At 64.1% G+C, this 46,874-nt stretch carries 40 protein-coding genes (1 of these 40 cut by a window edge); 28 read left to right on the top strand and 12 right to left on the bottom strand.

The window, feature by feature from the left end:
* Nucleotides 1–164: 164 nt before the first annotated feature.
* On the bottom strand, nucleotides 165–2,231 hold the full coding sequence (recG, locus tag AC07WS_RS27725) for an ATP-dependent DNA helicase RecG (RefSeq protein WP_494732169.1): 2,067 nt from the start codon (nucleotides 2,229–2,231) through the stop codon (nucleotides 165–167).
* A gap of 129 nt (nucleotides 2,232–2,360) precedes the next feature.
* On the opposite strand from recG, the gene queA reads away from it, so the two are divergent.
* The 6 genes from queA to AC07WS_RS27695 all read left to right on the top strand — a co-directional run bounded on the left by queA (nucleotide 2,361) and on the right by AC07WS_RS27695 (nucleotide 10,090).
* Nucleotides 2,361–3,389, top strand: coding sequence for a tRNA preQ1(34) S-adenosylmethionine ribosyltransferase-isomerase QueA (queA, locus tag AC07WS_RS27720; RefSeq protein ID WP_494732168.1), 1,029 nt, complete (start codon nucleotides 2,361–2,363; stop codon nucleotides 3,387–3,389).
* 8 nt (nucleotides 3,390–3,397) lie between these two features.
* Complete coding sequence (tgt, locus tag AC07WS_RS27715) at nucleotides 3,398–4,537, top strand: tRNA guanosine(34) transglycosylase Tgt (RefSeq protein WP_117014195.1); 1,140 nt, start codon at nucleotides 3,398–3,400, stop codon at nucleotides 4,535–4,537.
* Nucleotides 4,538–4,653: 116 nt separating this feature from the next.
* A complete protein-coding gene (gene yajC, locus AC07WS_RS27710; protein ID WP_494732167.1) occupies nucleotides 4,654–4,989 on the top strand; it encodes a preprotein translocase subunit YajC in 336 nt (111 codons plus the stop codon).
* A gap of 66 nt (nucleotides 4,990–5,055) precedes the next feature.
* Nucleotides 5,056–6,918 (top strand): protein translocase subunit SecD, encoded by a 1,863-nt coding sequence (gene secD / locus AC07WS_RS27705; protein WP_494732166.1) that lies wholly within the window; start codon nucleotides 5,056–5,058, stop codon nucleotides 6,916–6,918.
* A 13-nt stretch (nucleotides 6,919–6,931) separates the two neighbouring features.
* Nucleotides 6,932–7,954 carry a protein translocase subunit SecF gene (secF, locus tag AC07WS_RS27700; RefSeq protein ID WP_494732165.1) on the top strand — a complete coding sequence of 341 codons (1,023 nt, stop codon included), beginning with the start codon at nucleotides 6,932–6,934 and terminating at the stop codon, nucleotides 7,952–7,954.
* A 60-nt stretch (nucleotides 7,955–8,014) separates the two neighbouring features.
* Nucleotides 8,015–10,090 (top strand): hypothetical protein, encoded by a 2,076-nt coding sequence (locus AC07WS_RS27695; protein WP_494732164.1) that lies wholly within the window; start codon nucleotides 8,015–8,017, stop codon nucleotides 10,088–10,090.
* Nucleotides 10,091–10,183: 93 nt separating this feature from the next.
* Here AC07WS_RS27695 and AC07WS_RS27690 read toward each other — a convergent pair whose 3' ends face one another.
* The gene (locus AC07WS_RS27690; RefSeq protein ID WP_494732163.1) at nucleotides 10,184–11,074 is read right to left on the bottom strand and encodes a LysR family transcriptional regulator; all 891 of its coding nucleotides are present in this window, start codon (nucleotides 11,072–11,074) and stop codon (nucleotides 10,184–10,186) included.
* Between the two features lie 92 nt (nucleotides 11,075–11,166).
* Here AC07WS_RS27690 and AC07WS_RS27685 point away from each other — a divergent pair, with 92 nt between their 5' ends.
* Entirely contained in the window at nucleotides 11,167–11,721 is a 555-nt protein-coding gene (locus AC07WS_RS27685; RefSeq protein ID WP_494732162.1) for a chromate transporter, read from the top strand.
* Nucleotides 11,718–12,251 carry a chromate transporter gene (locus AC07WS_RS27680; RefSeq protein ID WP_494732161.1) on the top strand — a complete coding sequence of 178 codons (534 nt, stop codon included), beginning with the start codon at nucleotides 11,718–11,720 and terminating at the stop codon, nucleotides 12,249–12,251. The genes AC07WS_RS27685 and AC07WS_RS27680 overlap by 4 nt, the downstream gene beginning before the upstream one ends.
* On the opposite strand, the gene AC07WS_RS27675 is transcribed toward AC07WS_RS27680, so the two are convergent.
* A complete protein-coding gene (locus AC07WS_RS27675; protein WP_494732160.1) occupies nucleotides 12,244–13,161 on the bottom strand; it encodes a helix-turn-helix domain-containing protein in 918 nt (305 codons plus the stop codon). The two genes, AC07WS_RS27680 and AC07WS_RS27675, sit on opposite strands and share 8 nt — an antisense overlap.
* 205 nt (nucleotides 13,162–13,366) lie before the next feature.
* Here AC07WS_RS27675 and eat point away from each other — a divergent pair, with 205 nt between their 5' ends.
* From eat to AC07WS_RS27645, 6 genes are read left to right on the top strand one after another with little or no spacing between them, the layout of a single operon-like run.
* Entirely contained in the window at nucleotides 13,367–14,746 is a 1,380-nt protein-coding gene (eat, locus tag AC07WS_RS27670; protein ID WP_494732159.1) for an ethanolamine permease, read from the top strand.
* Between the two features lie 23 nt (nucleotides 14,747–14,769).
* Nucleotides 14,770–15,582 carry a TorF family putative porin gene (locus AC07WS_RS27665; RefSeq protein WP_494732158.1) on the top strand — a complete coding sequence of 271 codons (813 nt, stop codon included), beginning with the start codon at nucleotides 14,770–14,772 and terminating at the stop codon, nucleotides 15,580–15,582.
* A 10-nt stretch (nucleotides 15,583–15,592) separates the two neighbouring features.
* Nucleotides 15,593–16,984, top strand: a complete 1,392-nt coding sequence (locus tag AC07WS_RS27660) for an ethanolamine ammonia-lyase subunit EutB (RefSeq protein WP_494732157.1) — start codon at nucleotides 15,593–15,595, stop codon at nucleotides 16,982–16,984.
* 11 nt (nucleotides 16,985–16,995) lie between these two features.
* Nucleotides 16,996–17,841 (top strand): ethanolamine ammonia-lyase subunit EutC, encoded by an 846-nt coding sequence (eutC, locus tag AC07WS_RS27655; protein WP_494732156.1) that lies wholly within the window; start codon nucleotides 16,996–16,998, stop codon nucleotides 17,839–17,841.
* 45 nt (nucleotides 17,842–17,886) lie between these two features.
* Nucleotides 17,887–18,582, top strand: a complete 696-nt coding sequence (locus AC07WS_RS27650; RefSeq protein ID WP_494732155.1) for a helix-turn-helix transcriptional regulator — start codon at nucleotides 17,887–17,889, stop codon at nucleotides 18,580–18,582.
* A 60-nt stretch (nucleotides 18,583–18,642) separates the two neighbouring features.
* Nucleotides 18,643–19,260: a glutathione S-transferase family protein gene (locus AC07WS_RS27645; RefSeq protein WP_494732154.1), complete on the top strand. Its 618-nt coding sequence runs from the start codon at nucleotides 18,643–18,645 to the stop codon at nucleotides 19,258–19,260.
* A gap of 131 nt (nucleotides 19,261–19,391) precedes the next feature.
* Here AC07WS_RS27645 and AC07WS_RS27640 read toward each other — a convergent pair whose 3' ends face one another.
* Nucleotides 19,392–20,228 (bottom strand): HDOD domain-containing protein, encoded by an 837-nt coding sequence (locus AC07WS_RS27640; protein WP_494732153.1) that lies wholly within the window; start codon nucleotides 20,226–20,228, stop codon nucleotides 19,392–19,394.
* A 262-nt stretch (nucleotides 20,229–20,490) separates the two neighbouring features.
* Here AC07WS_RS27640 and AC07WS_RS27635 point away from each other — a divergent pair, with 262 nt between their 5' ends.
* Nucleotides 20,491–22,350, top strand: a complete 1,860-nt coding sequence (locus tag AC07WS_RS27635; RefSeq protein ID WP_117014181.1) for a hypothetical protein — start codon at nucleotides 20,491–20,493, stop codon at nucleotides 22,348–22,350.
* 120 nt (nucleotides 22,351–22,470) lie between these two features.
* Here AC07WS_RS27635 and AC07WS_RS27630 read toward each other — a convergent pair whose 3' ends face one another.
* Nucleotides 22,471–22,752 (bottom strand): hypothetical protein, encoded by a 282-nt coding sequence (locus AC07WS_RS27630; RefSeq protein ID WP_161083538.1) that lies wholly within the window; start codon nucleotides 22,750–22,752, stop codon nucleotides 22,471–22,473.
* Nucleotides 22,749–23,222, bottom strand: coding sequence for a MarR family winged helix-turn-helix transcriptional regulator (locus AC07WS_RS27625; RefSeq protein WP_494732152.1), 474 nt, complete (start codon nucleotides 23,220–23,222; stop codon nucleotides 22,749–22,751). The genes AC07WS_RS27630 and AC07WS_RS27625 overlap by 4 nt, the downstream gene beginning before the upstream one ends.
* Nucleotides 23,223–23,302: 80 nt before the next feature.
* Here AC07WS_RS27625 and AC07WS_RS27620 point away from each other — a divergent pair, with 80 nt between their 5' ends.
* The 12 genes from AC07WS_RS27620 to AC07WS_RS27565 all read left to right on the top strand — a co-directional run bounded on the left by AC07WS_RS27620 (nucleotide 23,303) and on the right by AC07WS_RS27565 (nucleotide 40,411).
* Nucleotides 23,303–24,217: a DMT family transporter gene (locus AC07WS_RS27620; RefSeq protein WP_494732151.1), complete on the top strand. Its 915-nt coding sequence runs from the start codon at nucleotides 23,303–23,305 to the stop codon at nucleotides 24,215–24,217.
* Nucleotides 24,218–24,224: 7 nt separating this feature from the next.
* On the top strand, nucleotides 24,225–25,169 hold the full coding sequence (locus AC07WS_RS27615; protein WP_494732150.1) for a GlxA family transcriptional regulator: 945 nt from the start codon (nucleotides 24,225–24,227) through the stop codon (nucleotides 25,167–25,169).
* A 141-nt stretch (nucleotides 25,170–25,310) separates the two neighbouring features.
* Nucleotides 25,311–26,555 carry an acetylornithine/succinylornithine family transaminase gene (astC, locus tag AC07WS_RS27610; RefSeq protein WP_494732149.1) on the top strand — a complete coding sequence of 415 codons (1,245 nt, stop codon included), beginning with the start codon at nucleotides 25,311–25,313 and terminating at the stop codon, nucleotides 26,553–26,555.
* Nucleotides 26,556–26,648: 93 nt separating this feature from the next.
* The gene (locus AC07WS_RS27605; protein ID WP_494732148.1) at nucleotides 26,649–27,686 is read left to right on the top strand and encodes an arginine N-succinyltransferase; all 1,038 of its coding nucleotides are present in this window, start codon (nucleotides 26,649–26,651) and stop codon (nucleotides 27,684–27,686) included.
* Nucleotides 27,687–27,699: 13 nt separating this feature from the next.
* Entirely contained in the window at nucleotides 27,700–28,758 is a 1,059-nt protein-coding gene (astA, locus tag AC07WS_RS27600) for an arginine N-succinyltransferase (RefSeq protein WP_117014175.1), read from the top strand.
* A complete protein-coding gene (gene astD / locus AC07WS_RS27595) occupies nucleotides 28,751–30,223 on the top strand; it encodes a succinylglutamate-semialdehyde dehydrogenase (RefSeq protein ID WP_494732147.1) in 1,473 nt (490 codons plus the stop codon). The genes astA and astD overlap by 8 nt, the downstream gene beginning before the upstream one ends.
* A 9-nt stretch (nucleotides 30,224–30,232) precedes the next feature.
* On the top strand, nucleotides 30,233–31,570 hold the full coding sequence (gene astB, locus AC07WS_RS27590) for an N-succinylarginine dihydrolase (protein WP_494732146.1): 1,338 nt from the start codon (nucleotides 30,233–30,235) through the stop codon (nucleotides 31,568–31,570).
* Nucleotides 31,571–31,689: 119 nt separating this feature from the next.
* Nucleotides 31,690–36,402 carry an NAD-glutamate dehydrogenase domain-containing protein gene (locus AC07WS_RS27585; RefSeq protein ID WP_494732145.1) on the top strand — a complete coding sequence of 1,571 codons (4,713 nt, stop codon included), beginning with the start codon at nucleotides 31,690–31,692 and terminating at the stop codon, nucleotides 36,400–36,402.
* The gene (locus AC07WS_RS27580) at nucleotides 36,402–37,406 is read left to right on the top strand and encodes a succinylglutamate desuccinylase (protein WP_494732144.1); all 1,005 of its coding nucleotides are present in this window, start codon (nucleotides 36,402–36,404) and stop codon (nucleotides 37,404–37,406) included. Before AC07WS_RS27585 ends, AC07WS_RS27580 begins: the two co-directional genes overlap by 1 nt.
* A 91-nt stretch (nucleotides 37,407–37,497) precedes the next feature.
* Nucleotides 37,498–38,031, top strand: a complete 534-nt coding sequence (locus AC07WS_RS27575) for an EF-hand domain-containing protein (RefSeq protein WP_494732143.1) — start codon at nucleotides 37,498–37,500, stop codon at nucleotides 38,029–38,031.
* Between the two features lie 62 nt (nucleotides 38,032–38,093).
* Nucleotides 38,094–38,603 carry a DUF1993 domain-containing protein gene (locus tag AC07WS_RS27570; protein WP_494732142.1) on the top strand — a complete coding sequence of 170 codons (510 nt, stop codon included), beginning with the start codon at nucleotides 38,094–38,096 and terminating at the stop codon, nucleotides 38,601–38,603.
* A 341-nt stretch (nucleotides 38,604–38,944) separates the two neighbouring features.
* Nucleotides 38,945–40,411, top strand: coding sequence for an APC family permease (locus AC07WS_RS27565; protein WP_494732141.1), 1,467 nt, complete (start codon nucleotides 38,945–38,947; stop codon nucleotides 40,409–40,411).
* 221 nt (nucleotides 40,412–40,632) lie between these two features.
* Here the strand turns inward: AC07WS_RS27565 and AC07WS_RS27560 are convergent, their stop codons facing one another.
* Entirely contained in the window at nucleotides 40,633–40,887 is a 255-nt protein-coding gene (locus AC07WS_RS27560; RefSeq protein ID WP_494732140.1) for a hypothetical protein, read from the bottom strand.
* 226 nt (nucleotides 40,888–41,113) lie between these two features.
* On the opposite strand from AC07WS_RS27560, the gene AC07WS_RS27555 reads away from it, so the two are divergent.
* A complete protein-coding gene (locus tag AC07WS_RS27555) occupies nucleotides 41,114–42,496 on the top strand; it encodes a diguanylate cyclase (RefSeq protein WP_494732139.1) in 1,383 nt (460 codons plus the stop codon).
* Between the two features lie 7 nt (nucleotides 42,497–42,503).
* On the opposite strand, the gene AC07WS_RS27550 is transcribed toward AC07WS_RS27555, so the two are convergent.
* The 5 genes from AC07WS_RS27550 to AC07WS_RS27530 form a co-directional block, all read right to left on the bottom strand.
* The gene (locus AC07WS_RS27550) at nucleotides 42,504–42,806 is read right to left on the bottom strand and encodes a HigA family addiction module antitoxin (protein ID WP_494732138.1); all 303 of its coding nucleotides are present in this window, start codon (nucleotides 42,804–42,806) and stop codon (nucleotides 42,504–42,506) included.
* Nucleotides 42,807–42,841: 35 nt separating this feature from the next.
* Nucleotides 42,842–43,111: a type II toxin-antitoxin system RelE/ParE family toxin gene (locus tag AC07WS_RS27545; RefSeq protein WP_494732137.1), complete on the bottom strand. Its 270-nt coding sequence runs from the start codon at nucleotides 43,109–43,111 to the stop codon at nucleotides 42,842–42,844.
* 39 nt (nucleotides 43,112–43,150) lie between these two features.
* The gene (locus AC07WS_RS27540; RefSeq protein WP_494732136.1) at nucleotides 43,151–44,077 is read right to left on the bottom strand and encodes an EamA family transporter; all 927 of its coding nucleotides are present in this window, start codon (nucleotides 44,075–44,077) and stop codon (nucleotides 43,151–43,153) included.
* A gap of 43 nt (nucleotides 44,078–44,120) precedes the next feature.
* Nucleotides 44,121–46,289: an FUSC family protein gene (locus tag AC07WS_RS27535; RefSeq protein WP_494732135.1), complete on the bottom strand. Its 2,169-nt coding sequence runs from the start codon at nucleotides 46,287–46,289 to the stop codon at nucleotides 44,121–44,123.
* An 86-nt stretch (nucleotides 46,290–46,375) separates the two neighbouring features.
* A protein-coding gene (locus AC07WS_RS27530) for a M14 family zinc carboxypeptidase (RefSeq protein ID WP_494732134.1) crosses the window boundary here: on the bottom strand, nucleotides 46,376–46,874 show its 3' end. 1,190 nt of this gene lie beyond the right edge of the window; only the last 499 of its 1,689 coding nucleotides appear in the window; its start codon lies beyond the right edge, outside the window; it ends in the stop codon at nucleotides 46,376–46,378.

The raw sequence follows: 46,874 nt of genomic DNA, 5'->3' as shown, positions 1-46,874 counted from the left end.
GCCGCCCTGCCTGATGAACTGGCAATAAGCCATTGGGGTCAAGTCTGACATTCGGACACGAGCTCTACCGTAGGCACGGCCTACGGTAGAGCTCGTGTCCGAATGTCAGACTTGACCCCCAGCCCACGGCACAGGCCGTGTCCGAATGTCAGACTTGACCCCAACTAGACTTTGAGGAATTCTTCGCGGCCGCCCAGCCAGCGGGCCAGGTGGGCTTCGACGGTGGCGGCTTTTTCGGGGGTGTTGGCGTGGAGGAGGTCGTGGGCGACGTCGCGCGCCTGGTCGACCAGCCAGCCGTCCGTCTCCAGGTCGGCGAAACGCAGCATCGCCTGGCCGGATTGGCGGGCGCCGAGGAATTCGCCGGGGCCCCGGATCTCCAAGTCGCGTCGCGCGATCTCGAAACCGTCGGTGGTTTCGCGCATCGTCATCAGGCGCTGCTTGGCGACGCCTCCCAGCGGGCTTTGATACAGCAGCAGGCACACCGACGCCGCCGATCCCCGTCCCACTCGCCCGCGCAGCTGGTGCAGCTGCGATAAGCCGAAACGCTCCGCATGCTCGATCACCATCAGCGATGCATTCGGCACGTCCACGCCCACCTCGATCACGGTGGTGGCGACCAGCACCTGCATCTCGTTGGCGCTGAAGGCGTCCATCACTGCCTGCTTCTCGGCCGGCTTGAGGCGGCCGTGCACCAGGCCCACGTTCAGGTCCGGCAGCGCTTCGGCCAGCAGCGCGTGCGTGTCGGTCGCTGTCTGCAGCTGCAGCGCTTCCGATTCCTCGATCAGCGGACAGACCCAGTAGATCTGCCGTCCTTCCAGCGCGGCGGCATGCACACGCTCGATCACTTCGTCGCGCCGGTTCTGGTCGATGGCGCGGGTGACGATGGGGCTGCGGCCCGGCGGCAGCTCATCGATCACCGACACTTCCAGGTCGGCGTAATAGGTCATTGCCAGCGTGCGCGGGATCGGCGTGGCCGACATCATCAACTGGTGCGGCACCGCGCCCTCGACGCCCTTGTTGCGCAAGGTAAGCCGCTGCCCCACGCCGAAGCGGTGCTGCTCGTCGACGATCACCAGCCCCAGGTTGGCGAAGTTCACCGCCTCCTGGATCAGCGCGTGCGTGCCGATCACCAGCTGCGCCTCGCCCGATTCGATCAGCGCATACGCGGCCAGCTTTTCCTTTTTCTTCAAACTGCCCGTCAGCCACGCGACCTTCACGCCCAAGGGCTCCATCCACGCGGCGATCTTGCGGAAGTGCTGGTCGGCGAGGATTTCGGTCGGCGCCATCAGCGCGGCCTGGTAGCCGCTGTCAATGGCCTGCGCGGCGGCCAGCGCCGATACCACCGTCTTGCCGCTGCCGACGTCACCCTGCAGCAGCCGCTGCATCGGATATGGATGGCGCAAGTCGTTGCGGATTTCGTTGAGCACGCGCTGCTGCGCGCCGGTCAGCTTGAACGGCAGCGCGGCCTGGAAGCTGGCCGATAAGGCGCCGATCACCGTCAGCGCCGCCGCACCCTTGGCGCGGCGCGCACGCTGCGCGCGCTTCAAAGACAACTGCTGCGCCAGCAGCTCATCGAACTTCATGCGCGTCCACGCCGGATGCGAGCGGTCGAGCAGCGCATGCTCGTCCACCTGCTGCGGCGGATAGTGCAGCAGCTTCACCGCCGGCTCGAAGTCGGACAGCTGCATCCGCGCGCGCAGCTGCTCGGGCAGCGTGTCGGTCCAGTCGACCCGCTTCATCGCATCGCCGATGGCGCGCCGCAGTATCGGCTGTGACAGCCCCTCGCCCGACGGATACACCGGCGTCAGGGAAGTGGGCAGCGGCGCGCCCTCGTTCACCACCTTGTAGGCCGGATGCACCATCTCGGCGCCGAAGAAGCCGTGTTTCAACTCGCCGCGCGCGCGCACCCGCGTGCCCTCGGCCAGCTGCTTGACCTGGCTGCCGTAGAAGTTCATGAAGCGCAGCTGCAAATCGCCCGTCTCGTCGGCGATATGCACCAGCAGCTGCTTGCGCGGCTTGTAGGTGATTTCATTTTTGACCACCAGGCCCTCGACCTGCGAGGTCTCGCCGCCGTGCAGCCGGGCCTCTTCGATGGTGATGACCTGGGTCTCGTCCTCGTAGCGCATGGGCAGGTGCAGCACCAGGTCCATATCGGTGTGCAGGCCCAGCTTGGCCAGCTTGGCTTCCGGGCTGACTGTCTTTTTGACGGTTTTCGAGGTTGAAACAGGCATATTGGAGCGTTTTTCGGGCACTAGCGTAAAATAGAGGGTTGGCCGCAGCAAAGCAACGCCGGTATTGTACGACTTGCACCGCCTTCGGGCCTATCCGAATTTTCTTCAACAGTTTCCAGAAGTCCGCAAATGTACTCGCTTTCCGATTTCGATTTTAACTTGCCGCAAGAGCGTATTGCGCAATTCCCGCTGCCAGACCGCAGCGCCTCCCGCCTGCTGCACCTGGACGGCGAGCAGATCATCGACCGCCAGTTCGCCGACATCGTCGGCCTGCTGCAGGCGGGCGACCTGCTGGTGATGAACGATACGCGCGTGCTCAAGGCGCGCTTCTTCGGCGTCAAGGAGAGCGGCGGCAAGATCGAGGCGCTGGTCGAGCGCGTGCTGGACAACCGCACCGTGCTGGCCCAGGTGCGCGCCTCCAAGTCGCCCGGCCCCGGCGTCAAGATCCGCCTGGCCGACGCCTTCGACGTCACCGTCGGCGAGCGCGCCGGCGAGTTCTACACCCTGCATTTCGACGCCGACGTGTTCGACCTGATCGAGGCCCACGGCCGCTTGCCGCTGCCGCCCTACATCGAGCACGACGCCGATTCCTTCGACGAGACCCGCTACCAGACCGTGTTCAACAAGGTGCCGGGCGCGGTGGCCGCGCCGACCGCCGGCCTGCACTTCGACGAGAAGCTGCTGGCCGAGCTGAAGGCCAAGGGCGTCAACTTCGCCTACGTCACGCTGCACGTGGGCGCCGGCACCTTCCAGCCGGTGCGCGCCGAGGTGCTGGCCGAGCACAAGATGCACACCGAGTGGTACACCATGCCGCAGGAAACCGTGGACGCCGTGCGCGCCACCCGCGCCGCCGGCCGCGATGTGGTGGCGGTCGGCACCACCAGCCTGCGCGCGCTGGAATCGGCCTCGCAGAGCGGCCAGCTGGAGGCGGGCAGCGCCGATACCGCGCTGTTCATCACGCCCGGCTACCAGTTCAAGACGGTCACCCGTCTGATCACCAATTTCCACCTGCCGAAGTCGACCCTGCTGATGCTGGTGTCGGCCTTCGCCGGGTTTGAAGAGATCCGCAAGGCCTACGCCCACGCGATCGCCAATGAATACCGTTTCTTCAGCTATGGCGACGCCATGCTGTTGACGACACAAGCACGAGCAAAATAAGGAACAATATGCTGGAATTTAAACTGCACAAGACCGACAGCAGCGGCCTGACCAAGGCCCGCCGCGGCGAAGTCAAACTGAACCACGGCGTGGTCCAGACCCCGATCTTCATGCCGGTCGGCACCTACGGCTCGGTCAAGGCGATGTCGCCGCTGGAACTGAAGGAAATCGGCGCCCAGATCATCCTGGGCAACACCTTCCACCTGTGGCTGCGCCCGGGCAACGACGTCATGGCCAAGTTCGGCGGCCTGCACGACTTCATGGGCTGGGACAAGCCCATCCTGACCGATTCCGGCGGCTTCCAGGTGTTTTCGCTGGGCGCGATGCGCAAGATCACCGAGGAGGGCGTGCACTTCAACTCGCCGATCAACGGCGACAAGCTGTTCCTGTCGCCCGAAGTGTCGATGCAGATTCAGCGCGTGCTGAACTCGGACATCGTCATGCAGTTCGACGAATGCACGCCTTATGAAATCGACAACCGCCCGGCCACGCTGGACGAGGCGGCCAAGTCGATGCGCATGTCCCTGCGCTGGGCGCAGCGCTCGATGGACGAGTTCAACCGTGGCGAGAACCCGAACGCGCTGTTCGGCATCGTCCAGGGCGGCATGTTCGAGAACCTGCGCGACGAATCGCTGGCCAAGCTGGAGGAGATCGACTTCCCCGGCCTGGCCATCGGCGGCCTGTCGGTCGGCGAGCCGAAGGAAGACATGATGCGCATCCTGGCCCACGTCGGCCCGAAAATGCCGGCCAACAAGCCGCACTACCTGATGGGCGTGGGCACGCCGGAAGACCTGGTCAACGGCGTGTCCAACGGCGTCGACATGTTCGACTGCGTGATGCCGACCCGTAACGCCCGCAACGGCTGGATCTTCACCCGCTTCGGCGACGTGAAAATCAAGAACGCGCGTTACAAGGAAGACAAGGAACCGCTGGACAGCAGCTGCTCCTGCTATGCTTGCCGCAATTTCTCGCGCGCCTACCTGCACCACCTGAACCGCACCCAGGAAATCCTGGGCGCGCGCCTGAACACCATCCACAACCTGCACTACTACCTGGACATCATGCGCCAGATGCGCGAGGCGCTGGATGAGGACCGTTTCCACGCCTGGACCCTGCAATTCCACGCCGACCGCGCGCGCGGCGTTTAATTTTGTTGTAACTCTTGTAAAAAGATTTATCTTACCCAGATACCCGGAAGTCCTCCCGGCTTCCGGCCAGTGCTAGAATACAGCGCTATTTTTTCAAACTATTATCGGAGTCACCTGTGTTCATTTCCAACGCTTACGCCCAATCGGCTTCCCCACTCGACGCACTCGGCCTGGGCGGTAACCTCACCAGCTTCCTGCCGCTGATCCTGATGTTCGTGGCGATGTACTTCCTGATGATCCGTCCTCAGCAGAAGCGCGCCAAGGAACAGAAGGCCATGATGGACGCGCTGGCCAAGGGCGACGAAGTCGTGACCGCCGGCGGCGTGCTGGGCAAGGTCACCAAGGTGACCGACCTGTACGTGACCATCGAAATCTCCAGCGGCGCCGAAATGACGGTGCAGAAGAACTCGGTCACCATGCTGCTGCCTAAGGGCACGCTCAAGGCGCTGTAATCACGCCCCGGCCCGCCGCGCGCGGGCCGTATTGCATCCGACGCCTAACACTGAACGTTGAACAATATGAATCGCTATCCCCTCTGGAAATACATACTGATCGTAGTGGCCATCCTGCTGGGCGCGCTGTACACCGCGCCCAACTACTATGGCGAATCGCCTGCGGTCCAGGTCACGAGCGGTAAATCGACCGTCAAGATGTCGTCCGCCATGACCGCCAAGGTGGAAGAGGTGCTCAAGGGCGCCGGCATCGCCACCAACGGCATCGCCTTCGACGGCACCGGCACCTACGCTTCCGTGCGCGCCCGCTTCGCCGATCCGGACACCCAGTTCCGCGCCAAGTCGGTGCTGGAAAAGGGCTTGAACGCCGATCCGGCCGATCCGACCTACCTGGTCGCGCTGAACCTGCAAAAAGACACGCCGAAATGGCTGCAATCGCTGCATGCGCTGCCGATGTACCTCGGCCTCGACTTGCGCGGCGGCGTGCACTTCCTGATGCAGGTCGACACCAAGGCGGTGCTGGCCAAGCGCGTGCAAGGCATCCAGGCCCTGGCCCGTACCTCGCTGCGCGATAAGAACGTGCGGCACGCCGGCATCGACCGCGTGGGCGACACCATCGAAATCAAATTCCGCGACGACGCCACCCGCCAGAAGGCCAAGGACGTGCTGCAAGGCCAGATGGCCGATTTGCTGTTCGTCGATTCCGGCGAAGGCGACGCCTTGAAGACCACCGTCAGCCTCAAGCCGGCCGCGCTCAAGCAGACCATCGACGACGGCGTCAAGCAGAACATCTCGACGCTGTCCAAGCGTGTGAATGAGCTGGGCGTGTCCGAGCCTGTGCTGCAGCAGCAAGGTCCCGACCGCATCGTGGTCCAGCTGCCGGGCGTGCAGGACGTGGCACGCGCGCGTTCCGTGATCGGCCGTACCGCGACCCTGGAAGTGCGCATGACCGACAATTCGATCACGCCGGGCACTGAAATGACTGCGGCGATTCCGTTCAACTCCGAGCTGTTCACCGTCGGCCGCAACGTGCCGGTGGTGCTGAGCAAGGACGTCGTCATCACCGGTGACTCGATCTCCAGCGCCACCGCCACCTACGATCAGAACCAGCAACCTGCCGTCAGCATCACCCTGAACGGCGATGGTGGTCGCAAGATGCGCGACATTACCCGCGACAACGTGGGCAAGCGCATGGCCATCGTGCTGTTCGAGAAGGGCAAGCCTGAAGTGCTGTCGGTCGCCACCATCCAGAGTGAGTTTGGCAGCAGCTTCCAGATCACCGGCATGGGCAACGCCGAGAACTCCGCCGAGCTGGCGCTGCTGCTGCGCTCCGGCGCGCTGTCGGCGCCGATGGACGTGATCGAAGAACGCACCATCGGCCCGCAGCTGGGCGCCGAGAACATCAACAAGGGCCTGCACTCGACGATGTACGGCTTCGCCGCCATCGCCCTGTTCATGGTCATCTACTACATGATGTTCGGCTTCTTCAGCGTGCTGGCGCTGGCCTGCAACCTGTTGCTGCTGGTGGCCCTGCTGTCGCTGATGCAGGCGACCCTGACCCTGCCTGGTATCGCCGCAATCGCGCTGGCGCTGGGTATGGCGATCGACGCCAACGTGCTGATTAACGAGCGTATCCGCGAGGAGCTGCGTTCCGGCGCCACGCCGCAGGCGGCGATCTCCGCCGGCTTCGACCGCGCATGGGCGACCATCATCGACTCCAACGTGACCACGCTGATCGTCGGCGTCGCCCTGTGGGTGTTCGGTTCCGGCCCGATCCGCGGCTTCGCCGTGGTGCACTGCCTGGGTATTTTGACCTCGATGTTCTCCGCCGTGTTCATCTCGCGCGGTGTGGTCAACCTTTGGTACGGCCGCAAGAAGAAGCTGCAATCGATCGCCATCGGTACCGTTTGGGTACCGGGTCTGAAATAACTCAGGGGTTCACATGGAATTTTTCCGCATCAAAAAAGACATACCGTTCATGCGCCACGCGCTGGTGTTCAACGTGATTTCCGCGTTGACCTTCGTCGCGGCCGTGTTCTTCCTGATCCACAAGGGCTTGCACTTCTCGGTGGAGTTCACCGGCGGCACCGTGATGGAACTGCGCTACCAGCAGCCTGCAAAGCTGGAGCAGATCCGCCACTCGCTGGAGAAGATCGGCTACGAGCAGCCGGAAGTGACCAGCTTCGGCACCGCGCACGACGTCATGTTGCGCCTGCCGGTGATCAAGTCGGTCACCTCCAAGGATGCGTCGCAGCTGGTGTTCACCACGCTGTGCGCGGCCGAGCAGGGCGCCCCCAAGCAGATCGACGCCGTGAGCGCCAAGGGCGAGCACGTGGTCAAATCGGCCTGCATGGACGCCGCCGGCGCCGAAGCCGTGTCGCTGCAAAAAGTCGAATTCGTCGGCCCGCAGGTGGGCGACGAGCTGGCGCAGAACGGCCTGAACGCGCTGGTGATGGTGATCATCGGCGTGATGATCTACCTGGCCGTGCGCTTCGAATGGAAGTTCGCGGTGGCGGCCATCATCGCCAACTTGCACGACGTGGTCATCATCCTCGGCTTCTTCGCCTTCTTCCAGTGGGAGTTCTCGCTGACGGTGCTGGCGGCGGTGCTGGCGGTGCTGGGCTACTCGGTCAACGAGTCGGTGGTTATCTTCGACCGTATCCGCGAAAACTTCCGCAAGCAGCGCAAGTCTTCGGTGCATGAAGTGATCGACAACGCGATCACCTCGACCATCTCGCGTACCATCATCACCCACGGCTGCACGCAGATGATGGTGCTGTCGATGCTGTTCCTGGGCGGTCCCACGCTGCACTACTTCGCCATCGCGCTGACCATCGGTATCTGCTTCGGCATTTACTCGTCGGTGTTCGTGGCCGCCGCCGTGGCCATGTGGCTGGGCGTGAAGCGTGAAGACCTGATCAAGCCGATCAAGGAAAAAGACGAAACCGATGGCGCTGTAGTTTAAACAACGTTATTGAATCGATAGTAGAATCCCCCAGCGTTTTTGACCTTGGGGGATTTTTTTATGTTGTACAGATTACTGGCCGGGGTGCTGTTTTGCTGCGCCGCGCACGGCGCCGAACTGCCTTGGGACCTGAGCTACGCCTCCGCGTTGCGCGACCATCCGATCGCCGAAAATGAGTTCATGCGCATCTGGCCGCAGCAGCATCCGCAACGGCCCATCCATCAAAAGCTGGCGGAATACGCCGGCGAGCCGATTGAAGCGTCGATGCTGATCGAGCAGCCCGATGGCCATACCGGCGATTCGATCGCGCAGTGGTTCGTCAAGACGCGCAACGGCGCGCAGCTGTGCAGCTTCCACCCCAAGCGCATGAACGATCCGTGCAAGAAGCTCGATCCCGCGCGCGTCGAAGGCGCGATCCGCGACGTGCTGCACATGAGCGATCCCTGGCCGCCGCGTGGCGACGGACTGGTGGCGGAGAAGGATTACTTCGGCCCCGGCAAGCCGATGCTGCTCAATTACTTCGGCTACGTCAGCGTGTATGTGGATGGCGTGACGTCGCAGCGTCCCATCGGTGGCGACGAGTGGGCGGAGCGGCTCGACAAATCGCGGCCCGCAGGGCCGGAAGCGGGACGCCTGCAGCAGGCCGTGGCGCGCGCCACGGAAGGCGCGGTTGAATCGGCCCCTGTCGCCGCAGCGAAGCGCACCGTCGCCGTGCCGGACAGCGAAGAACAAACGACCCGCAACGCGCTGGTCGCCGAGGTGCAGGGCTATCTTCAAAAGGCCGACTACAAAAGCCTGGAGGCGTTGCGCAAGCGCCTGCTGGACCCGACCCAGCGCACCGGCAGCGGCGTGTGGAAGCTGGCGATCTTCTACAACCAGCTGCGCTGGCGTCCGCAGGGAACGCGCGACCTGGCCTACTGGACGCGCATGGAGAACGAAGCCAAGGCCTGGGAGAAGCGCTTCCCCAAATCGAACGCGGCGCGCATGTATCACGTCTACGTGCTGCTCGGGCGCGCCACAACCTTCCGCGGCACGGCCAGATACTCCGACGTACCCAAGGAGGATGTCGAACGCATGCTGGCCTCCACGCGCGAAGCGATGGCCATCCTCAACACGCTTGAGAAGCCGATGCTGAAGGAGCGCGATCCCGAATACTACAAGGCGGTGCTGCAGGTGCTGCCGTACACGAACTTCTACAGCTTCGCCGGCGTGGCCCACACGCTGGCCGACGCCCGCAAGGAATTCCCGAACTACCACGAGACCTATTTCACCGCCGCCTTCTTCTCGACCGAGATGTGGGCCAGCGCGCCGGACGCGGTGGACGAAATCGCCCGCAGCGCCAAGTCGATGCGGACTGCCGATTCCGAGGCGATGTACGCACGCGTCTATTGGTACATGAGCCAGATGTCCTACGACGACCAGCTGTTCGAAAAAAGCCTCGCCGACTGGAGCGAAATGAAGACCAGCTTCGATGCGCTGGTGGACCGCTATCCCGATCCGTGGAACCTGAACGCCTACGCCTACTTCGCCTGTCAGGCCGGCGACTACGCGACCATGGCGGGGCTGTTGAGTCGCATCGGCGAGCGGCGCGTGTACACCAGCTGGGGCAGGGGCGGCGCGAACGCCTACGAGGACTGCGCCCGCCACGCCGGCGACGACACCAGCCACTATCTGGCCGACCTGCGCGAGACGGTCAAGAAGCGGCAATTGCGCGTCTTCTACCGCTACATCAACTACGCCGCGCAAACGCGCAAGGATGGCCGGTATGAGGAGAGCCTGCGCATCGTGCGCAAGGCCGAAGAGCTCAATCGCGTTTTGTTCAGCAAGCCGTCGATGATGGTGCAGTACCACCTCGGCCTGACGCTGCATGCGATGAAGCGCTACGAGGAGGCCTTGCAGGCGTTGTCGCTGGGATTGCAGGCGCAGCCCAGCTACGCGCCGGCTTATTTCCAGCGCGGGCTGGCCTACGAGGCGCTGGGCCGCCGCGAGGAAGCGCGCGGCCAGTTCGAAACCGCCGCCGGCCGCATGCCGGCCGAGATCACCAGCCGCGAACCGGCGCAGCGCCAGGCGGAGGAGCAGGAGCGCCGCACGATGTCGGCCAAGTTCCGCGAATACGGCATCAGTGCCCCGTTTTAAATTGGGGTCAAGTCTGACATTCGGACACGAGCACAACCGTAGCGGCCGCTACGGTTGTGCTCGTGTCCGAATGTCAGACTTGACCCCACCGGGTTAGCGGCCTGTTTTGAGCATGTCGTACAGCGCCTGCGCGGCCGGCGACAGGTGCCCAGCCTTGCGCGTGATCAGTACCAGCTGGCGCGAGATGGTCGGCTCCTTCAGCTTGATGGCGCGCAGGCGCGGATAGCTGCCCTTGAGGATCGCCAGGCCGGGCACGATGGCCGCCGCGATGCCCGATGCCACCAGCCCCACCGCCGTCGCGCTGCGCTGCACGTCGTACTGGAACTGCAGATTCAGCTCCGCGCTCTTGCTTCCCAGATAGCTGTCGAGCAGCGCGCGGTTGCCATTTACGTCGCCCGAGAAGATCAGCGGGTAGGGCTGGATCTGCGACCAGGTCAGCGAACGCCGTTTGGCCAGCGGATGGTCGTCGCGGCAGACCAGCACGAAGTGATCCTTCATCAGCGGCTCCGACACCAGCTCGGGATGCACGCCGCCTCCCAGGCCGATGCCGAATTCCGCTTCGCGCCGCTGCACCGCCTCCGCCACGCGCGATGAGGCGTAATCGAGAATCTTGATGCGGTTATCCGGGAAGCGCGCCGAATAGGCCTGGATGATCTGCGGCAGATACTGGATGCCTACCGTCGGCACGCAGGCGAGGGAGACGTCGCCGCGCTGCGCCTTGCCGGTCTCGCGGATCTCGTTGAGCGTGGACGACAGCTCATCCAACAGGCGCCGCGCCTGCGGCAGGAAATCCTTGCCAATGCTGGTCAGCGCGATGGAGCGCGTGGTGCGCTCGATCAGCATCACGCCCAGGAAGTCCTCCAGATTGCGCAGCCGCTGCGTGACTGCGGTCTGCGTGATGTGGAGTGTCTCCGCCGCCTTCTGGAATCCGCCGAAGTCCGCAATCGCGACAAAAGCCTGCACGCCGAGTGTGTCGATTTTCATCAGAAAAATGAATATATGGTCTAAATAAATTCATTGTACTTATATTTCTCCGAAGCGGAAAATTCGCCCCATTGAAACCGAAGGAGAAGACCATGCCGCTATCAACAATTTTCCTGGTGTTTTCCAGGCTGGCGCTGGTGGGCTTTGGCGGCGTGATGCCGTTCGCCTATCGCGCGCTGGTCGAGCAGCACAAGTGGCTGACGGCCGAGGAGTTCGCGAAGTACCTTGCCACCAGCCAGATGCTGCCCGGCCCCACCATCTGCAACGTCGCGCTGATGGTGGGGAACCGCTACGCCGGCACCGGCGGCGCATTGGCCGCGCTGGCCGGCATGATCGCCGGCCCGTTCATGGTGGTCATCGCGCTGGGCGTGGTGTACCAGCGCTTCGGCGAGATCGACATGTTTCGCCACGCGATACGCGGCATGGCGGCGGTGGCGGCGGGGCTGATCCTCGCCACCGCCGTGAAGATGGCGAAGGCCATGTTCGCCAAGGCCGACTGGCGCGCGAACTGCGCACGCTTGCAGGTGGCCTTGCTGGCGCTGGCCTTTATCGGACTGGGTCTGCTGCAATGGCAGCTGGCGCTGGTGTTCTGCGTGCTGGCGCCCTTGGGCACCGCCGCAACCTACCTCGTGGGAGAAGAAAAATGAACGAGCAATCGCCGGTAATGGAACTGTCGCTGCACATCGCGTTGCTGTCGCTGATGGCGGTGGGCGGCGGCGTGGTGCTGCTTGGACCGCAGGTGGGCCACTACGTCGTCGAGGGCAAGCAGTGGCTGAACAACGAGCAGTTCTCGGCCGCCTATGCGATCGCGCAGGCGGCGCCTGGACCCAACCTGCTGTTCGTGTCGCTGGTGGGTTGGCTGATCGCCGGCTGGATGGGCGCCGTCTTCACCACGCTGGCGGTGTTGGTGCCGTCGACGCTGCTGACGCTGACCGCGATACGCCTGCAGGCGCGATACGCGGGCGGACGCTTGACGCGGGCGCTGGGCGACGCTTTCGCGCCGATCTCGATAGGCTTCCTGGCCGCCACCGCCTGGCTGTTCACCCGCATCTCCAACGTCAGCTGGCATGCGGACGTGCTGACGGTGCTGGCCGCGCTGGTGCTGCTGCGCTCTAAAATCAATCCGGTGCTGCTGATCGCGGCCGGCGCGGTGGCCGGCGCGCTGGGCTTTATGTGAGCGAGCGCGCCGTCGCGCGCGACCGCAGCGACGCCGACGGGCACTGGCCAAACAGCTTGCGGTAGTCGCTGGAGAACTGGCTGAAATTGCTCAAGCCCCAGGAGCCGGCCACGTCGCCGATGGCGCCGCCGTCCTGCAGTTGGCGGCGCACGCCGTTCAGGCGCACCATGCGCAGGTACAGCATGGGGCTCATGCCCAGCACGTCCTCGAAGCAGTATTGCAGCGTGCGGCGGCTCACGTGCACGCGCTCGCACAGCTCCGGCACGGTGATCGATTCGCTGCGGTGCGCCATGATGTATTCGCGCGCCAGCGCGACCACGTGGCGGCGCCGTTGCAGGCTGGCCGCCATCGCCGGCTCCACGCAGCTGTGGTCCAGCATGTCGAGCAGGGTGGACAGCACCAGCTCCTGCCATTGCGCCGCACCATCGGCCGTGCCGTCGTCGTCGGCAGGCAGCAGCTGCGACAGGATGCGCAGGCATTTGGCGTGCGCCTGCGCTTCCACCTGCAACAGCTCGGCAGATTGCACGCGTTCCCAATCGATCTGGCAACCATAGCGCCGCGCCGTCTCGACCAGCAGCTCACGGCTGGCGACGATGCCGTAGATGCTGTAGGCGCTTGGTGTTACCAGTTCGAACTCAACGTTGCCGGGCTGCACCATGATCCAGTCGGCGGCGGTCTGGCGGCCGTTGATGCGGGTGGTGGCGCCGTGGTCGGGCAGGCCGAACCAGATGGCGTCCGGCCACACGCGGCAGGACTGGCGCACCGACTGGCTCAGGCTTTCGCGGAACACCTGCAGCTGCGGCAGGCGCAGTTCGGTGAGGGCGCCGTGGAACAGGCCGGAGCTGATCTGGTCGTAGCTTTGTTGCCAGTTGGTGAGCTTGCTGGCCAGTTCATCGGCGTCGTGCGCCATCACAGTGCGCAAATCTGGCGCACTGTGTAACAACTCTGTCGCAGTCTGGTGCATTTTGTTTTTCTCCCGCTGTTGTTATTTCTTCCCTTGGCGCCCGGCCCCCGCAAGTTTGCCGATTTTCGATAACGCTGGCGTTTGGCTGGCTCCTATACTCGATTCTGCTGCAACTTCCATACCAGACACGCTTTATCTAAGGGAGAATCACATGAGTGCAAAACAGGCGGCCGGGCAACCGGCGCTGCAACAGTCGCTAGGCACCTTCCAGTTGTGGGGCATCGCGGTAGGCCTGGTGATCTCGGGCGAGTACTTCGGCTGGAGCTACGGCTGGGCCTCGGCGGGGACGCTGGGCTTTACCATCACGGCGCTGTTCATCGCGGCCATGTACACGACTTTCATCTTCAGCTTCACCGAGCTGACCACCTCGATCCCGCACGCGGGCGGCCCGTTCGCCTACAGCAAGCGCGCCTTCGGCCCGACCGGCGGCTACCTGGCCGGCGCGGCCACGCTGATCGAGTTCGTGTTCGCGCCGCCGGCCATCGCGCTGGCGATCGGCGCGTATCTCAATGTGCAGTTCCCCACCGTCGATCCGAAGACGGCGGCGGTTGGCGCCTACGTCGTGTTCATGACTTTGAACATCGTCGGCGTGCAGGTGGCGGCCACCTTCGAGTTGCTGATGACGCTGCTGGCCATCTTTGAATTGCTGGTGTTTATGGGCGTGGTGTCGCCGGGCTTCTCGGTGGCGAACTTCGTCAAGGGCGGCTGGTCGGGACAGGACAGCTTCAGCATCGCGTCGATCCCGGGCATGTTCGCGGCGATCCCGTTCGCGATCTGGTTCTTCCTGGCGATCGAAGGCGTGGCCATGGCCGCCGAGGAAGCCAAGGATCCGAAACGTTCGATTCCCATCGCCTACATTGCCGGCATCATCACGCTGGTGCTGCTGGCGATCGGCGTGATGGTGTTCGCCGGCGGCGCGGGCGACTGGACCAAGCTGGCCAACATCAACGATCCGCTGCCGCAGGCGATGAAGATCATCGTCGGCGAGCACAGCAACTGGCTGCACATGCTGGTGTGGCTGGGCCTGTTCGGTCTGATCGCTTCCTTCCACGGCATCATCCTCGGCTATTCGCGCCAGATCTTCGCCCTGGCGCGCGAGGCTTACCTGCCGCATTACTTCGCCAAGATCCACCCACGTTTCAAGACGCCGCACCGCGCCATCCTTGCGGGCGGCGTGATCGGCATCGCTGCCATCTATAGCGACGAGCTGATCAAGATCGGCGGCCAGACCCTGACCGCCAATATCGTCACCATGTCGGTGTTCGGCGCGATCACCATGTACATCCTCAGCATGCTCAGCCTGTTCAAGCTGCGCCGCATGGAGCCGAACATGGCGCGTCCCTTCCGCGCACCGTTCTATCCATTGTTCCCGGCGGTCGCGCTGATCGGCGCGCTGGTCTGCCTGGTGACGATGATCTATTACAACCCGCTGATCTTCGGCGTGTTTGTCGCCTTCCTTGCTGCCGGCTATGTCTTCTTCCTGGCCACCAAGGGCAATCGCCAGCAACACGCGGCATACGACGCCGTCTAACTTAAACTAACGGAGCCTCTTCAATGTCAAAATCGATTCTCTCCCTGCTGGCCGCGGCCGGATGCCTGGCTTGCGCCGCAGGCGGCGCGTTGGCGGCCGATGCCGCGCCCGCGCCGGCCTGGACCAACACCGGCAACGTGACGCTGGTGTCCGACTACATCTTCCGCGGCATCTCGCAAACGCAGGCCAAGCCGACGGCGCAGGCCAATCTGGACTTCACGCATGCCAGCGGCTTCTATGTCGGCCTGTTCGGTTCCGGCGTCTCGCACGCGGCTTACAACAACGGCAGCGGTTCGGAGATCGACGTCTACGGCGGCTACCGCTATCCGCTGAGCGCGGACAGCAATATCGACGCCGGCCTGGTCACCTACTGGTATCCGGGCGCGCACTTCGCGGCGGGCGGCAAGGACATCAAGTACCATACGCAGGAGGCCAAGCTGGGCGTGAACGTCGGCGCCTTCAACGCCTACGCGTGGGTGGCGCTGAGCCAGTACTGGTTCGGCTTCGCGGTACAGCCGGACACAGGCAAGCTGGCCAACACGCGCGGCACCGCCTACGCCGAGGTGAACTGGAATCCCGAACTGATGCCGGGCCTGGCGCTGAACCTGCACGCGGGCCGCCAGCAAGTGCGCAACATGAGCGACTTCAATTTCTTCGACGTCAAGGTCGGCGTGACCAAGACGGTGGACGTGTGGGCGTTCACGGCGGCGGGCACCTACAACAGCGGCGACGCCAGCAAGAACGGCACGCCCCTGTGGACCTTCTTCAACGCCGACGGCAGCGGCAAGAACGTGGCACAAAAGCGCCTGGTGGTGACGGCCTCGCGCAATTTCTAGAGGAACGGCGATGAGCAGCTTTGCACATACGGTAGGCAGCAGGACATACCAGTTCCGCGACCTGAAGGACTTGATGGCGAAGGCGACGCCGGCGCGTTCCGGCGACTACCTGGCGGGGCTGGCGGCGGCCAGCGCCGAGGAACGGGTGGCCGCGCAGATGGCGCTGGCCGAGCTGCCGCTGTCGCTGTTCCTGAACCAGATGGTGGTGCCGTATGAGCAGGACGAGGTGACGCGCCTGATCATCGACGATCACGATCGCGTGGCCTTCGCCCTCATCGCCCACCTGACCGTGGGCGACTTCCGCAACTGGCTGCTGGGCGACTCCGCCGATGAGACAGTGCTGGCCGCCGTCGCCCCCGGCATCACGCCGGAGATGGCGGCGGCCGTTTCCAAGATCATGCGCATCCAGGACCTGATCCTGGTGGCGAAGAAATGCCGCGTCGTCACCAGCTTCCGCAACACCATCGGCCTGGCTGGGCGCATGTCGACCCGCCTGCAGCCGAACCACCCGACCGACGACGCCACCGGCATCGCCGCCAGCGTGCTGGACGGCCTGCTGTACGGCAGCGGCGACGCGGTGATCGGCATCAATCCCGCCACCGACAACGTGCCGCAGGTGATCAAGATCGTCACCATGCTCGACGAGATCATCGACCGCTACGGCATCCCCACGCAATCGTGCGTGCTGACCCACGTCACCAACACCATCGCCGCCATCGAGCGCGGCGCGCCGATCGACCTGGTGTTCCAGTCGATCGCCGGTACCGAGGCGGCCAACGCCAGCTTCGGCATCAACCTGGCCCTGCTGGGCGAGGCGCAGCAGGCCGCGCTGTCGCTGCAGCGCGGCACGGTGGGCAACAACGTGATGTACTTCGAGACCGGGCAGGGCAGCGCGCTGTCGGCCAACGCCCATCACGGCGTCGACCAGCAGACCTGCGAGACACGCGCCTACGCGGTGGCGCGCAAGTTCCAGCCGCTGCTGGTCAATTCGGTGGTCGGCTTCATCGGCCCCGAGTATCTGTACGACGGCAAGCAGATCGTGCGCGCCGGGCTGGAGGATCACTTCTGCGCCAAGCTGCTGGGCCTGCCGATGGGCTGCGACGTCTGCTACACCAACCACGCCGAGGCCGACCAGAACGACATGGACATCCTGCTGACCCTGCTGGGCACGGCCGGCTGCACCTTCGTCATGGGCATTCCCGGCTCGGACGACATCATGCTCAACTACCAGACCACGTCCTTCCACGACGCGCTGTACGCGCGCCGCGTGCTGGGCCTGAAGCCGGCGCCGGAATTCGAGGCCTGGCTGAAGGAGATGGAAATCTTCACCCGCGACGATTACGTTACACTGGGCAAAGCGCTGCCGGCCTCCTTCCAGCAGGCGCTGGCCAGACTGAACTGATGGGAGCCCGCATGAACGACGACGAGCACCTGCTGCCCTCCGGCCCCGCCGGCGACGATGGCGTGGTGACGAGCAATCCGTGGCTGTCGCTGCGGCGCTTCACGGCGGCGCGCATTGCGCTGGGACGCAGCGGCGTCAGCCAGCCGACCGCGCCGCAATTGGAGTTCCAGCTCGCGCACGCCCGCGCGCGCGACGCCGTGCACCTGGCGCTCGATCACACCGCGCTGGGCGAGGCCTTGCACGCCGGGACCGGCTTGCCCTGCCTGGCGCTGCACAGCGCCGCCGCCAGCCGCGACATCTACCTGCAACGCCCCGACCTGGGCCGGCGCCTGGACGAGGCCTCGCGCCAGGCGCTGCTGGAACGTCCACGCGAAGGTGCCGGCTACGACCTGGCCTTCGTCATCGCAGATGGCCTGTCGGCGCTGGCCATCGAACAGAACGCCTTGCCCTTCCTGAAAGTGCTGATGGCGCGGCTGGCCGCCGAGTCGTGGTCGCTGGCGCCGCTGTCCATTGTGCGCCAGGGGCGGGTGGCGGTGGGCGACGAGGTGGGTGAGCTGCTGGGCGCGCGCGCGGTGGTGGTGCTGGTCGGCGAGCGTCCCGGCCTGAGCTCGCCGGACAGCATGGGCCTGTACCTGACCTGGGCGCCGCGCACCGGCCTGACCGACGCCGCCCGCAATTGCATCTCGAATGTGCGTCCTGCGGGCTTGACCTACGACGACGCAGCCTTCAAGCTTCACTACCTGCTATCCGAATCGCGCCAGCGGCAATTGTCCGGCGTCGCGCTGAAGGATGAGACAGGCACAGACAACGCCATGCTGGACACGCCGCAACGCAATTTCCTGCTCGACCTCGATTAGTCGGCGGGCGGCCGTCCCGCCCAACCGACTAGCGAGAGACCGACAATGAGCCGTACCGGCCGACTTTTCATGCTGATGGATGCGATGCGCGGCTACCGCCGCCCCGTCACCGCCGCCCGCCTGGCCGAGCAACTGGGCGTTTCCGAGCGCACCATCTACCGCGACATCCAGACCTTGTCCGGCCTGGGCGCGCCGCTGGAGGGCGAGGCCGGCGTCGGCTACATGCTCAAGGCCGGCTTCTTCCTGCCGCCGCTGATGTTCGGCGCCGACGAGCTGGAGGCGCTGGTGCTGGGCGCGCGCTGGGTGCGCCGGCAGGGCGACGAGGCGCTGGCCGCCGCCGCCAACAACGCGCTGGCCAAGATCGCCGCCGCCACGCCGAAAGACCTGCGCGACGACATGGCCGAGACCAGCCTGTGGGTGCCGCTGGGCCAGGACCAGGACACCGCCAGCGACGTCCACGTGCGTCCCGTGCGCGAGGCCATCCGCTACCAGCACCGGCTGCGCATGGCCTATCAGGACGAGCACGGCAAGCCGTCGGAGCGGGTGGTGTGGCCGTTCGCGCTGGCCTTCCTGGAGGGCAAGCGGCTGCTGGCCGCGTGGTGCGAGCTGCGCATGGCCTTCCGCCATTTCCGCATCGACCGCATCGCCGAGGTGGAGTCGCTGGGCGTGCGCTACCCGGCCCGCCGCAGCGACCTGCTCAAGACCTGGCGCAAGGAACAGAAGCTGCAAGAAGACTACTGACAAAACCTGTCGCGGCCCGGGTCTACGATGAAGTCCTCAACTCATTCATCGGAGACTGACATGCGCTTATACCACCACCCCGCTTCCACCAGCTCGCGCCGTGTGATGCTGGCTGCCCTGCACATGGGCACGCCGCTGGAACTGACCGAAGTAAACTTGATGAGCCCGGAGGACCGCCGCCGCCTGGTCGCGCTCAATCCCAACAGCAAGGTGCCGGTGCTGCAGGATGGCGACTTCATCCTGTGGGAATCCTGCGCCATCATGCAATACCTGGCCGACCGCACGCTGGGGCAGACGCTGTACCCGGACAATATCGTCGTGCGGGCCGACATCAACCGCTGGCTGTTGTGGTCGTCGCAGCATTTTGCGCCGGCGCTGGGCGGCATCGTCTATGAAAACATCTGGAAGGGCTTGACCGGCGCCGGCGGTCCCGACGCGCACGAGCTGGAGCGCTACGGCCGTCAGGTGGCGCAGTTCGCCGCCGTGCTGGAGCAGCATCTGGCGGGGCGCGAATGGATCGTCGGCAGCAAGCTCAGCCTGGCAGACTTCGCGCTGGCGTCGTCGTTGATGTATGTCGAGCAAGCTAAATTGCCTGTCACCCAGTATCCGAAAGTGATGGCGTGGCTGGGGCGCATCCAGCAGCTGGATGCGTGGAAACAAACGGAGCCGGTGTGGTGATGGAAATGTGCTTCCATATGTGAACTGGCGCACAGAGCAGGCGGGGCAGGGCGAGTATTCTGGGCTTGTCTCCTCTGGAGGAGATCCCTAGTTTTGGACTTTGCCCGCTCCCCAGCGGGCTTTTTTTTATCTCAGAGCATCAGCACCGCATACAGCGACTGCACCTCTTGCGCCGATTCGCTCATGATGGCGTGCAGCGTGCCCTCGCCGACCACGAAGTCGATGGTACGCGCGCCCTGCAGCGTGGTCGCACCCGGACGCTGGTACAGCGGCGAATGCACCGGCGACAAATCATTGGCCAGCAGCAGCGTATCGCCCAGGGTTTCCGGCGGCAGCGCGCGCAGGCCGACCCACATCGATTCGATCGCCTTGTAGACGCCGTCCGGCACGTCGAGTTTGGTCATCACGCCGCGGCCGATTTCCACCTCGCCATGCTCGACCCAATCCTCCGGTTCGCCTTCCATCACCTCCGGGAAATCGCCGGCGCAGGACAGCATGTAAAAGCCCGCCACCTCGTGCATGATGCCGGCGAACAGCGCCGTGTCGGGATCGACGTGCGTGACGCGGCGCGCGATCACCTGCGACAGGGCCGCCACATGCGCAGTGTGTTCCCACAGTTGATTGATCTTGGCCAGCAGGGACGGCTCGGTGACCTGGCTGCCGATCTGGCGCACGATCAGCGCCGCCACCAGCGATTGCAGGGTGCGCACGCCGAGCCGCTGCACGGCCGCGCGCACGCTGGAGATTTCAGTACCGGAACGGTTGTAGGCCACCGAGTTGGCGATGGCGACGCTGCGCGCCGCCAGCAAAGGGTCCGCCTGTATGAGTTTGGCTGCCGCCTCGACGTGGCAATCGGGATCGCTCAGCGCCTGCTGCAAGCGCAGCGAGGCGTTGACGTTGGCCGGGAACGAAAGCTCCCCCCGGCTCGCCTGAGCAGCGATGGTCTTGAAGGCGTCGAGTCTGTCCATTGAAAAAAATTATACTCTCGAAAATTGCCGTGCGGCATTTTTTCTGAAAATACTTTTCGCCTGGTTGACGAGGGGCTGCGGCTGGCTTTGTGAACATAGCCTACCATGCTAATGATCATAATTGTCGCAGGTGAGGAGATGGCATTGAGCGACATGACTTTATTCCTCGACTCGGATCGCACCTTGATATTATTTTAATGACATGGTTAAAAAAATATCAAAATTCACCTAAAATGGTATTCCCTTTACTCACGGAGTAGCCATGATCTCTCGTCGCGATGCGATCAAATTTTCGGTGCTCGGCACCCTGTTAGCACGGTTCCCGCTTGCATACGCACAGCAAGCGGCAGGATTGACGCCGGCCCAGTATGCCAGTCTGCAAAAAGCCCATCGGACGCCGGGTGCTGTGATACGTACTCCCACGTTATTCGTTGATGCGCTGCGCGGCAATAACCGAAATGACGGCAAGACGCCGGCAACGGCAATTGCCACGCTCGAGGCGGTGGCAGCGCGCGAAGACTCACTGGTGCCGGGCTCGGTTATTGGCCTTGCGAATGACTCGATATTTGAACTGAGTAACGCCGTGGTTTTCCGAAAGCTGAATGGCACAGCTGACAATCGGACTTATCTGACCAACTACGATCCAGGCGGCGCACCCGACAGCTTGCCGAAAGTACGCTATCGTTTCAAGCCGAAAGCGTCAGACTGGGTCTGGGATCCAGATCCCAAGCATCCGGGCTGGTATTTTGCGCATCCGGCCGGTCGCAAGTTTGACTATGCCTACGTCCGCTTTGGCAATGGCAACTGGGGTATTTCATACTCCTACCTCACGGATGACCAGTCGCGGAAGAAAAATTACCAGTCCCTGAAGGACATTGAGTATTCTTACGTTTCCAATTCCGACCTGAAGCGGATTTATGTCCATTCGCCGGAGGGCGTCAATCCGACCGACCACTACGGCAGTGTCACCATTGCCGGTGACGAGTTCGGTTGCCTGTTGCTGCTGCGTTGCGGCTCCTACCTGACTGTCGAAAATATCGATTTTGAAGAGGCGCCACATCTGATCGGCATCGGTTCTTTCAACAATATGGATGCGGTCGGCAATATTACCGGCTTCGAGATGAGCAACTGTCACGGCAGCAATGTGGTGTCCTTGGTCGGGAGCTATGCCGATGATCACAAGTACACGGTGCAAGTCCATGTCCATGACTGCTCGTTGCAACATTACTCCAGCGGCGGCGTGCGGCTTGGGAATAACTCGGCCAATTGCTTGATTGAATATAACTGGTTTTACGATGGCGGCAAATGCTGCACTTCGGCAGGTGCGGTGTACCTACAGGAACGTCCGACTACCACCGCGCCAATTAGCGGTACAACAGTGCAGTATAACTTTGTCGACACTTACGGTAATGGCATCGGCGACCATCCGTATGACGGTGCCGGCCTGTATTGCGAGATCAACAGCAATGGCTGCAAGATTCAGAATAACATCGTCATTAACTGCCGCACGGCGCTGCAGGACAATAGCGGCAGGGCGAATTCCTTTGTGGGCAATCTCCTGCATTGCGACAAGGCTTTACTGGTGACGCCAGGGCAAATTTTTGACGAGAGTCAACGTCTGAGGACTCAACTGATTTTCGATGGCAATACAGTGTATTCGACCGACCAGCGCAACGCTTATCAATCGTCTTCCAGCTTGGAGATAAAATCGGATGCGGTGATTTCGTGGCACGTTGATTTCGGCAATAAATATGGGCCTCACAATTGCTCCCTCTCCGCGCGTGCCAACGTCATTCGTGCCGCCGGCTTTAGCGAGAAACAAGCTGTATTTGGCATTTATTCCTACGGAGGCGAAGCGCAATTGCACCTGGAGGGCAATTCACTGTCGCATAATGTACCGTTTTGCTTTCTGCTAGGCGGCCACTACGCAGGCAGCAGCCTGGCCGGACTGTTGGCAAGGGATCCCGCAGGGACCACGCGCCTCGACCTTGAAGGGCTGGCCTCATCGTCCTATGTGGCGTCCGGCGTGGGTACGATAGACGGCACGGGATCGACTTCCACGCGCGACCTGTTGGGGCGGGCGCTGAGTATGGGGAGCGCACGCGGCGCTATTGCGGGCTGATATCAGGACTGAACTGCCGCGCATGAGGCGCGCGCCGTGCCCGGCATCGATCCCCGCGTTTTCGGGAATCAATGGGGCAACGGCGCGGCTTGGCTACGACGCGGTTGCGTCGGCCGGGGATTATTGCTCGCTGAAGATGGCGTCGCAGCCGTCCTGGGTGGCGTCGGTGTCTTGCAGTTCGTCGGTCAAGCCCAGGTCGAACAGTTCCTCGATCGCGTTCATGAAGCTGTTGTGCTTGGTCGCGCCGATCAGGCGGTAGATCTCGCCGTCTTCGTTGCGGATGCCGATGATCAGCTTTTCCTGGCGTACCACGTCCGGCGTGGACTGGTTCAGCAGCAGGTTGCCGATGATGTGTTTGTCGAATTTGGCAGGCTTTTTGCCTTCGAGCAGAGTCGTTTTCAAATGATTTCCTTGGTTGAGTCGCAGGTGGACGGGCATTCGGTATGGCCGGCCATGATTACAGTTTTAAGATCGGTCAGGGTTTTTTCAAGGGCGGCGAAGTCGTCTTCGCTGTAGTGCGCGAACACTTTTCCGCTCTCCTTGATGACTTTCGGGAAGACCTTGCAGAACACCTGCTCGCCCTCCGCCGTCAGCCGGACAAAGAAGGAACGCTTGTCGCAGTCGTTGCGCTGACGTTCCACCAGACCTTTTTGCTCCAATCGCTCGATCACGCCGGTCAGCGTCCCCTTGGTGATCAGCGTCTTGTCGCCCAGTTCTTTATAGGACATGCCGGGCGTATTGCCCAGCGTGGCGATGATGTCGAACTGGGCGTGCGTCAGGCCGCTCTGGCGCACGTACTGTCCAGAGAGCCGTTCGTAGCTCTGTAAGCAATCGGCCAGCAGCCGGATACTTTTCAAAAATCGTTCACCCATAGACGGTGATTATAGCCGGTTCGCACCGGCAATCTTGCCCGGGACTATAATGGCGGACGCACATTTATAATAAAAAAATCATGCCTCAACACTTGCGCGGCATTGCCGCTTTGCTGATCGTGACCCTGGTTTGGGGCACGACGTTCCCCGCGATGAAGAATATGACCGGCTACCTGTCGGCCAGCTGGATCGTGCTGTGCCGCTTCGCGCTGGCCGGCCTGCTGTTGTCGCCGTTTATGTGGCGCGCCAGGTGGAACGATGTCCGCTGGGGCATCGTGGCCGGCGCGGTGTTGTTCCTGTGCTACGTGTTCCAGATCGAGGGCCTGGCGCTGACCAGCTCCAACCGCAACGCCTTCGTCACCGGCCTGAACGTGCTGGTGCCGCCGTTGCTGGGTGTGCTGATGGGCGCGCGCCTGGAGCGCCGCATCGTCGTCGCGCTGGTGCTGGCGCTGGCCGGCCTGTTCGCGCTGTGCTGGGAGGGCAGCTTCACCTGGGGGCGCGGCGATACGCTGGCGCTGCTGTGCGCGCTGTTCTTCGGCATCTACGTCAAGCTGATGGAGTCCACCACCCGCAAGGTTGAGAAATTGATGGTGCTGACCGCCTCGCAGATCCTGACCGTGGCCGTGTGCGCCGCGATCTGGTTGCTGATCCGCGAGGTGCCGCTGGGCCTGGCCGAGCGCAGCCAGGACTTGCCCGACTATGTGAGCTACATCGGCAAGGGCTTGCAGATGTACGGCCTGAACCTGGCCTACCTGGGCGTGGTCGCCACGGCGGCCATCATTTCGCTGCAGACCTGGGGCCAGAGCCACAGCAGCGCCAACGAGGCGGCGGTGATCTACGCCTTCGAGCCGGCGTGCGCGGCGATCTTCGCGTATTTCTGGCTGGGCGAGACGCTGGCCTGGAACGGCCTGCTGGGCGCCACGCTGCTCATCGGCGGCATGATCGTCAGCCAGTGGAGCACCGAGCGGCCCGCCGCCGTGCTGGCTCCGGAGTAAGTGTCTTATGTCCTTCGATAATCTGTCCCGCGTCACGCAAGAGCGGCCGTTACGCATGCTGCTGGTGAACGCGGGCGAGGCGGAAGCTATCACCTGGGCCGGCCTGGTGCAGCCGCTGCGCCTGGCCGCCGCCGCGCTGGGCCGCGACGTGCTGCGCCTGGAAACCATGACGCCGTCGCAAGTGGTGCTGGCCCAGCCGGGCTGGCATATCGCACTGCTGGTGGCCGACGAGGGTCAGTCGCCGCTGGCGCCCGAGCTGGGCCGCGCCGTCATCGAGCGCTGCCGTTCGGCCGAGTACTGGGGCGGCGTCGGCGCCGGCGTGCTGTGGCTGGCCACGGCCGGCCTGATGGCGGGCGTGCGCATCGCGCTGCCGTGGGCGCTGTACGCCGACACCGAGGGTATCTCCGAGCGCGCCATCCTCACGCCCCATCTGTTCGAGCTGGATGGCCGCCACCTGAGCTGCTGCGGCGGCGCCGCCAGCATCGACTTCGCGCTGACGATGATCGAGCACCTGTTCGGCGCCACCGTGCAGGCCACCGTCAAGGAAAGCCTGTGCATCGAGCGCGTGCGCGGCCACGAGGAGCGCCAGCGGGTCGCCTTGCAGGCGCGCTTCGGCGCCCTGCAGCCGCGCCTGTCCGAGGCGGTGACGCTGATGGAGACCAATATCGAGGAGCCGCTGTCCACCGACGACATCGCCAACCTGGTCGGCCTGTCGCGCCGCCAGCTGGAGCGGCTGTTCAAGCAATACCTCGGCAGCCTGCCGTCGCGCTATTACCTGGAGCTGCGCCTGCAGCGCGCGCGCCAGCTGCTGCTGGAGACCAACCACTCCATCGTGCAGGTGGGGCTGATGTGCGGTTTCTCGTCCGGCTCCCATTTCTCGACCGCCTTTGGCGCCTTGTTCGGCAACACCCCGCGCGAGGAGCGCCAGCGCAAGCTCATGCCACCTGTATAGACTGGTCGTTCCGACAAGCTTACTTTGCGGCCAAAAGTGAAAATCCTTGTCGCCATTAGAAAAGAGTTTTAGCATGCCGCTTTTTATAATGGGTCCACGCGGTGCTGTGCCGCGCCTTACCCAACATTGATAGGGAATGCCATGAACGCCAAGCTCGATACGACCGTAACCACCCGTCCTGTAACTCGTCAGACCTTTGATGAAGTTCTGGTGCCAACCTACGCACCTGCAGCGATGGTACCGGTCCGAGGCGCTGGCCTGGACCTGTGGGACCAGAATGGCAAGCACTACCTGGACTTCACGTCCGGCATCGCCGTGGCCTCGCTGGGCCACTGCAACCCGATCCTGGTCGAGGCGCTGACCCGCCAGGCCAACACCCTGTGGCACCTGGGCAACGGCTACACCAACGAGCCGGTGCTGCGCCTGGCCACCGCGCTGACCGAAGCGACCTTCGCCGACCGCGCCTTCTTCTGCAACTCCGGCGCCGAAGCCAACGAGGCGGCGCTGAAGCTGGCCCGCAAGTACGCCCACACCAAGTTCGGCCCGCACAAGTCGCGCATCGTGTCGTGCTACCAGTCGTTCCACGGCCGCACGCTGTTCACCGTGTCGGTCGGCGGCCAGTCCAAGTACACCGAAGGCTTCGAGCCGCTGCCGCCGGCGATCGAGCACGTCACCTATAACGACATCGCGTCCGCACGCGCCGCCATCGGCGACGACGTCTGCGCCGTGATCGTCGAACCGCTGCAAGGCGAAGGCGGCGTGGTCCCTGGCGACAAGGCCTTCCTGCAAGAGCTGCGCGACCTGTGCAACAAGACCGGCGCCCTGCTGATCTTCGACGAAGTGCAGTGCGGCATGGGCCGTACCGGCGAGCTGTTCCACTACATGAGCTACGGCATCACCCCGGACATCCTGACCTCGGCCAAGGCGCTGGGCAACGGCTATCCGATCGGCGCCATGCTGACCACCGACGAACTGGCCAAGACGCTGGGCGTGGGCACCCACGGCACCACCTACGGCGGCAACCCGCTGGCCGCGACCGTGGCGCTGACCGTGCTGGACACGATCAACCAGCCGGCCTTCCTGGCCCGCGTCAAGGAAGCCAGCGCCAAGCTGCGCGCGACGATGGAAAAACTGGTGGCCGATTATCCGCAGGTGTTCACGCTGGTGCGCGGCGCCGGCCTGCTGCTGGGCCTGGTCGTGACCGACGCGTGGAAGGGCCGTTCGAAGGACATCCAGCGCGCCGCCGAAGCCAACGGCCTGATGGTGCTGATCGCCGGCATGGACGTGGTGCGCCTGGCGCCCGCGCTGATCGTCACCGACGCGCAGATCGCCGAAGCCGACCGCATCCTGCGCCTGTCGCTGGACGGCATGCTCAAGGCTGCCTAAATAGCACCTACGGCGGCGGACCTGGTTCCGCCGTCTTTCATTCCAGCCCGGTGCGCCCTGCGCCGGGCTTGTGCATTAATCTGAGGAGTTCACATGTATGTAGTCCGTCCGGTCGAACTTGCGGATATTGCTGCCCTCGAAGCGCTGGCCGCAATCACCATGCCGGGTGTGCACACCTTGCCGAAAACGCGCGAGAAGATCGTCGACATGATCGAACGCTCGATCGCCTCGTTCGCCGCGCACGTCGACATCCCCAGCGAGGAATCCTACGTGCTGGTGCTGGAGTCGCCGAAGGACAAGACCATCGTCGGCACCGCCGCGATCTTCGCCGCAGCCGGTTCCAACGGCACCTATTTCTCCTTCCGTAACGACGTGATCCAGCAGGTCTCGCGCGACCTGAACATCAGCCACAGCGTGCACGCACTGACGCTGTGCTCCGAGCTGACCGGCTATTCGCAGCTGTCGAGCTTTTACGTCGGCGAGCGCGAACACGGCACGCCGGAAGCGGCCCTGCTGTCGCGCGCGCGGCTGATGTTCGCCGTGCTGGCGCCGCACCGCTTCGCCGACCGCTTCTTCGTGCCGCTGGCCGGCGTGACCGACGCCGACGGCGGTTCGCCGTTCTGGGATGCGCTGGGCCGCAAATTCTTCAAGATGGACTTCCTCGACGCCGAACGCGTGATCGGCGGCGCCCGCAACCGCACGCTGATCGTCGAGCTGATGCCGCACTATCCGGTCTACGTGCCGCTGCTGCCAGGCGACGCGCAGGCGGCCATGGGCCAGATCCATCCGTCGGGCGAGCTGGCGTTCAACCTGCTGACGGCCGAAGGCTTCGAGGCCGACGACTACATCGACATCTTCGACGGCGGCCCGATCCTGCAGGCGCACAAGAATTCGCTGCGCACCTTCAACGGCGCGCTGCAGCGCCGCGTGACCACCGCCGCCGAATCGCCGGATCGCGGCCGCGAGCCGCAGCTGCGCTATGCGGTGGCCTCCGGCGCCGAACATAACTTCCGCGCCGTGATCACGTATTGCGCCGCGCTGGAATCGCAAGTCAATGTGGCGCTGCCGGCCGACGTGCAGGAAGCGCTCCAGATCGCCGAAGGCGATACCGTCATCTGCGTCAGAATCTAAGAGTGGACCAACTATGCTAGTAGTACGCGCAATCACAGCCAACGACCTCGACGCCCTGTACGTGATGGCCACGCAGGTCGGCAGCGGCATGACCACCCTCAAGCCGGACATGAAGATGATGGGCGACCGCCTAGCGATCGCCGTCGCCTCGTTCGCCGAAACCATCCCGCCCGAAAAGCGTGACTACATGTTCGTCATGGAGGACACCAGCAACGGCCGCATCGCCGGCGTGTGCGCGATCAAGGGCGCGGTCGGCCTGACGGAGCCGTTCTACAACTACCGCATCGGCACCCTGGTGCACTCCAGCCGCGAGCTGGATGTGTTCACCCGCATGGACACGCTGTACCTGTCGAACGACCTGACCGGCAGCACCGAATTGTGCTCGCTGTTCCTGGCGCCGGACTACCGCACCGGCAACAACGGCAAGCTGCTGTCGAAGAGCCGCTTCCTGTTCATCGCCCAATTCCCGCACCTGTTCACCGAGAAGCTGATCGCCGAGATGCGCGGCTACCAGGAGGAGAGCGGCCGTTCGCCGTTCTACGAAGGCCTGGGCCGCCACTTCTTCAAGATGGACTTCGACCACGTCGACGACCTGACCGCCGTCGGCAAGAAGTCCTTCATCGCGGAGCTGATGCCGCGCCAGCCGCTGTACGTGGCCTACCTGCCGGAGGACGCGCAACAGGTGATCGGCAAGGTCCACACCTCGACCGCGCCGGCGCGCCGTCTGCTGGAACAGGAAGGACTGTACTTCGAAGGCTACGTCGACATCTTCGACGCCGGCCCGGTGCTGCAGGCGCGCGTGTCGGAACTGCGCGCCATGCGCGAAAGCACGCTGGCCGAAATCGGCCTGACGACGGACTGGGATTCGGCCTGCGCGCCGGAATCCGCGCCCGCCGAACCGATGCTGGTGTCGAACACCACGCTCAAGGATTTCCGCATGATCCTGTCGCAATCGGTGCCGGTCAACGGCGCCATCGCGCTGCCGGAAGCCGAACAACAACTCCTGCACTGCCATACCGGCGATACCGTGCGCACGCTGTCCCTTAATTTGAGGAAGAATCCACATGTCTAAAGCTTTGAGTAACTTCATCAACGGCGAATGGCTCGCCGGTAGCGGCGCCGAACTGGTCACGATCGACCCATCGAACGGCAAGCAGACCTGGGCCAGCAACGAATCGACCGCGCAGGACGTGGGCCACGCCGCCGCCGCCGCGCGCGACGCCTTCGAAGCCTGGGCCTTGACGCCGCTGGCCGAACGCATCGCCGTCTGCACCCGCTTCCGCGACCTGCTCAAGCAGGACGCCGAGGAGCTGGCGCTGCTGATCGCCGAGGAAGTGGGCAAGCCGATGTGGGAAGCCCGCACCGAAGTGACCACCATGGCCAACAAGATCGACATCTCGGTGCAGGCCTACGGCGCGCGCACCGGCGAAACCCAGAACAAGGTCGCCGACGGCGAGGCCGTGCTGCGTCATCGTCCGCACGGCGTGTTCGGCGTGTTCGGTCCCTACAACTTCCCCGGCCACCTGCCGAACGGTCATATCGTGCCGGCGCTCATCGCCGGTAACACCGTGGTGTTCAAGCCGAGCGAGTACGCGCCGCGCACCGCCGTCAAGACCGTGCAGCTGTGGGAAAAGGCCGGCGTGCCGAAAGGCGTGATCAACCTGGTCAACGGCGGCCGCGACGCCGGCGTCGCGCTGGGCCAGAACGAACTGCTGGACGGCGTGCTGTTCACCGGCAGCTGCCAGACCGGCACCGCGCTGCACAAGCAGTTCGGCGGCCAGCCGGGCAAGATGCTGGCGCTGGAAATGGGCGGTAACAATCCGCTGGTGGTGTGGGACGTCAAGGATATCGACGCCGCCGTGTTCATGGCGATTTCGTCGGCCTTCATCTCGGCCGGCCAGCGCTGCACCTGCGCGCGCCGCCTGATCGTCAAGCAGGGCGCCGAGGGCGATGCCATCGTTGCGCGCCTGGTCGACGTGGCCAGCCGCCTGACCATCGGCGCCTCCGCCGCCGAACCGGCGCCGTTCATGGGGCCTGTGGTGTCGGCGGCCATCGCCAAGCGTCTGGTGCAGGCGCAGGCCGACATGGTCGCCAAGGGCGGCAAGAGCCTGCTGGCGATGCGTCAGCTGGTGGACAACACCGGCTTTGTCAGCGCCGGCATCGTCGACGTGACCGACGCCACCGGTATTCCGGACGAAGAGTGGTTCGGCCCTCTGCTGCAGGTGATCCGCGTGGCGGACTTCGACAGCGCGATCAAGGCCGCCAACGCCACCGAATTCGGCCTGGCCTCGGCGCTGATCTCGAACGACGAAAACCTGTGGAAGATCTTCCAGGTGCGCGCACGCGCCGGCATCGTCAACTGGAACCGTCCGACCACCGGCGCCGCCAGCAGCGCGCCGTTCGGCGGCGTGGGCAAATCGGGCAACCATCGCCCGAGCGCCTACTACGCGGCCGACTACTGCGCCTATCCGGTCGCTTCGATCGAAAACAATGTACTTGAAATGCCTGCGAAACTGTCGCCGGGCATGCACTTCTAAGGAACTGACATGCGCGCACGCGAATTCAACTTCGACGGCCTGGTAGGCCCATCGCACAACTATGCCGGTCTGTCGTTCGGCAATGTGGCCTCGTTCAGCAACGTCAAGAGCGCCTCGAATCCGAAGCTGGCGGCGCTGCAAGGCCTGGCCAAGATGCGCGCGCTGGCCGCGCGCGGCTTCGGCCAGGCGCTGCTGCCGCCGCAGGACCGTCCGAATTTCCGCCTGCTGCGCAGCATCGGCTTCACCGGCAGCGATGCCGAGGTGCTGGCCAAGGCCGCCAAGGAGTCGCCGGTGATACTGGCCTGCGCCTACTCGGCCTCGCCGATGTGGACCGCCAATGCGGCCACGGTCAGCCCGTCCGCCGACAGCGCCGACGGCCGCACCCACTTCACCGCCGCCAACCTGAATAACAAGCTGCATCGCGCCTTCGAGCACGCGCAGTCGGCGCGTTCGCTGCGCGCCATCTTCAAGGACGAGAAGCACTTCGCCGTGCACGACGCGCTGCCAGGCACGCCGGCGTTCGGCGACGAGGGCGCGGCCAACCACACGCGCCTGTGCAAGGACCACGGCAGCGCCGCCGTCGAGATGTTCGTCTACGGCCGCACCGAGTTCGACGCCTCGGCGCCCGCGCCTAAAAAATACCCGGCCCGCCAGACGCTGGAAGCATCGCAGGCGGTGGCGCGCCTGCACGGCCTGTCGGCCGAGCGCACCGTCTACATCCAGCAGAATCCGGACGTGATCGACCAGGGCGTGTTCCACAACGACGTGATCGCGGTCGGCAACGGCAATGTGCTGTTCTACCACGAGCAGGCGTTCGCCGACGAAGCGGGCGCGCTGGAGCAGCTGCGCCGCGCGATGGGCGGCGTGGGCGCTGACCTGAACGCGATCCGCGTCGATACGGCCAAGGTGTCGGTGGCCGACGCGGTGCACAGCTATCTGTTCAACAGCCAGCTGCTGAGCAAGGACAACGGCAAGATGGCGCTGGTGATTCCGCAGGAGTGCGAGGAAAACGCCGCCGTCGCGGCCTATCTGCAAGGCCTGGTCGCCAGCGGCAACGCGGTCGACGAACTGATTCACTTCGACCTGCGCCAGTCGATGCGCAACGGCGGCGGCCCCGCGTGCCTGCGCCTGCGCGTGGCGCTGACCGACGCCGAAGCGGCCGCGATGCATCAAGGCGTGGTGATGACCGAGGCGCTATACCACACGCTGGTGGCGTGGGTGGAGAAGCACTACCGCGACCGTCTGGAACCGTCCGACCTGGCCGATCCGGCGCTGGCGATCGAAGTGCACACCGCGCTGGAAGACCTCAGCCGCATTCTGGGCATGCCGGGGCTGTACGATTTGTAAAACAGGTTTTCGCCCCCATATGACGATTTGGTGTTTAATTACACTTGACCACCGCCGCGCAGCCACAAGCCGGCGCGGCTCTGCAACATAAAATACACATAACGTATTGGAGAAGCACGATGAAACAAATGCCACAAGACCTGCGCGCACAGACGCTTGATTTGGTCAACGCCAGCAAGCCGGCCAGCGACAGCAGCCAGGTCGCAGCGCTGATCAGCGCCTGGCTCGGTTCCCTGGACGATGAAGACCTGGCGGGCACCGCCCCCGGTAGCCTGGCCCCGGTGTTGTGGGACGGTTTCACGCAAGCCTCCAAGCGTTCCGGCTCCGGCGCGCAGATCGCCAAGCTGCGCTACGCGGATGGCCGCGGCGGCATGGCCACCGCGCTGCTGGTGCTGAACGACGACATGCCTTACCTGGTCGATTCGATCGTCATGGCGATGCGCAAGCTGCGCGTGGGCGTCAGTGGTGTCCTGAACTCGGTGCTGCCGGTTGCGCGTAACGCGGACGGCGTGGTCACCGCAGTCGGCCAGAGCGGCGCGAAGCTCGAATCCTATGTCATGTGCCTGTTGTCCGAAGACCTGGCCGACGCCGAAATCGGCATGCTGGCCGAGCGCCTGGAAATGGTGTCGCGCGACGCCGCCGTTGTGCGCCGCGATAAAGCAGCGATGCTGGATCACTTCAGCCGCATCGGCGCCGAAGCATCGGCGCACGGCGAAGAGGGCAAGGAAGTCGCCGCCTTCCTGGAATGGGCCAAGACCGAGGGCTTCGAGCCGTTCGGCTACGCCTACTACCAGGTCAAGCCGGGCGCGCGCGAACTGGAACGGGATATCCCGAGCCGCATCGGCGTGCTGCAGGATACGGCGCATCCGGTCTACGGCACCTGCCTGGCCAATATCCCTGGCGACTTCGACACGCTGTCCAAGCGCGTGCACACGCTGTCCATCGTCAAGGCCGACGTGGAAGGCACGCTGCACCGCGACCAGCAGCTGGACTTCATCGGCATCCGCCACACCGACGCGCAAGGCGCGATCCTGGGCGAATACTGCTTCGTGGGCCTGTTCACCCGCGCCGCGACCGCTACGCCGCTGAACCGCCTGCCGTTCGCGCGCGGCCGCGTGGCCAAGGTGCTGAGCATCGCCGGCGTGCGCCAGGAAGGCTTCCGCGCCGAGAAATTCATCGAGATCCTGGAATCGCTGCCGCGCACCGAGGCGCTGGAAGCGGAACCTGAATGGCTGGCCGAAGTGTGCGGCGCCGTGGTGTCGCTGTACAAGCAGCCGCGCACCAAGGTGTTCGCCCGCCGCGACGTGTACGCGCGCCACTTGAACGTGCTGGTCTACCTGCCGCGCGAGCGTTACAGCGCAAGCGTCGCTTCGTCGCTGGCCAAGGCGCTGCAGGCCAGCTCCGGCGCCCAGCATGTCAGCTCGCAGACGCTGGTGGCCGACGGCCCGCTGGCCCGCGTGTACCTGATCGCGCACGGCGCGCGCTATCCGCTGGACCTGGAATCCGATATCCAGCAGCCGCTGTTGTCGGTGCTGGACGGCTGGCACGACCAGTTCTCCGCATTGGCCGACGCCGTGGCCGACGTGCCGCTGCGCGCCAGCCTGCGCAAGATGTGCGCCACGCTGCCGACCGACTACGTTGCCGCCACCGCGCCGGAAGCGGCCTTCCACGACCTGGGCACCATCCTGCGCAACACCGATCCGTCGCGCGTGGACGTGCGCGTGGAAACCGTGGCCGACGCCACCACCATCCGTTTGTACTCCGTCGACCGCGTGCCGTCGCTGTCGACCATCCTGCCCGCGCTGCATAACGCCGGCGTGGCGATCGACCGCGAACAGGCGCACTCGCTGCGCGTGGACGGCCAGCGTCATTTCGTCACCAGCCTGTCGGTCGATGCCGCCAGCGGCGCCAACCTGGCCAAGGCGGAAATCGTGCCGGTCGCGCAGGAGCTGTTCACCGCGTTGTTCAACAACGAAGCCGAAGACGGCCGCCTGAATGGCCTGGTCATCGAAGGCGGCTTGAGCGTGCGCCAGGTACAACTGGTGCGCGCCTACATGAGCTACTGGCGCCAGACCGGCAGCCGCTTCTCGGTGCGCTACATCGCCGAGACGCTGCGCAAGCAGCCGGTGGTGGTCAAGCAGCTGGTGGACGCCTTCCTGCAGCGCTTCAACCCCGCGCTGGACGACGCCACCCGCGCCGCCGCGCTGGATGCGCTGGCCGGCATCAAGAGCCGCCTGCCCGCGATCAACCACGCCGACAGCGAGGAAGTGCTGGGCGCGATGACGGACCTGATGTCCGCCACGCTGCGCACCAACTACTTCCAGAACAATCAGAAGGGCGACAAGATCATCTTCAAGTTCGACACCAGCAATCTGTCGCTGGTGCCGGAGCCGCGTCCGTTCCGCGAGATCTTCGTGTTCTCGCGCCGCTTCGAAGGCGTGCACCTGCGCGGCGGCCCGGTCGCCCGCGGTGGCCTGCGCTGGTCGGATCGCATGGAAGACTACCGTACCGAAGTCCTCGGCCTGGTGAAAGCACAGATGGTGAAGAACGCCGTCATCGTGCCGGCCGGCGCCAAGGGCGGCTTCGTTTGCAAGCAGATGCCGAAAGACGCCGTGCGTGAAACCATCGCGGCCGAAGGCGAAGCGGTGTACCGCCTGTTCATCGCCAGCCTGCTGGAAATGACCGACAACCGCGTGCTGGGCAAGATCGTTTCGCCGGCCGACACCGTGTGCTACGACGAAAACGACCCGTACCTGGTGGTGGCCGCCGACAAGGGCACCGCGACCTTCTCCGACATCGCCAACGGCATCGCCGTGCAGCGCGGCTTCTGGCTGGGCGACGCGTTCGCGTCGGGCGGTTCGAACGGCTACGATCACAAGAAGATGGGCATCACCGCCAAGGGCGCGTTCGAAGCGGTCAAGCGCCACTTCTACGAAATGGACCACGACATCCACGCCACTCCGGTGACGATGGTCGGCGTGGGCGACATGTCGGGCGACGTGTTCGGCAACGGCGCGCTGCTGTCGCGCAAACTGAAAATCGTGGCGGCCTTCGATCACCGTCACATCTTCCTCGATCCGAATCCGGACATGGAAAAATCCTTCGTCGAGCGTGAGCGCATGTTCGCGCTGCCGCGCTCCTCGTGGGACGACTACAATAAGGAGCTGATCTCGGCCGGCGGCGGCGTGTACCCGCGTACCGCCCGCAGCATCGAGCTGTCGCCGCAGATCCGCGCCGCGTTGGATATCGAGGAGACCTCGCTGCCGCCTGAGGAACTGATGCACCGCATCCTGCTGGCGCCTGTGGACCTGTTCTACAACGGCGGCATCGGCACCTATATCAAGGCGTCGACCGAATCGCACGCGCAGGTCAAGGACCGCGCCAACGACAACATCCGCGTGGACGGCAACCAGCTGCGCTGCAAGGTCGTGGCCGAAGGCGGCAACCTGGGTGCGACCCAGGCCGGCCGCATCGAGTTCGCACTGGCGGGCGGCCGCATCTTCACCGATGCGATCGACAACTCGGCCGGCGTGGATTGCTCGGACCATGAAGTGAACGCGAAGATGTGGCTGGACGTGGAAATGAACGCCGGTCAGTTGAGCGAAGCAGACCGCAACCGCGTGCTGAACGAAATGACCGCCGACATCGAACGCCTGGTCCTGCGCGACAACACGCTGCAAACGCAGCTGCTGGTGCGCGAGGCGCAGGCGCAGACCGACGCCGCGGTGCAGGATGGCTATGCCGCGCTGATCGCGTCGCTGGAGGAAGAGGGCGCGCTGTCGCGTGAACTGGAGCAGCTGCCATCGGTGGCCGAACTGGCGCGCCGCAAGGCCGACGGCCGTGGCCTGACCACGCCGGAACTGGCGGTGGTAATCGCCAACGTCAAGAACCGCTACAAGCGCATCCTGTCGGCGCTGCCGCTGACGGACCTGAGCTGGGCCGAGTCGGTGCTGAAGCCGTACTTCCCGGACCTGCTGGTGGCAACCCGTCCTGCGCTGGCGCACCCGCTGGCCAACGCCATCCTGGCGACCGTGCTGGCCAACGAATCGGTCAACCGTTGCGGCCCGCTGATGCTGCGCCAACTGGCCGGCGAACATGGCGTGGACGAATCGGAAGTGATCCTGGCGTGGGGCCAGGCATGGTCCGCGCTGAACCTGGCGCCGATCTTCACGACGCTGGATGCGGATGCGCTGAAGGTGCCGCGTGCCGTGTCGATCAAGGTCGATGCGCGCACCCGCGTGCTGCAAAAGTCGGTGATCGAAGGCGTGCTGACGGTGCCTGCCGACCAGTTGCGCGCCGGCGTGGCCGAGCTGACCAAGCTGTTCGCCAAGCCTGAAACGCTGGCGCAGTTGACGCCGGCCGATGGTCAGTCGGATGCGGACATCACGTCCGGCCTGCGCGCCGAATTCGTACAGGCCTGGAAGGCTGTCGATGCGATCGACGCGGTGGCGGCGTTTGTGTTCGCGGCGCTGTCGGTATCGCGTCCGGAAGGCATGGACCTGCCGGCATTCCTGCAGGTTGGCCTGGCGCTGCGCGCGCAGGTCGGCATCGACACGCTGGAGCGCGGCCTGAAACTGCCGGCCACCAGCCGTTCGCAGGAACAGCTGCGCAGTTACGCGCAGAACGCGCTGCGCCGCACGCAGCAACGCCTGCTGTCGCAGGTGCTGCAGCATGCGACCGGCGGCCATACGGCGGCGGAAGCGGTGGAAGTCGTGGCCAACACGCTGGGCTTGTCCGGCTACGCTGCGTCGGCCGATCTGGAACAGGCGATGCTGGACGTTTGGGCGTTGTCCGAGGCGACCAATTCCGGTAACACGATGTTGGTGGTGTAATGAGCGATTTACCCAAGGCTTTGCCGGCGGGTCAATTACCCGGCCCTGTGCGTGCGCTCGCTGAGGCGGATTTCAGCGTGGTCGCGCAGCGCTTTTCGGCGGCCGGGTTTGCGGTGACGCAGCCGGCCGACGGCATCCTGACGATCAAGGCCGAGGGTGAACGTCCGAGCGTGCTGGTTTCGGTCGGCGTGCACGGCGACGAGACCGGCCCGATCGAGGTGGTGGCGTATCTGCTGGAGGCCTTGTCGCATCAGGCTTCCTCGCTCGCAGTCAATTTGATGCTTTGCGTCGGCAATATCGGCGCCATCCGCGCCGGCAAGCGTTTCATTGACGCCGACTTGAACCGCATGTTCCGCAAGGAGCGCGGTTCGCTGGAAGGCACGGCCGAAGCGGCGCGCGCCGATGTGATGGTCGCCGCGACGGCGGCCTTCTTCGAGGGCGCGGGGCCGGTGCGCTGGCATCTGGATCTGCATACGGCGATACGGCCGTCGGTGTATCCGACCTTCGCCATCGTGCCGGAGCTGATCGCCGATCAGCCGCGCCGCGAGTTGATCGAGTGGCTAGGCCTGGCCGGCATTGGTGCGGTCATCATGAATCCCGCTTCGGTGGGGACGTACAGCTATTATTCGGCCGAGCATCACGCGGCGGCCGGCACCACGGTGGAGTTGGGGCGTATCGGCACGCTGGGGCAGAACGATTTGTCGCAGTTTGCCGATGCGTCGCTGGCGCTGGACGATCTGCTGCGCGGCGCGGCCAGGCGTGAGGCGAAGCAGCAGCCGCATGTGTTCAACACGGCGCGTCAGATCATCAAGTTGAGCGACAAGTTCCAGATGGCGTTCGGCAAAGAGACGCACAACTTCACGGCGCTCAAGCAGGGCGAGGAAATCGCGCGCGATGGCGACACCGTCTACACCGTTCAGCATCCCGAGGAGCTGGTGGTGTTCCCGAACCCGGACGTGCGCGTCGGCCTGCGTGCGGGCCTGATGGTGGTGCGCGTTTCCTGATCTTTACGCCGCTTTACACCTTGCGGGGTCATAGTTACACGGATTGTTTCGTTAACAGGAATAGCATTCCTTAACTTACGGAGTAATCGACATGACGACAGCAATCAGCGGCGCTTCAAGCGGCAGCACCCAGGCCACCACCTTCGATCCCGCGAAGGGGGCGGCCCGCTTCGCGGCCAAGGTGTTCAAGGACCTGGATGCCGACAAGGACGGTAAGGTCAACAAGGACGAATTCGTATCGGGGCTGGCGTCGAAGGGCGTATCGGCCGATGACGCCACCAAGCAGTTCGATGCGATCGATACGCAGAAGACCGGTTCGATCACCCAGTCCGACCTGGAGACCGCGATCAAGAGCGGTTCCTTCGCGCCACCGCGCCCCGGCGGCGGTGCGGGAGGCGCCGGCGGCCCGCAAGGCGGCCAGCATGCGGAAGGCGCGCGCGGCGCGGGCGGTGGTGGCGGCGGCGGTGCGGGTGGCGTCAGCAGCTCCGGCAAAACCTACGAAGCGGCCGACACCAACAAGGACGGCACGGTCTCCGCACAGGAGCAACTGGTCTACAGCATCGCCCATCCCGACAAAACCTCCGACGCCAGCAAAATCGGCAACAACGTCGACCAGTTGGCCTGATCGTCGCGATCGCGTCGATTGCGTTACACTCGCAGTTCTCTTTCATATGTCGGGAGTTCGCGATGTCGTTATCGATGCATCGGGTGTCGGTGCCCGTGTTTGTGCGTGGGTTGAAGGTGTTGTCGGAGTTGCTGAGTAAGGCGGAAGCCTATGTCGAGCAGCATGGCTCGGTGCCGGATGCGCTGATCTCCGCTCGGTTGGCGGACGATATGCTGCCGCTGTCGGCCCAGGTGCAGCGCGCCAGCGACACATCCAAATTATCCGTGGAGCGCCTGAGCGGCGTGCCCGCGCCCAAGTTTGAGGACAACGAAACCTCGTTCGCTCAATTGCAGCAGCGGATCACCGCCACCATCGCCTACCTGGACAGCGTCGCCGAAAGCGACTTCGCCGGCAGCGAGGCGCGCGCGATCAAACTTAATTTTGGTTCGTTCCAGCCGGAGTTCAACGGGGACGATTACTTGCTGACGTTCGCGTTGCCGAACTTCTTCTTCCACATCGCCACCGCCCACGACATCCTGCGCAACCAGGGCGTCCCGGTCGGCAAGCGCGATTACCTCGGCTCGTACGCTTAGCCGCGCACCAACCAGGTCGCCAGGGTGCCCGCCAGACCCAGCAAAACAACGGCGGCGCCCGCGACGGCAGGATGGAAACGCCGGGATACGGTAGGGATCTTTTGAATTGGCATGATGGGCTCCTTCTTGGCTGGATGTAACACTTGGGCCTAGAGTAGCTTGACAACAATTTCCAATCTATACATCCCGCTGTATCAAAAGTAAGCAACTGTAACGGAGCCCTTACCCCGCCTGGGGTCTGAGTTGTTTTTCTAACACAAAATTACTGTATTGCGATGGCCCGGAAGGCCCTATAATCGCTTAGTTTTTTTGCCCGTACATATCTCCCACAAGGATTACCTGTGAACCAAACGTTGGTCCAGAAACTGACCCGTACCAAGCCGGTCGATAACACAGTAGAAACTGCTCCTACCAGTAGCAACAGCCTGCACCGCTCCATAGGCTTGTTTCCCCTGACGATGATTGGTGTCGGCGCCACGATCGGCACCGGTATCTTCTTCACCATGGTGGAGGCCGTGCCGAAAGCGGGGCCTTCCGTGATCCTGTCCTTCCTGTTCGCCGCCATCACCGCCGGCCTGACCGCGCTGTGCTATGCCGAACTGTCGTTCCGCATCCCGGCGTCCGGCTCGTCGTACTCGTTCGCGTATGCGACCGTCGGCGAGTTCCTGGCCTTCATCATGGCGGCCTGCCTGCTGCTGGAATACGGGCTGGCGGCCAGCGCCACGGCGATCGGCTGGTCCGACTACCTGAACAACTTCCTCAACAATGCCTTCGGCTGGCACATCCCCGAGGCGCTGCGCTCGCCGATGATCGTCTCCACCCCCAAGGGCATGGAGATCCACGCCGGGCATATCAATCTGCCGCCCGTCATGCTGGTCGGCCTGTGCTGCCTGCTGCTGATACGCGGCACCAAGGAATCGGCCACCACCAACGCCATCATGGTGATGATCAAGCTGGCGATCCTGATCTTCTTCGTGGCGATCGCGTTCTCTGGCTTTGATATAAACAATTTCCACCCATTCTTCAGCCCGGACAACGGCGTCCACATCACCGGCATGACCGGCGTGACGGCCGCCGCGGCCACCGTGTTCTTCTCCTTCATCGGGCTGGACACCGTGGCCACCGCCGGCGAGGAAGTGCGCGACCCCAAGCGCAACGTGCCGATCGGCATCCTGGCGGCGCTGGGCATTGTGACCCTGTTCTACCTGCTGGTGGCCGTGGCCGCGATGGGCGCGCAGCCGGCTTACAAGTTCGCCGGGCAGGAAGCCGGCCTGGCCGTGATCCTGCAGAACGTGACCGGCAAGACCTGGCCGGCGCTGGTGCTGGCGGCGGGCGCGGTGATCTCGGTGTTCAGCGTGACGCTGGTGACGATCTACGGCCAGACCCGCATCCTGTACGCGATCTCGAAGGATGGCCTGATTTCCAAGTCGTTCCAGAAGGTGAATCCGCGCACGGCGTCGCCGGTGCATAACACGCTGATCGTCTGCGTCGTGGTCGGCCTGGTGGCCGGTTTCGTGGACGCGACCTTCCTGTGGGATATGGTCAGCATGGGCACGCTGACGGCCTTTATCGTGGTGTCGCTGGCGGTGCCGGTGATGCGCAAGAAGGAAAACGGCAAGGGCACCAAGGGCTTCCGCGTGCCGTTCGGCCCCTACGTGGTGCCGGGCCTGAGCATCTCCGCCTGCCTGTACCTGATGTTCGGCCTGTCGATGACGACCTACACCATCTTCATCATCTGGATGAGCGCTGCGGTGCTGACCTACTTCCTGTACGGCATGCGCAATTCGCGATTGAATCACGCCGCGTAAAACGGCGAGACGTAAAAAAGCCCCCATCGGCACTGACCGCGATCTTGAGCGCGGTCAGGCTGATGGGGGCTTTTTGCTTTTCTACGACGGCTTACGCTTCGTCTTTGCCTGGCTTGGCGCCCAGGTAGAGGCGCAGTACGAGGCCCGACAGGGCGATGGCGGCAGGCAGGTTTTCGATGATGGTCAGCATGGTGATCTCCAGGAAGTTAAATTCGGTGCAATTAGCCGCGCGAGGCCAGGAAGCGCAGTTCGGCGGACAGGTTAGGGGAATGACGTTCCCAGTCATTGGCCATGCTGTTCAGCAGCGCCGCGGAGGATGCCTTCTGGCGCGGCGACACAACTTCGTCCGCCGCAACGGCTGGACGTGGCTTGACGGCGAACAGTGCGGCAACCAGTTGGCGCGCTGCGGCGGCAACATTGCTGGCGTAGCCAGGGGTGGCGAAGTCGGTGTAAGTCAGGTTGTTCGATGCGCTCATGGCAAGCTCCTTTAAATGTTTGTTTGTTGCAGTGCAGTATGCGCGTCTTTCAGTAATAAGCAAACTTTTGATTTGTGATACTAGCCATAAGCATTCAATATAACTGGTGGTTTTCCCTATGAAGATTGCGTTCTCAAGAGTAACTTTTTAAGCCTGGATTTTTTTACGGCGGGGCGGCCATCAGGTATGATTACTGTCCAACTGGCAATAATTTGACGGAGCTCCGATGTCCCTGCGCACGAAATTCATGCTGGCCTTGCTGCTGACCGGATTGGCGGCGGTGGCGATGGTGGGTGGCCTGGCCTACGTGGGCATGACCAAGAAGGTCGACATCATCCGCCGCCAGCACGCCGCCGACACTTTTTACGAGGGCATGAGCGCTTACCTGCAAAAGTACGGCAGCTGGCAGGCCGCCGCCGGCAAGGAGTCGTTCGATGACTTCATGCACAGCCGGCGCGAGGCGCAGGGCAACCGTCCGCCGCCGCCGTCCGGGCAGGATGGCGAGGAGCGTCCGGGGCCGCCGCAGGGTGACGACCGTCCAGGACCGCCGCCGGGAGAGGAGCGCCAAGGTCCGCCTCAGGGCGATGCACCTCCGCGCCGCGACGACCGTCCGCCGCCGCCGCGTCGCGGCGGTGAGCCGCCGTATCACTTCATCGCGGCCGACCAGGATTACCGGGTGTTGCTGGGCGGCGGCGCGTACCGGCACGGCGAACTGCTGCCGGAATCGGCCCGCAAGGATGCGCGCGCCGTCATGGTGAACGGCCGGGTGGCCGCCTACATTTCGCCGGAGGGAGTGTTCACGCCCAGCAAACAGGAAATGCAATACATCGATGCGATGCGCGAGGCGCTGCTGGCCGGCGTGACCGCGGCGGCGGCGCTGGCGGTGCTGCTGGGCGTACTGTTAAGCCGGAGTCTGAGCCGCAAGCTCAGTCACCTGACCGGCGCGGTGCGCGCCATGCACGGCGGCTCGCTGCTGCAGCGGGTGCCGGTGGAGGGCAAGGATGAAGTGGCGGCGCTGGCCAGCGCCTTCAACGACATGAGCGAGCAGCTGGCCCGCTCGCACGAGGAGCTGAAGGAATCGCACCAGACCATACTGGCGCAAGCGGAGCAGATGCGCGAACTGAGCGTGCGCGACGCCCTGACCAAGCTGCACAACCGCCGCCATTTCGACGAACATGCGACCACGCTATTCAGCCACGCGGTGCGCCACAAGCGGCCATTGAGCGTGGTGATAGGCGATATTGATTTCTTCAAGCGCATCAACGACCAGTTCTCGCACGCCACCGGCGACGCGGTGCTGCGCCAGGTGGGCGAGATCCTGCGCAGCCATATGCGCCTGAGCGATCTGGTGGCGCGCTACGGCGGCGAGGAATTCGTGATCGCCTTCCCGGAGACCGAACTGCCGCAAGCCGCCGCGCTGTGCGACAAGCTGCGCAACCTGATCGAAGGCTTCCCGTGGCATGAGGTGCATCCGGACCTGAAGGTCACGATGAGCATGGGCGTGTACGCCGACCTGGCCGCAGGCACCGCCGAAGCGATGCTGCAAAAGGCCGACGCGCTGCTGTACCGCGCCAAGCAGACGGGCCGCAACCGGGTCTGCTTCGCCTAGCTGCTTATCATGGGTACACGAGGGGCTGAATTGCTTTTGCGATGGCCTTTCCGGCGGAAATCTCGGCGACGCGGAGATCATAGGCACTTTGCAAGTTCAACCAGCCTTGGGCTTCGCTGCCGAAATAGCGTTCCAGACGAAGGGCCGTATCAGCGCTCACGCCGCGTTCACCTTTCGTTATCTCGCTGAGACGAGAATAGGGAACATGCAGGGCCAACGCAACAGAACGCACGCTGACGCCCATAGGCTTGATGTAATCCTCCATCAGAATTTCGCCAGGGTGGACAGGACGCATGCCGTTTTTGAACATGATGGTACTCCGTTTGTGTTCGGGTTTCTACGCCGTCAATGTGGGTCTTCGATCAACACATCGTAGGGGCCATTCTCACCCCACTTAAAGCTAAGACGCCACTGATCGTTGATGCGTACATGCCAAGCGCCGTTGTACTCCTTCAGATCGTTACCTGGAGGGGCTTTCATAAAATTCACCGAGGGCGCCGCATCGAGCTGTGTGAGCTTACGTTCGGCTACGCTCTTGATATTTGCGAACCGGCGGCTCTTGCCCGTGGTGAAGAGGGCTTCTGTGTCATTGCAGGAAAACGATTGGATGGACATGTAAATGTTATCTGTTATCCGGTTAACAGTCAATCGACGCTAGCGATGGCTGCGGCTGCCCAGCCAGCGCCCGCCGAACATGGTGCAGATCAGCGAGGCGACGATCAGCGCGATGCCGGCCCACTGCCAGCCGGTGATGACGTCGCCCAGCGCGATCATGCCGGCGCTGATGCCGACCACCGGCACGCCAAGGCTGAACGGCGCCACGCGGTTGACCGGATGGCGCTTGAGCAAACGTGTCCACATGGCGTAGCCGAGGATGGTCGCCATCCAGCCCAGGTAGGCCGCCGAGATCCAGGTGTCCAACGGCGCGCTGGTCCAGCTCCAGCGCGTGGCCGGATCGTCGAAGGCCAGCGACAGGCCGATGAAGGGCAGTATCGGCACCAGGCTGCACCAGACCATGAATCCCACCACGTCGAACTGCGGCGTGGCCTGCTGCGCGCGGCGCACGACGATGTTCGACGCCGCCCACATCGCGGCGGCGGCCAGGCATAGCACGAAGCCGCCGGCGGTGGTGCCGCCCGCGTGGCCGGGCTGCACATAGTTCATGCCGAAGCACACCAGGCCCACGGCGGCCAGCAGCAGGCCCGCTTGCAGCTGGCGGCTGGCGCGTTCGTGCAGCAGAGCGAAACCAAAGAAGGCGGTGAAGAAGACTTGCGTTTGCAGGATCACGGAGGCCAGTGCGGCCGACATGCCGACCCGCAGCGACAGGAACAGCAGGCCGAATTGGCCGACGCCCTGGCACAAGCCGTAGGCGACGATCCATTTGACCGGCAGCTTGGGCGGGCGGATGAACAGGATCAGCGGCAGCACTGCGAAGACGTAGCGCGCGGCGCCCATCTGGAATGGTGTGAGGTTGCGCAGGCCGACCTTCATCGCGACGAAGTTGGTGCCCCAGATGAGAACTACGAACAGGGCGGAGATCAGGTCGCGGGTGCTGAAGGAGGACGGGGAAGATGCGCTCATCCCCCCATCTTAACAGGCCTGCGCCGGTGCTGCAGGCGCAGGGTCAGGCCACGTTGCGGACGATGGCTTCGCTGTGGACGATGATCTTGAGGGCGTCCGCCTGCAGCAGGCGGATGCGCCGCTGCACCAGCGGCCAGCCGGACCACGGCAAGCCGGCACCTTCGACTGCTGCCGGCGCGACGGCTGACGCGGTGGTGGGCGCCGCCGTCGGGGTAGCGCCAGCGGTTTGCGGCGCCAGCGCCTGCGCCAGCGTGCGCATGACCTGCTCGTGGCTCTCGCGCAGCATGGCGTTGACCGGCTCCGTCGGCAGCTCCTTCACATGGCGGCGCAGGATGGCGCGCAGCGCGGCCACGTGCGCCACCAGCAGGTAGTTCTGCACGATGAACTGGTTGATGTCCTCCACCGCGCGCTGCTTGCTGGTTGGCTCGTCGAGCATGCGCACCAGCGCGGAGCTGAGCGCGGCCAGGCTGTCCATCAGGCGCTTGCGCTCGATGCGGTAGGCGAAATCGTCCTTGCCTTTGCCCTGCAGCAGATCGAAGCTGGCCTCCATGTAGCGCAGATTCACGTCCAGCACCTCGCGGATCAGGCGGGGCAGGGTCTGGTATTCCCAGGTGGCCAGCACGAAGCTGAACGCGGTCGCCACCGCCGCGCCGATGAAGGTGTCGATCAGGCGCTCGACGATCAGGTCGTGGTTGCCGGGCGCGATCAGGTGCATCTGCAGCAGGATCATGATGCTGACCGCGATCGCCGCGTAGCGGTAGCGGATGTAGATGAAGGTCGGCGTGGCCACCGTCGATAAAATCAGGAAGCCGAGGATCGCCGCCGGATAGTTCAGGTACTTGATGATCAGCGCCGTGATCACGCAGCCGATGATGGTGCCGACGATGCGGTCGCTGCGGCGCTGCTTGGTCATGCTGAAGCTGGGCTTGAGGATGATGACGATGGTGAGCACGATCCAGTAGCTGTGCGCCGCATACGGCAGCCACGCGGCCACCGCCAGGCCGACCGAGATCGCCATCGCCACCCGCAGCGAGAAGCGGAAGATCGGCGAATCGAAACGCAGGTGCGACAGGATCATGCGCAGCTCGTACTTCTGCTGCGACAGGAAGGGGCCCATATCGGCGTCGACCCAGAACGGCGTGGTGTCGGAGACCTTCTGGCTGGCCTGGTGCAGCTCTCCGATCATCTTGATGATGGCGCGCACCTTGTTGCGCTGCGCGCGCAGCACGGCCAGCGCCTCCTGTGCCGGCTTGCCCTCGTCCACGCGCCGCTGCAGGGCCGCCAGCTCCGCCTCGATGGCGGCCAGTTCCGGCTCGTAGCTGATCTCCGGGTAGGACGCCTTCTTGCGCGTGACGTCGTAGGCCACCGACTCGATATCGCGCGCCGCCTTGTAGGCCAGGTCGTGCAGCGTCTTGAGCACCGGCGAATCGGCCAGGTGCACGCGCAGCTGCGCGTAGTCGGTGTGGGTGGACAGCACCAGCTCATACAGGTCCAGCATGCAGACGTGGGTCTGCACGACGATGGCGTCCTTGCTGTTCTGGTGGCTGCGCAGTATCAGGTCGCGCGCGGCCTGCTGGCGGTCGGCCAGCAGGCTTTGATGGCGTACCAGCTTGTTGAATTGCTCGGTGAGGTTGTAGCGCGTGTCGTAGAAGTCGGCCTTGATGTCGATGTAGGCCGCCAGTTCGAACAGCGCCTCGGCCAGCACCTGCTGCTTGATGCGGTGGCGCAGTATCCACGAGATGCCCATCGCGTACGCCAGGTAGGCCACCGCGCCCAGCGTGAACAGGCCGGTGTGGATGAAGGACTCGCGCGCCGTCATGTCGTGTTCCATCGACATGGTCATGATGAACAGCGTGGCCAGTTGCAGCGGCATCGACTTCTTGCCGTAGACGACCATCATGCAGGCCAGGAAGCTGATCGCCACCAGCATCGTCATGAGCAGCCAGTGCACCGGCGCGCATAGGCTGATCAGCAGCGTGACGGCGCTGCACAGCAGCACCGAGGCGCTCATCTCGTTAAACTTGTGGCGCAGTGGACTGGGCATGTCCATCAGCGCGGTGCAGAGCGCGCCGATGCAGACCGTCATGGCGGTGGCCAGGTCGGCGAATTGCAGCGTGATCAGGGTGACGCCGACCAGGCCCGCTGCGAAGCGCAGGCCCAGATAAAAGTAATGGCTGTAGAAAAAGGTGCGCAGGTTCAGTGCGTAATGCATGGCTATGGCCTTGTGGGCAGCTAGCATGCGCGCGGGCGGGATCGCCGCCGCGCGCATGGGGTGATGCTGGTTGTTGCGGTATTTTTTTAGAGGACGGACAGCACCGGGTAGCGGCGCCATTCCGGCTCCGCGTGGCGCTTGCCGTTTTCGAAGATGAAGCCGAGGACTTTGTCCTGGCTGGTCAGCAGCGCCGGATTGGCGGCCTTCCATTGTTCGAATTTCGCCTTCAGTTCAGGCTCGGTTTCCAGCATCTCCAGCGCCAGGTCTTCGAACACGTAGTCGGAGTAGGCTTCTTTTTTCTCCAGCACGCTGTTGAAGAAACCCCAGCGGAAGAAGGAGTCGTGGCCTTGCGGTTCCAGCGTCTCGACGGCGTAGCGGGCGTTGGCCTGCTTGAGCGGGATGAAGTAGTCGCCCGGCTGCACGGTGAAGCTGCCGGTGCGCGCTTCCAGTTCCACCACGTCGTGGTACATATGGCCTTCGTAGGCCTGCGGGCGCGAGGTGACGGAGGCGATGTGGTAGTACTGCGCCTCGACGGTGGAGGCTTCGTCGAAGCGCGCCATCTCCACGCCGTTCCACTGCAGGCGC

The sequence above is a fragment of the Duganella sp. GW821-FHT01E12 genome (assembly GCF_059422325.1).
This window is presented reverse-complemented; position numbering and strand designations above follow the sequence as displayed.

Excerpts from the sequence above, each read along its gene's own strand:
- AC07WS_RS27615 (WP_494732150.1), top strand. The coding sequence starts at position 24,225 with ATGTCCTTCGATAATCTGTCCCGCGTCACGCAAGAGCGGCCGTTACGC.
- AC07WS_RS27635 (WP_117014181.1), top strand. The coding sequence starts at position 20,491 with ATGATCTCTCGTCGCGATGCGATCAAATTTTCGGTGCTCGGCACCCTG.
- astA (WP_117014175.1), top strand. The coding sequence starts at position 27,700 with ATGCTAGTAGTACGCGCAATCACAGCCAACGACCTCGACGCCCTGTAC.
- astD (WP_494732147.1), top strand. The coding sequence starts at position 28,751 with ATGTCTAAAGCTTTGAGTAACTTCATCAACGGCGAATGGCTCGCCGGT.
- AC07WS_RS27535 (WP_494732135.1), bottom strand. The coding sequence starts at position 46,289 with ATGCATTACGCACTGAACCTGCGCACCTTTTTCTACAGCCATTACTTT.
- AC07WS_RS27545 (WP_494732137.1), bottom strand. The coding sequence starts at position 43,111 with ATGTCCATCCAATCGTTTTCCTGCAATGACACAGAAGCCCTCTTCACC.
- AC07WS_RS27680 (WP_494732161.1), top strand. The coding sequence starts at position 11,718 with ATGAACGAGCAATCGCCGGTAATGGAACTGTCGCTGCACATCGCGTTG.
- eat (WP_494732159.1), top strand. The coding sequence starts at position 13,367 with ATGAGTGCAAAACAGGCGGCCGGGCAACCGGCGCTGCAACAGTCGCTA.
- AC07WS_RS27625 (WP_494732152.1), bottom strand. The coding sequence starts at position 23,222 with ATGGGTGAACGATTTTTGAAAAGTATCCGGCTGCTGGCCGATTGCTTA.
- AC07WS_RS27620 (WP_494732151.1), top strand. The coding sequence starts at position 23,303 with ATGCCTCAACACTTGCGCGGCATTGCCGCTTTGCTGATCGTGACCCTG.
- AC07WS_RS27695 (WP_494732164.1), top strand. The coding sequence starts at position 8,015 with ATGTTGTACAGATTACTGGCCGGGGTGCTGTTTTGCTGCGCCGCGCAC.
- AC07WS_RS27665 (WP_494732158.1), top strand. The coding sequence starts at position 14,770 with ATGTCAAAATCGATTCTCTCCCTGCTGGCCGCGGCCGGATGCCTGGCT.
- AC07WS_RS27675 (WP_494732160.1), bottom strand. The coding sequence starts at position 13,161 with ATGGCGCACGACGCCGATGAACTGGCCAGCAAGCTCACCAACTGGCAA.
- queA (WP_494732168.1), top strand. The coding sequence starts at position 2,361 with ATGTACTCGCTTTCCGATTTCGATTTTAACTTGCCGCAAGAGCGTATT.
- AC07WS_RS27585 (WP_494732145.1), top strand. The coding sequence starts at position 31,690 with ATGAAACAAATGCCACAAGACCTGCGCGCACAGACGCTTGATTTGGTC.
- AC07WS_RS27560 (WP_494732140.1), bottom strand. The coding sequence starts at position 40,887 with ATGAGCGCATCGAACAACCTGACTTACACCGACTTCGCCACCCCTGGC.
- secD (WP_494732166.1), top strand. The coding sequence starts at position 5,056 with ATGAATCGCTATCCCCTCTGGAAATACATACTGATCGTAGTGGCCATC.
- recG (WP_494732169.1), bottom strand. The coding sequence starts at position 2,231 with ATGCCTGTTTCAACCTCGAAAACCGTCAAAAAGACAGTCAGCCCGGAA.
- AC07WS_RS27580 (WP_494732144.1), top strand. The coding sequence starts at position 36,402 with ATGAGCGATTTACCCAAGGCTTTGCCGGCGGGTCAATTACCCGGCCCT.
- AC07WS_RS27540 (WP_494732136.1), bottom strand. The coding sequence starts at position 44,077 with ATGAGCGCATCTTCCCCGTCCTCCTTCAGCACCCGCGACCTGATCTCC.
- astB (WP_494732146.1), top strand. The coding sequence starts at position 30,233 with ATGCGCGCACGCGAATTCAACTTCGACGGCCTGGTAGGCCCATCGCAC.
- tgt (WP_117014195.1), top strand. The coding sequence starts at position 3,398 with ATGCTGGAATTTAAACTGCACAAGACCGACAGCAGCGGCCTGACCAAG.
- AC07WS_RS27650 (WP_494732155.1), top strand. The coding sequence starts at position 17,887 with ATGAGCCGTACCGGCCGACTTTTCATGCTGATGGATGCGATGCGCGGC.
- AC07WS_RS27690 (WP_494732163.1), bottom strand. The coding sequence starts at position 11,074 with ATGAAAATCGACACACTCGGCGTGCAGGCTTTTGTCGCGATTGCGGAC.
- eutC (WP_494732156.1), top strand. The coding sequence starts at position 16,996 with ATGAACGACGACGAGCACCTGCTGCCCTCCGGCCCCGCCGGCGACGAT.
- AC07WS_RS27575 (WP_494732143.1), top strand. The coding sequence starts at position 37,498 with ATGACGACAGCAATCAGCGGCGCTTCAAGCGGCAGCACCCAGGCCACC.
- AC07WS_RS27550 (WP_494732138.1), bottom strand. The coding sequence starts at position 42,806 with ATGTTCAAAAACGGCATGCGTCCTGTCCACCCTGGCGAAATTCTGATG.
- AC07WS_RS27660 (WP_494732157.1), top strand. The coding sequence starts at position 15,593 with ATGAGCAGCTTTGCACATACGGTAGGCAGCAGGACATACCAGTTCCGC.
- secF (WP_494732165.1), top strand. The coding sequence starts at position 6,932 with ATGGAATTTTTCCGCATCAAAAAAGACATACCGTTCATGCGCCACGCG.
- AC07WS_RS27645 (WP_494732154.1), top strand. The coding sequence starts at position 18,643 with ATGCGCTTATACCACCACCCCGCTTCCACCAGCTCGCGCCGTGTGATG.
- astC (WP_494732149.1), top strand. The coding sequence starts at position 25,311 with ATGAACGCCAAGCTCGATACGACCGTAACCACCCGTCCTGTAACTCGT.
- AC07WS_RS27685 (WP_494732162.1), top strand. The coding sequence starts at position 11,167 with ATGCCGCTATCAACAATTTTCCTGGTGTTTTCCAGGCTGGCGCTGGTG.
- AC07WS_RS27570 (WP_494732142.1), top strand. The coding sequence starts at position 38,094 with ATGTCGTTATCGATGCATCGGGTGTCGGTGCCCGTGTTTGTGCGTGGG.
- AC07WS_RS27640 (WP_494732153.1), bottom strand. The coding sequence starts at position 20,228 with ATGGACAGACTCGACGCCTTCAAGACCATCGCTGCTCAGGCGAGCCGG.
- AC07WS_RS27605 (WP_494732148.1), top strand. The coding sequence starts at position 26,649 with ATGTATGTAGTCCGTCCGGTCGAACTTGCGGATATTGCTGCCCTCGAA.
- AC07WS_RS27555 (WP_494732139.1), top strand. The coding sequence starts at position 41,114 with ATGTCCCTGCGCACGAAATTCATGCTGGCCTTGCTGCTGACCGGATTG.